Below are 43,284 nucleotides of genomic sequence, written 5' to 3' on the forward strand. Positions count from 1 at the left end.
GAGCCAGGGTGTTTCACGACCATCCAGCAGCGGCTGCACCAACTGCTGGCGAACGACGGCGCCCGGCTCGATGCCGTCTACCACTGTCCGCACGCGGCGAACAGCTGTGAGTGCCGCAAGCCCCTCGCCGGGATGTTGGTGCGCGCGGCGCAAGAGCACGGCTTCGAGCTGGCCGAGTCGGTCATGATCGGCGACGGCGACACCGACATGATGGCGGGCCGGACGGCGGGAACGGCGACCATCCTGCTGCGCACGGGTGGCCACCGGACCGTCGATGCAGACTTCGTGGTCGACGACCTGGCCGGCGCGGTGCAACTGGTTTTGAGCGCCCGAGCGTCGCTTTAGGTCGGTTCAAGAACACGCCGCGCATCCTTGCCGCCGCCGCCACCGGCTCATAACCTGGGCAACATCCGACCGCAGCCGGGTTCCTCGGGCCGGCGCGGTAGACGACGGCAAGCAGGCGGGCAGGTAATGGCATCACCGCGACGCACCCAGTGGTGTCGCGGTGCTGCGGGCGGCGGTCCGTAGCGGTGGCCGGACTGACCGGCGCCCGGGTGGACGAGCTGGCGACGATGGACATCTTCCAGGGATGTTCCGCCGAAGACCTCGCCCCGCTGGCGGGCCGCCTGCAGCCCCTGCGCGCCGCGCCCGGCCAGGTGCTGATGCGCCAGGGCGAGCAGGCCGTCTCCTTTTTGCTGATCTCCTCGGGTACCGCCGAGATCAAACACGTCGGCGACGACGGTGTCGTGATCGTCGAGCACGCGTCCCCGGGCATGATCGTCGGCGAGATCGCCCTGCTGCGCGACATCCCCCGCACCGCGACGGTGATAACCGCCGAACCGCTGACCGGTTGGATCGGTGACACCAGAGCCTTCGCCAGCTTGGCGCACATCCCCGGCATCACGCCGCGGCTGCTGCGCACCGTGCGCCAGCGTCTCGCCGCGTTCATCACGCCGATCCCGATCCGCGTTCGGGACGGCACGCTGCTCCTGCTGCGCCCGGTGTTGCCCGGCGACAGCGAGCGCACCGTGCACGGCCACATCTACTTCTCCAGCGACACGCTGTATCGGCGCTTCATGACCCCGCGATTGCCGACCCCGGCTTTGATGCACTACCTGTCGGAGGTCGACTATGTCGATCACTTCGTGTGGGTGGTTACCGACGGCAGCGACCCGGTGGCCGATGCGCGCTTCGTGCGCGACGCCAACGACCCGACGGTCGCCGAGATCGCCTTCACCGTCGCCGACGCCTACCAGGGCCGCGGCATCGGCACCTATTTGATCAGCGCGCTGGCCATCGCCGCCGACGTGGACGGCATCGAAAGGTTCTCGGCGCGAATGCTTTCCGACAATGGGCCGATGCGCGCGATAATGGATCGCTACGGCGCCGTCTGGCAACGCGAGGACATCGGCGTCATCACCACCGTGATCGACGTTCCCCATCCGCGTCACCTGCCGTTCCGGCGTGACGAGGCCGAGCAGATCAAGCGCGTCGCCCGCCAGGTGATCGAGGCCGTCGGCTAAGACGGCGAAGTGCTTCGAACCGGGCGCCTGTCTCCGGACCACGAGGTGACTTCCAAATCCGCTGGCGCATGTGCTAGCACGTTTGGTGATTCCGACCGGACCCGGCGCTGGCGTGGGGCAGCCGGTATGGCGCTCTGCTGTGCTATCAACTCCTCATGCGGCCGTTCGGGATTGGCCCGGCGGTGACCACAGCGCTCGCGTTGGCCGTCGCCGGGTGCGCTCACCCACCCGCGCCCAAACCGCCGCCCGTTGCGGCGAAATCGCCGCCGAGCACTACCGCGGCCGTCAATCCCGCCAACATCAAACGGGTCGTTCGCGACCTGCCGCCCGGTTACGAGGTGACCACCGGTATCCCCAGCGCGGCCTCCCCGAGGGTGATCTGGAGCCTGGGGGACGATCTGCAGGCCAAGCCGGCCAGGTGCGGGGCGCTGGCCGACCCCGGGAACGGGCGCGACCAATCGGCGCAGGGTGTGTCGGGCTCAGGCAGTGGCGGCATCGTCAACGCGGTGGTGGTGGCTTTGCCGGGACCGGTCGATTTCCCCGACGAGCTGGTCGCGGCGTGCGTCCAATGGTCGGAGACCGCCGGGAACACCGTGGCGCATGTCCACCTCACCGACGCGCCGCACGTCGAAGGCGTCCAGACCGTCGGCATGGTGGCCGACGTCAAGTCATCCGTCGAATCCGGCACCGAAATAGATTCGCGCATTTACACTTTCACCGCCTACCTGGGCAGCTACTACGCGTTCACCACGCTGACCACCGATCCGGGCTCGGCGCTTCCAGTGCTGCCGCCGCAATTCGCCGCGGACCTGCTCGCCAAAACGGTGTCCACGTTGCGCAGCTGAGCTCCCCGCTTGGGTAGATTGGCCACGATGTCCAAGATGTTGCTCGCGGTCGCGGCCGTCTGCGTTTTGGCCGGCTGCTCATCGCCCACTCACCCGGCGAAGGTCGACATCAACAAGGTCGTCGACGTGAAGTCCAGCTTCGGAGCCGACTACCAGGTCAGCGAAATCAGCGAACGGGGAATAGACCCCAAGCTGCTGGCCGGCCGCAAACTGCCCGACGGGTTGACGTTCGACCCGGTGAACTGCGCGAAAGTGGCGGCCGGGCCGGACATGCCGGCCGATCTGCAGGGCAACATGTCCGCGGTCACCGCCGAGGGCCGCGGCAACCGGTTCGTGGTGATCGCGCTGGAGACCTCAAAAGCGTTGCCCCTCAACGATCCCGGGAAGGACTGCGCCAAGGTGACCTTCGCCGGCCCGCAGCTGCGCGGCGGCGTTCAGGTGGTCGAGGCGCCGCAGATCGACAGCACCCGCACGCTGGGTGTGCATCGCGTGATGCAGGCGTTGACGCCGGGCGGTCCGCGCACCGGTGAGCTGTACGACTATTCGGCCGCATTCGGTGACTACCAGGTGATCGTCATCGCCAACCCGCTGGTGATCCCGGATCAGCCCGTCGCCCCCGTCGACACCCAGCGCGCGCGCGACCTGCTGGTCAAAGCGGTGTCGGCGGTGCGCGCCTAAACCGCTCAGCTTGATGGCGGCGGCCCGCCGCGCCCGGCTCCGCCGCGCTTGCGGCCGCCGCTCAGCGCACGCCGCGCGGCCGGAACTGAATGCTGACCCGCGGACCCACGGCCGCCGTCGTCTTGGGCACGGAGTGCTCCCAGGTGCGCTGGCACGATCCACCCATCACCAGCAGATCGCCGTGCGCCTGCGGCAACCGCAGCGACGGGCCGCCGCCGCGGCGGCGCATCGCGAAGGCGCGGGTGGCGCCCAGGCTCACGATCGCCACCATGGTGTCCTCGGAGCTGCTGCGGCCGATGGTGTCGCCGTGCCAGGCGACGCTGTCCGAGCCGTCGCGATAGCAGCACAACCCCACCGTGGTGAAGGGCTCACCCAGTTCACCGGCGTAGATGTCGTTGAGCCGGCGGCGCAGCCGGGCCAGCTCAGGGTGCGGCGGCTCCTCGACCGCGAGGTCGTGAAAGCTCACCAGCCGCGGCACGTCGACCACCCGGTCGTACATCTGCCGGCGCTCCTCGCGCCACGGCACCGTCGACAGCAAGGTTTCCAGCAGGTCATCGGCGTCGGTGAGCCAGCCGGCACGGATCTCGATGAACGCGCCGTCACCGAGTTCTCGGCGCTCGGTGTGCTGGAACAGGGAGCCTTGGACCGCGATCTCCACGCCACCGAGTTTATCGCACAGCCGTTCGATGACACGGGGCGCGCGCTGCGCGTGTGGCGGGACGGTACGCCCCGGCGCCGCTACGGTTGAGCTGTGGGTGTTGTCGAGCTGGGCACCAATTCCGAGGTCGGCGCGCTGCGCGTGGTCATCCTGCACCGCCCCGGTGCCGAGCTGCTCCGGCTGAACCCGCGCAACGTCGACCAGCTGCTGTTCGATGGCCTGCCGTGGGTCGCTCGCGCGCAAGACGAGCACGACCAGTTCGCGGCGCTGTTGCGGTCCCGCGGCATCGAGGTGCTGCTGATGTCGGATCTGCTCACCGAGGCGCTGACACACAGCGGTGCCGCGCGGATGCAGGGCGTCGCGGCTGCCGTTGACGCGCGACGGCTCGGACTGCCGTTGGCGCAAGAACTTTCGGCATACCTGCGGGGGCTCGAGCCGGCCCGGCTGGCCCAGGTACTGATGGCCGGGATGACGTTCAACGAGTTACCCGCCGACACCCGGACCGACGTCTCGCTGGTGCTGCGCATGCACCACGGCGGTGACTTCGTCATCGACCCGCTGCCCAATCTGGTGTTCACCCGCGACTCATCGATCTGGATCGGGCGGCGGGTGGTGATCCCGACGCTGGCGCTGCGCGCCCGCGGCCGCGAGGCGTCGCTGACCGATCTCATCTACGCCCACCACCCGCGGTTCACCGGCGTGCGCCGGGCCTACGAGTCGCGCACCGCCCCCGTCGAGGGTGGTGACGTGCTGCTGCTGGCGCCCGGCGTGGTCGCCGTCGGGGTGGGGGAGCGGACCACCCCCGCCGGCGCGGAAGCCCTGGCCCGCAGCCTGTTTGACGACGACCTGGCGAACACCGTGCTGGCGGTGCCGATCGCGCAGCGGCGTGCCCAGATGCACCTGGACACGGTGTGCACGATGGTCGACACCGACACGGTGGTGATGTACGCCAACATCGTGGACTCGTTGTCGGCGTTCACCATTGCGCGCACGCCCGACGGGGTGGCCATCAGCGACGAAGCCCCCTTCTTGGAGGCGGCGGCCAAGGCGATGGAGATCGACAAGCTGCGGGTCATCGACACGGGGCTGGATCCCGTTGTCGCCGAACGCGAACAGTGGGACGACGGCAACAACACGCTGGCGCTGGCGCCGGGTGTGGTGGTCGCCTACGAGCGCAACGCCCAGACCAATACCCGCTTGCAGGACGCCGGCATCGAGGTGCTGACCATCGCCGGATCGGAACTGGGCACCGGCCGCGGCGGCCCGCGGTGTATGTCCTGCCCGGTCGCCCGCGACCTGTTGTAAGTAGCGCGCTAGCGCCAGCTGGGCAACCAGATCTCCATGTTCCACGTCTGCTGCGAAATCGGCAGGCCGGTGAGCACCGGGAATAGCCACGCGAAATTCGTCACCACCAGCGCCACGTAACAGCACACGGCGATCAGCCCCAGCGTGCGTCGCTCCGAATTCGCCTGCAGCTGCAGCCGCAGCCGCCGGGGTGGCGCGCCGGGGGTGTAGAGCACGTCGCCGCAAATCAGCGCGATGGCCATCACCAAAAAGGGAGCCATCGTCGCCGCGTAGAAGAAGTACATCTGCCGGTCGATGTCGGCGAACCAGGGCAGCCAGCCCGCGCAGTAGCCGACCAGCACCGCGGCGTAGCGCCAGTCGCGGCGGACCAGCATGCGCCACAACGCGAAAACGAGCACCGGCACCGCCAGCCACCACATCGCCGGCGTGCCCACCAGCATCTCGGCTTTGACGCAGGACTGGGCGCCGCACCCGGGGACGTTCTGCTCGTCGATGGCGTAGAGCACCGGCCGCAACGACATCGGCCAGCTCCACGGTTTCGATTCCCAGGGGTGGTAGTTGCCCGCGGAATTCGTCAGGCCCGCATGGAATTGGAACGCCTTGGCGGTGTAGTGCCACAGCGACCGGATGGCATCCGGCAGCGGCACCAGCGAGCGGGGGCCGATCGTCTGGCCCACCTCGTGCCGGTCGATGGCGGTCTCAGAGGCGAACCACGGTGCGTAGCTGGCCAGATACACCAACACCGGAATGACGCCCAGCGCATAGGCGGTGGGGATGAGGTCGCGGCGCAAGGTTCCCAGCCAGGGCCGGGTGACCTGGTACTGGCGCCGCGCGGCCACGTCGAACGCCAGCGACATGGCCCCGAAGAACAGCACGAAATACAGGCCGGACCACTTTGTACCACAAGCCAATCCGAGCAGGATCCCGGCGCCGAACCGCCACCACCGCACGCCCAGCCGCGGACCCCACACCGTGTCGGCGTGGCGGCCGTCGGCCAGCGCGGCGTGCATCCGCTGCCGAACCTGGTCGCGGTCGACGATCAGCGCGCCGAACGCCGCGACCACGAAGAAGGTGAGTATGCCGTCGAGCAAGGCGGTCCGCGCGGCGACGAAGCTGACGCCGTCGCAGATCACCAGCACGCCGGCGATCGCGCCGATCAACGTCGAGCGGCTGATCCGCCGGACGATCCGCATCACCAGCGCCACCATCACCACGCCGAGCAACGCGCCGGTGAACCGCCAGCCGATGCCGCTGTAGCCGAAGACCGCCTCGCCGAGGGCGATCAGTTGCTTGCCGACCGGCGGATGCACGACCAGGCCGAACCCGGGGTTGTCCTCCACGCCGTGGTTGTGCAGCACCTGCCAGGCCTGCGGGGCGTAATGCTTTTCGTCGAAGACCGGGGTGCCGCCGTCGGTAGGTGAGCCGAGGTTCAGGAAGCGGGTGATCGCCGCCACCAGCGCGATGATCCCGGTCACCACCCAGCCGCGGACCTGATCGGTCGGGCCGAAGTCGGCCACCGGCACTAACGGTCCGGGGCTGACGACGGGCACCACACGTTGCGTCTCGGCACCCTCGATGGTCGGGGGGGATTCGCGGGGCGGGGCGGTCATCGGTGTCGATCGTAGGCTGTCGGTCATGACCACCGGCCGCCTGTTGCTGGGCGCGACCCCGCTGGGCCAGCCGTCGGATGCCTCACCGCGCCTGCTGGACGCCCTGGCCCGAGCCGAGGTGGTGGCCGCCGAGGACACCCGGCGGGTGCGCACTTTGGCCAAGGCCCTCGACGTACGCATCACCGGCCGGGTGATCAGCTTGTTCGACCAGGTCGAGAGCTCCCGGGTGGATTCGCTGGTCGAGGCGATCCGCGCTGGCGCGACGGTGCTGGTGGTCAGTGACGCCGGTATGCCGCTGATCAGCGACCCCGGCTATCGGCTGGTGACGGCCTGCGTGGAGGCCGACCTGCCGGTGCGCTGCCTGCCGGGCCCGTCGGCGGTGACGACCGCGCTGGCCGTGTCCGGTCTGCCGGCCGAGAGGTTCTGCTTCGAGGGATTTGCGCCGCGCAAGAAGGGGGCGCGGCGGAGCTGGCTGGATTCGCTGGCCGACGAGCGGCGCACCTGCGTGTTCTTCGAATCCCCGCGGCGGTTGGCGGCGTGTCTGCAGGACGCCGTCGAGCGGCTCGGCGGTGCACGCCGCGCGGCGATCTGCCGGGAGCTGACCAAGGTGCACGAGGAAGTGGTGCGCGGCTCGCTCGACGAGCTGGCGGCCTGGGCGGCCGACGGGGTGCTCGGTGAAATCACCGTGGTGCTGGCCGGCGCCACCCCGCGCGCCGACCTGCCGGCGCTGGTCGCCGAGGTCGAGGAGCTGGTCGCCGGCGGCGCCCGCATCAAGGACGCCTGCGGCGAGGTGGCCGGCATGCATCCGGGGGTGCGTTCGCGCCAGCTCTACGACGCGGTGCTGCAGTCCCGCCGCGACTAGCCCGCCGCGCTGGCGGCGGCGATCGGCGGCAGCCCGACGACCGGGGACGCCTTGTGCAGGCATTCTTCCCATTCGGCGTCCGGGTCGGAGTCGGCGGTGATGCCGCCGCCGACGCCCAGCACCGCGCCACCCGCGGCGTCGAATTCGACGGTGCGGATCGCGACGTTCAACTCGCAGCCCGCCACGGGTGAGGCCAATCCGATTGTCCCGCAATATATTCCGCGGCGGTTGGGTTCCCACTGCGAGAGCAGTTGGCGGGCACGGTGTTTGGGGGTGCCGGTGACCGAGGCGGGAGGGAAGGTGGCGTCCAGCAGCGCCGAAGTCGGCAGCTCGGTGGGGACCTGCGCGGACACCGTCGAGACCAGGTGCCACACGCCCGGCGCCCGGCGCACCACCAACAACTCGGGCACGGTCACCGTGCCGACGATCGCCACCCGGCCAAGGTCGTTGCGGACCAGGTCCACGATCATGATGTTCTCGGCGACCTCTTTGGCCGACGCGCGCAGCGCCGACGGCCACGCAGCCAGCGGCAGCGTGCCCTTGATCGGGCTGGACGCCACCACCGTCCCGCGCCGCCGCAAGAACAGCTCCGGGGACAGCGACGCCACCGCACCCCAGGCGCCGGCGACGTAGGCCGCCCGGGCGGGGGAGGTGCGGGCGACACCGTCGATGAAGAAGTCCAGCGGGGCGCCGGTGACGGCACCGGTGAACTGCGTGCACACGCAGGCCTGGTACACCTCGCCGGCGCGGATCGCCTCCAGGCAGGCCAGCACGCCGTCGCGATGCGCCGCCCGGTCGGCGATGCCCCACTCGATGTGGCACTCGCGCGCGGCGGCCCTCGGTCTGGTCAGCGCGGTGGTCAGCCAGTTCGGCATCGGCGCACCGGAGAGGCTCTCGTACCACCAGTGGCCGTCGCGGTCGCGGCGCAGCACGCAGTCGGTCCAGCCGCCGGCGGCCTCGGGAATCCGGTGGGGCTGTGCGTCGGCGCCGGCGTCCGGATACGACAGGTAACCGATCCAGCCGCCGCCCACCGCGCGCGGCTCCGGCGTCCGCGCTACCGGGACCGCGAAGACGTCGTCGACGTGCACCGGGTGCACCGACAGGCTCGGCGCGATCACCGCCAGGGCGCCGAACCATTCACCGGTCAGCGCGGCGGGCGGGGGCAGGCCGAGCCGGCCGGTGGCGTCACCCACTGCGCGCAGCACCTGAGGTGCGGCGCCAAGATCGCCGAGCCGGTCGATGCGCACCGCTCTAGCTTGTCAGAGCGGCGGCGTTTCGCATCCCCCGCGGCACCGGGCGGATGGGCTCACCCGCGGCTGATGTCGCGGGCGGTGGCCAGCGCCGCCAGCTTCTGCGGGTTGCGCATCACGTAGAAGTTGGTGATCTTGTCGCCGGTGATCTCGAGCGTGATCACGCCTTCGAGCTGGTCGCCGAGGTATAGCAGCACCGCCGGGGCACCGTTGCAGGTCACCATTTCCACCCGCGTCGCGCCCATGGTGGCAGCCCGGCGCATTAGGCCGACGATGGCGCGCGCCACCTTCTGGGCGCCGACCACCGGTCGGCGGGCGGCGCTCACCACACCGCCGCTGTCGGCGGTCCAGGTGGCATCGGGGGCGAGCATGGACATCAGCGCCTCCACGTCGCCGCCGGCCGCGGTGGCCAGGAACTGCGCGGTGATCTCGGCGTTGCGTTCGGGGTCCACCGTGTCGAACCGCTTGCGCCGGGCGCGGACATGTTCGCGTGCCCGGTGGGCGACCTGCCGGACGGTGGGCGCCGGCCTGCCCACCGCCGCGGCGATCTCGCCGTAGTCGAAACCGAACACCTCGCGCAGCACGAACACGGCCCGCTCGTCGGGACTCAGCGTTTCCAGCACCACCAGCATCGCCATCGAAATCGACTCCGCCAGAACGACATCGGCGGCGGGATCCTGCTCCTCGAGCAACAGCGGCTCGGGCAACCACGGCCCCACGTAGTCCTCACGCCGGCGCGCACCGGCCCGCAGCGAGTTCAGCGCCTGGCGGGTTACCAGCTGGGCCAGGTACGACTTGGTGTCGCGGACCGTCGCCAAGTCGACCGCCGCCCACCGCAGATAGCTGTCCTGCAAGACGTCGTCGGCCTCGGTCGCCGAACCCAGCATCTCGTAGGCGATGGTGAACAGCAGTGGCCGCAGCATGGTGAACCGTTCGGCGTGCTCGCTGCCGGTCGGTGCCTGTGTCATCGCGCGGCGACCCCCTCGGGTGACTGTGCGGGCCGCTTGCCGCCCTTGATCCAACGATACGAACCGGGCTTGGCGGCCTCGCGCCGGATCGACCACAGCGTGCCCTTGCAGATCGCTTCCTTGAGCGACGCCGCCGCCCGGCCACCGAGGTACATGTTCACCGGGGTGTCATCGGTGCGCGCCATCTGGAACGTGGCGTGCGTGCGGCCCAGGCTGATGCACTGCCCGACGAACGCCTGGCTCAGCGCCGCGGGGACCTCGCCCGCGATGCGGCTGAGCACGGTGTTGGCGGCCTGGGCACCCAGCGGGCCGGCGGCCTGGCAGCTCATCCGCAACGGCTGACCCGACGGCGCGGCGGCGTCCCCGGCGGCGACGATGCGCTCGTCGTCGATGCTGGTGAGCGTCTCGTCGGTGAGCAACCGGCCGATCGGGTCGGTGTGCAGGCCGCTGCGCGTGGCCAGGTCCGGCACCGCGAACCCGGCCGTCCAGACGGTCGCAGCGCTGGGCAGCACCACGCCGTCGCTGAGCACCACGGCATCCCAGCGCACCTCCTCCACGGCCACCGATTCCAGCACATTGACCCCCAGGCGGCGCAGCCGCTTGGCCACCGAGCGCCGGCCCCGCTTGCTCAGCGACGGACCGAGGACGGGACCGCAAACCAGGGTCACCGGGCGTCCGCCCTCGGCCAGCTCGGAGGCGGTCTCGATGCCGGTCAGCCCGCCACCGACCACCGTGATCGGCGCGGGCAGCGGCAGATCGGTGAGCGCGTAGTGCAGCCGCTGCGCGCTTTCCAGGTCGCCGACCGAATGCGCGTATTCCGTGTAGCCGGGCACCGTCGACCCTGGCGCGCCCGTGCTTCCCACGGCGTAAATCAGGTAGTCGTAGTCCAGCTCGGCGCCCGAGGTCAGCAGCACCCGGCGGTCGGCGGCCTGGATGACCTCGACGCTGTCGACGATCAACCGGATGCCCTCGCCGAGCAGCGTCGCGTAGTCGGCGGTCGCCGTGCCGGTGTCGGCAACCAGCTGGTGCAGCCGGATGCGCTCGACGAAGACCGGTCGGGGGTTGACCACGGTGATGTCGATGTCCGGGCGCTGGCGCAGATGGTTGGCGGCGAGGGTGCCGGCGTATCCGGCGCCGACAACGACGACATGGGTTCGTTCGGGGACCGACTCGGTCATGGCTGTCTCCTATTCGTGAGGACCTGTGCCCTTGAGACACCGCAGACCCGACGAGCGTGACAGGCTCGCCCGCAATTGTGACCCGTCTCACTGCCCGTCATCGGCGCCACCGGTCAACCGACCGCCCGAACCCCGCTGAGCTGCGACGACGCCACGCCGACAGGCGCGTGATACGCTGCGCTACGCCAATTCGTGGCCTGCCCCGGACCGGATGCACGCACCACTGGAAAGCGCGAAATTTGGGGCCACTTACCCGCGCACGGGTGTGTATTGGGGGAAGCAACCTTGACGACGACCTTCGCTGTGACTGGGCCCGGCGCCGCGCCGGCACCGGCTCAGTCGCGCAGCCCTCGCGGGCCGCTGTCGTCGGTCGCGATCTGACGCCGGTGGCCATCGTGTGCTCATTGAGGAAACGCGCGCTGGCCGCTGTCGCGTGCGCGGTGGTGGTGGTGCTCGGCGGCTGCGGCGACAAGAGCGATCCCGGACCGCTGTCGGCGATGGTTAGTCCGGCCATCCCGCCCACCGCGCAGGAGATCCCCAACCCGCTGCGCGGCCAGTACGAGCAGATGCTGAATCCGCTTTTCCCGCAAGGCAACCCGGCTCAGCAGCGCTACTCGGCATGGCCCGCGTCGTACGACGCCAGCCTGCGCGTCTCCTGGCGGCAGTTGCAGCCCGTCGATCCGCGCACGTTGCCCCCCGATGCGCCCGACGACCGCAAGTTCGATTTCAGCTCGATCGACGACGCGCTGACCAAGCTCGGTAGCCGCAACATGCGCCTGACCCTGGGCGTGTACGTCTACAAGTCCTGCTGCAACGACTCGTATTCGGACAACACCAACATCGCGATTCCGGACTGGCTGCGCCCCTCGGCCGCCACTTATCCCGCGCCGCCGACGGGTTCGGCCCCGGGCGTCACCCATGTGGTGCCCAACTTCAACGACCCCGACTACCTCAACGGCGTCAGCCAGCTGCTGGCCGCGCTCGGTCGTCGTTACGACGGCGACGAGCGCCTGTCGGTGTTCGAGTTCTCCGGGTACGGCGACTTCGGTGAGAACCAACTGGGGTACCTGCGCGATTCGCTGAGCGCGCCGGGCCCCACTCCCGACGAAAGCGCCGCAAAGCTGGGCTATTACAGCCAGTTCCGCGATCAGAGCATCACCAAGGCCTCCATCGCGCAGTTGGTCACGGCCAACGTCAACGCCTTCCCGCACACCCAGCTGGTCGTCGCTCCGCAGAATCCGGAGATCGTCCGCGAACTGTTCGCCGACGACGTCACCAAGAAATTGTCCGCGCCGGTCGGGATCCGCGCGGATTGCCTCGGCGTGCAGGCGCCCCTGCCGGAATGGGCCGAGGCCAACGACTCGCACTACGTCCGCTCCAACGACGCGGTCGTCAACGCCATCAAGCAGCGGCTGATGACGGCGCTGGTGATCAGCCAGTGGTGCCGACTGCCGAGCGGAGCCGACGCCCGGTCGTATTACGAGAAGGGCCTGCACGACGTCATCCGGTATCACGTGTCGATGACGTCGAGTGCGGATTTCCCGGACCGCGATGCGACGTCGGCGATGGATCCCAAGCTGTTCCAAATATGGGCCCAGGCCAATACCGCTGCCGGTTACCGGTATTCGGTCGAGGCGAAGCCGGGATCGCAATCGATCCAGGACAAGGTGGCGACCATCTCGGTGGTGTGGACCAACTATGGCTCGGCGGCGGCCACCGAACGCTGGGCGCCCGGCTACAAGCTGGTGGACTTCTCCGGCGCGGTGGTTCGCACACTGTCGGCCACGGTCAATCTCAAGACGCTGGTGCACGACGAGTCCAGCCAATCGCGTGAGGAACCGGTTGCGGAGTCGGCCAGCGAGTCGGTGCATGTCGACGTGACCGGCCTCGCGCCCGGGCATTACACGCTGCGCGCCTCCGTCGAATGGCAACAGCACACGCCGGGCGCCTCACACGTGGTGAACTATGCGCCCATGGCCCTGGCCCGCGACGGGCGAGACGGCTCCGGGCTGTATCCGATTGCCACACTTGACATCCCGAGCGACGCGGCCTCAGCAAACGGTCAGTGAACCGCCGCGGGGCACGCCGTGCACCGCCCACCGGCATCTCGTCGTATGACCTGATGGAGCCGGATCTGCGTGTTACCGTTTCCAGACGGATTTCGGCCGCGCCGCGGCGCGGTTCGAAATGCAACCAGCAACCAACCGAGCGAACTATCGGACCCCTTCGACGGGTACTCGAACGGGTCGCCGTGTGCCCCGTATCGGAGGACCCGTGCCGCGCAGCTTGAACCTGGTGGTCACCTCCGTCGCCACCCAGCTGATGGAGGCCACGGCGTCCACGGCGACCCGGGTCAGCGAAAGGGTCCTCGCGCAGCTCGTCGAGCAATTCGATGTGGACGCCAGCTTCCTGCGTCACCACCAGCCCGACGCCGCCGCCTCGGTGTTGGTGGCCGAGTGGCCGCGACGAGCCGGCGCCGCCGATCCGGATCCGATGGCCGATCTCGAGTTGGACGGCGCCGAGTCGGTGCTCGCTCGATGCGAACGCGACAGGAAGCCGGTGGTGACCCGCCCGAACCAGTCCGCCGGCGGGCTTCGCCGCTGGCTCAACCAGCGCACGGCACCGGTCACGCCCTCGCTGGCCGTCGCGCCGCTGGTGTCCGCCGACGCGACGACCGGTGTGCTCGGCTTCGTCAAGTTCGGCGCCCGCCGGTGGAAACAAGAGGAGATCAACACGCTCGAGGCGGTCGCCGCCCTGTTCGCTCAGTTGCAAGCGCGCATCGCCGCCGAAGAACGGCTCCGCTATCTCGCCGAACACGACGACCTGACCGGCGTCTACAACCGTCGGGCGCTGGTCGCGCACCTGACCGAACGGCTCGCGGCCGACAGCCCCGGGCCCGTCGCGGTCTTCTACCTCGACCTGGACCGGCTCAAGCCGATCAACGATTACCTCGGCCACACCGCGGGCGACTGGTTCATCCGCATGTTCGCCCAACGCATCGAGGAGTGCGCGGGCAGCGAGAGCATGATCGCCCGGCTGGGCGGCGACGAGTTCGTGGTCATCCCGGACCGGCCGATGTCGTCGGAGGATGCCGAGGCGTTCGCGCGTCGCCTGTCGGCGATGCTGTGCGACCGATTGACCATCGGCGGGCACGTGATCAGTCGCACCGTCAGCATCGGGCTGGCGATGGGCGCGCCGGGGACCGACAACTGCGCCGATCTGCTCCGGCGAGCCGACGAGGCCGTGCTGACGGCCAAGCGCGCCGGCGGTAACCAGACCGCGGTGTCCACCGACGACATGTCGCTGAAACGCGCCTTCCGCAACGACATCGAGCTGCACCTGCAGGGCGATATCGAAAGCGAAGGCCTGATCCTGCACTACCTGCCCGAGGTGGACCTGTGGACCGGCGCCGTCGTGGGCGCCGAGGCGCTGGTGCGCTGGCGCCATCCGGTCTGGGGGCTGCTGTTGCCCGACGCGTTCATCGGGGTGGCCGAATCGACCAACCTGGCCGCGGAGCTGGGCAGCTGGGTGATGCGCAGCGCCTGCGCCGAATTCAGCGGGTGGTGCGCCATCGGCGTCGGCCAAGGCGCCATGTTGCGCATCAACGTGTCACCCATTCAGCTGATCAGCCGCGGCTTCGTGGAAAGCGTCGCCGACACCATCGGCGAGTTCGGGATCGATGCCGAATCGGTGTGCCTGGAGATCACCGAGCGCGCGGTGGTGCACGACATCAACACCACGCGAAAGACCTTGGCGGAGCTCAAGGACGTGGGCGTGCAGATCGCCATCGACGACTTCGGCACCGGCTACGCCGTCCTGTCACACCTGAAGTCGCTGCCGGTCGACATGCTCAAGATCGATGCCGGCTTCGTGCGCGACGTCGGCACCAACGCCGGCGACCTGGCCATCGTGCGCGCGATCATCGGGCTGGCCGAGGCCTTCGGCCTCGAAGTGGTGGCCGAAGGGGTCGAGACGCCCGCTGCCGCACTGACTTTGATGCAACACGGGTGCCACCGGGCGCAGGGCTTTTTGCTCTCGCGTCCGCTGCCGGGTGACGCGATGGAAGCGCTGCTTTCCGCTCGGTGGATGCCGATGCCGTTTCTCGCCGATCGCGAGTCGTCGTCGATGGGGTCGCTGTAGCAGCCCCTCAGGCGCCCTCGGGCACGAAGACGAAGTTGTTGACATAGACGCCGCGACCCGCCCAACCGTCTTCCTGGCTGCCGACGTTGGCCGGATCCTGATGCTGGGCCGGGTCGAACTCCGCGATCGGCCGTCGAACGCCATCGAGATCGAAGTAACCCGCGTAGCCCAGTCCCTGCAGCAGTCCGGTGATCTCGGCGACCGAATTGGGATGATGGCGTTCCTCGGCCTCCACCACGATGACCGGGCGCTGCTGTGTGAGTGTCTTTGTGGCGCCGTGCAACACGGCGAGCTCGTGGCCTTCGACGTCGATCTTGATCAGGCCGATGTCGGTGAGGCCGAGATCATCGAGGCGTCGGACCGGCACCTCGATGCTGCGAATCGTGCCGTCGCTGACGTCGCCCAGTGCGTTGCCGGCCTCGATTGTGCTGCGGCCCGGCTCGGACGCGACCACCCGCATGGTCATCACGCCGGGCTCATCCGACAACGCCACCGCTTCGACTTGCACCGCGGCGCCGACCGCGTCGAACATCGATGCCAGATCGCGGGCCTGGGCCGGTCGCGGTTCGAACGCGATCACCGATCGCGACGAGGCCAGCATCGCGATGGTGAACTCGCCGAGGTCGGCCCCGATGTCCAAGGAGATCCGGCGCGGATCGCACAACGACGCCACCAGCTGGATGTCCGGGCGGGATTGCCCGAGGCTCTGCAGGATGCGGAATTTGCGCCGCCAGAACCGGCGCGGTGCGAGTTTCTGTGCCGCAGGTGCGAGCCAACGTTTGACCGAGCGTGCGACAGCCATCTTCGGTGATCTCCTGCCCGATTCGCGGAGCCATCAGCTTAGTCGACCCGCCGGCGGCCCCGGGTGCGGTGAAAGAACTGACCACCCGGATTTGCCGGTGCGCTCCGGGTGTGGGCTATAGCCTGTTGTAACCCTTGACATCCCACACCACCATGCGACGTCAGCCAACGGGTCAACGACGGTAGCGAAACGCGAACCACCAGAGAGGTAGCAGTCGATGCGTTTGATCCAGACGGTGCATGCCGGCCGGTGCATGCCGATGTCGTTGCTCGCCTACCGCGAGCCGTTGTCGCCCGACGCGGTTTAGCGAAAGACATCATGGTCCGGACAAATCGACACCGGAAGATCCTTGTCGTCGCCGTGTGCCTGGGGTTGGTGCTGAGCGGATGCGGACGCAGCGGTGACCCTTCGCCGCTGACCGCGATTGGCAGTCCCGCCATACCGTTGTCGGTACAGGACGTATCGAATCCGCTGCGCGGCCAGTATGAGGATCTCTTGCAACCGCTGTTCCCGCAAGGCAATCGCGCGCAGCATCGGTATCCGGCGTGGCCAGCATCGTTCGACGCCAGCTTGCGGGTGCCGTGGCGACAGTTGCAGCCCACCGACCCGAGCACGTTGCCGCCCGACGCTCCCGACGAGCGCAGGTTCGATTTCAGCGTGATCGATGACGCGCTGGCCAAGCTGGCCGGCCGCAACATGCGGTTGACCCTGCGGGTGGTCGCCTACAACTCGTGTTGCGACAACACCTATGCGAACAACACCAACATCGCCATGCCGGACTGGCTGCGCTCGGCGGCCACCAATTACACCGGTCCACAACGCTATTGGTGGACGCCCGGAGTCACGCATGTCGTTCCGAATTGGAACGACCCGAACTACCTCAACGCATTCGGTCAGTTGCTGGCCGCGCTGGGCCGCCGCTACGACGGGGACGAGCGGCTGTCCGTTTTCGAGTTCTCCGGCTACGGCGATTTCAGCGAGAACCACATCTCGTATCTGCGTGACACGTTGGGTGCGCCCGGCCCGGCGCCCGACGAGAGCGTCGCCAAGCTCGGCTATTACAGCCAGTTCCGCGACCAGAACATCACCGCCGGCTCCATTCAGCAGTTGGTCGCCGCCACCGTAAACGCCTTTCCGCACACACAATTGGTGACGACGGCGCTGAACCCGGAAATCGTGCGCCAACTGCTCGCCGACGATGTCACGAAGAAACTGTCCGCGCCGGTGGGTATCCGTGCTGATTGCCTCGGGGTCCAGCCACCGCTGCCCGCCTGGGCGGAAAAGGACGGCTCGCACTATGTGCAGTCGAAGGATCCGCTGGTTGGCGCACTGAGAAACCGGATGGCCTCGGCCCTGGTGATCACCGAATGGTGTCAACTGCCTGACGGGACCGATCCACGCACCTATTACGAAAAGGGCCTCGACGACGTCGTCAAGTACCACGTGTCGATGACATCCAGTTACAACTTCCCGGCCGTGGACGCCACCGCTCCGATGGACCCCGGGTTGTACCTGCTGTGGGCGCAAGCCAACGTCGTCGCCGGATACCGATATTCGGTGGAGGCGGGTCAGGGATCGCAATCGGTGAACGACGGCAAGGCGACACTGACCGTCACCTGGACGAATTACGGCGCCGCCGCGGCCACCGAGAACTGGGTGCCCGGCTACCGGCTGGTCGATTTCTCTGGGGCGGTGGTGCGTTCGATTCCCGCGACGGTGCCGCTCAAGACGCTGATCCAATCCCAACTCGGGGATGGCTCACGCAGGGAGCCCGTCCCGACGTCTGCCACCGAGTCCGTGCACGTCGACCTTTCGGGCTTGGCGCCGGGGCACTACACGTTGTGCGCGGCGGTGGATTGGCAACAGCACAAGCCGGGAGCCACCCATGTGGTGAACTATCCGCCCATGCGGCTGGCTCGCGACGGGCGCGACGGTGCAGGTTGTTATGCGCTTGCGACGCTCGACCTGCCGCGGGATGCGCAGACTCGCGCGAGTTGATGCACCGGCAAGGCGCGGCTGGCGATTTCGGCAATGCGAACGTGACGATGCTGCATAATCTGCAGTGGGTAAGCGCGGCCGGTGCTAGAAATCGCGAGCGACGCAATTCGCGCCTGAGGTTTTAGAGAGGTTATCAGCCGATGGATTTCCGCACCTTTGTCCGGATTCTCGGCCTGCATTGGAAACTCGCACTCACCGCCTTATTGGCCTGTACCGTCGGCGCCGCATTCGTTACGGCATTGCAGACGAAGCACTACCAGTCGTCGGCCACGGTCCTGATTTCGTTTTCGGGTGCGACCGACCTGAACGAGTTGTACAGCGGCACAGAGGCGGCACAAGAACGGTTGTCGTCGTATGCCCAGATCGCCGGCGGCCGCATTGTGGCCGAGCGCGCGATCCGCCAGCTTCAGCTTCCCCTGAGCACCGACGAGGTGCTGAGCCAAACGCAGGTGAAATACACTGCGAAATCGGTGCTCTTCACGATCAGCGTCAAAGACACCGATCCGGCCCGGGCCGCCGCGCTGGCGGGCGCGATGGCCAATCAGTTCGGCGTGATCGTCCCGACGCTCGGTCAGGCCCCGGTCCCCAACGGCGTCAGCGGTCCGGTGACCCCGGTGCAGCGCCCCGAGCCGGCTGAAACGACCGCGCCGCCGACCCCGTCGCCGGACGTGCCGGCAACGACGGGCCCCACCGGGAAACCATGGCCGGCGGCCCGAGCGACGGTGGTCGAGCCGCCCCGGGTGCCCACCGTTCCGGTCTCGCCAGTGCCGATGCGCAACATGGTGATCGGGTTCATCGCCGGTGTCCTTCTGGCCATCGCGGTCGCGCTGACCCGCGAGGCCAGCGACCGCACCATTCGCACCCGCGAGAAGCTGGAAGGCGTTTCAGGCCTGCCGATTTTGGCGGAGCTGCCCGGAAAGCGCGGCACCGTTCCGCGCTTCGGCACCGACGCGGCATCCGACGATGCCGTCCGTGGCCTGCGCACCCGGCTGCTCAGGGCGGTAGGACCGGAGGCCCGCCGGGTGCTGGTGACCGGACCGTTCGGCGGCGAAGGCACGACGACGACGGCGATGAACCTCGCGCTCGCGCTCGCCGAAATGGGCGAAGACACACTGCTTGTCGAGGGCGACAGTCGCCGGCATGTGCTGGCGGGCCTGCTGCGGGTCGAATCCGGCGAGGGACTGGGCAACGCGTTGGCCAACCCCGCCATCGCCGCGGAAGCCGTGAAGCCGACGCCGATTTCGCGGCTGTTCATCCTGGCGTCGCGGTCCGCGCGCCGCGAGAGTTTGCCCGCCAGTGCCTATTTGCCGGAAGTGCTCGACCGGGTCCTGCAGGAATTGTCGTCGCGCTTTGATCGAATCGTGGTCGACGGTCCCCCGGTCCTGGCGACGGCCGACGCCGGGCTGCTGGCCGGTGCCGTCAACGCGACGGTGTTGGTGGTGCGGGCGCGGCGCACCACGGCCGACGAGCTCAACGATGCGCTGACCGCTCTGCGTGCCGCCGGCGCGCACGTCGTCGGGACCGTGTTGGTCGATGCGCGCCAGTCCCTGCACATCAGGGCGGCGGACCGCGCCTACCGATCGAAGGCCAGCGGGTCGGCGTGAACCTCTACCTGCGGGCTCGTCATCGCCTGGCGGTGGAGGGAACGCTGCTGGCGATGTTCGTGTTCGGGTGTTTCGCGTTCGGCGTGTTCTCGGTGCGCCGAACCACCGAGGGAGTGCTGCTGACCGCCGCGTTGTTCTGCGTGGTCGTCTACTGGGTGAAACCCGAAGGAATGGTGGCGGTCACGCTCTTCGGTGCCTTCGCGGCGCTGCCCGAAGGCCTGCACGTCGGCAAAGTCATTGGCCCCGTGACCATCTACGCCTACCACGTGGCCGCGGTGCTCGCGATCTGCTACCTGATCCCGACCGTGCGTCCGCGGGCCCATGATTTCTTGTTGCCGGGGCTGTTGGTGCTCACCGTGGTCTGGTCCACCGTCACCGGGTTCGAAACCGGCCATGCCGACCTGGTGGTGATGCGCGAATCGACCACCATGATCGAAATGGCCATCGGATTCGTGTTGGCGTTGTTCGTCGTCTACGGCGGTCACGTCAAATTCTCGATCCGGGTGATGATCGTGATCCTGTGGTTTTCCGCGGGCATGGCGATTGTGAGTTCGCTGTTCGCCATCCGGCTGGCCGGCCGCGCGGAAAGCCTGGAGGGCGCCACGGGTGCCGGCCAGGCCGTGCGCATCATCCTCTCCACCCAAACGCCGGCCACCGCCATATTGTCCGCCCTGGTCGCTGCCCCGATCGTCGGACGAGTAAGGCCCGCAATGTATTTCGCACTCGGCCCGCCGGCGCTGAGCATCTCGCTGTTATCCTTCTCCCGCAACACGCTGATCTCCATGGGGGTGGCGGCCGGCGTGGCGTTGGTCGGCAGCCTGAGCTGGGCGGCGGTGCGGCGCACGATCACCACCGCCACGGTCGGATTGGCCATGATCGCGGTGACGGTGCCCGGGTCGCTGTTCTTGCTGCAACGCTCGAAGACCGGGGCGTGGCTCAGCGATCAATACGCCGCCTTCAATCAGCGGGTGCTCGGCGGGGTGACGTCCAGCGCACTGGCAGTGGACGATTCGGCGTTGGAACGATTACGGGAAATCAATCTGCTCAAGGAGACCATCGCCCAGGCCCCGGTGTTCGGCCATGGCCTGGGCTACGTCTATCAGCCACCAACCGGGGACGACGAGTTCCACCTGTACCTCTATCCCGCCTACTCCCACAACTTCTACCTGTGGTGGCTTGCCAAGGCAGGAGCGGTGGGCATGGCGGTGTTCGCGATATTCGCGCTCACACCCGTGATCCTGGCGCTGCGCTGCGCGCCGGCCGCGGCGAAAATCAGCGCGGCGGTCGCCGCCGGACTCCTTGCGATATCCGCCGTCTGGCCGCTGCCGGAGATGCCGATGGACGCGCTGGGCCTGGGTGTGGCCTTGGGCGCCGCAATGGGATACGCCGGCCTGCGGCGCAGGAGCGGTGACGCGGCCCCCACCGACGCCGACCCCGCGCCGACGTCCGGTCCGACCGATCATGCCAATGCCGGCATCGCCACGGCCCGCTGACCGCGCCCGCGCGGGCCGAACATGATCGCGGTGACGCACGTGGGGCCCGACATGTACAGCATCGGCGGGACGCAGTCGGTGATCCGGGTGATCCGCGACAACAGGATCGGCGCCGACGAGATCCGGGTCCTGTCCACGTGGGCGGGCCCGCACCACCACGTCAGGAGCCTATTGCTCACCGCCCGTGCGGGGTTGGTGCTGTCGCGAGCACCCCGCGCCACCATCGTGCACTTTCACATCTCCAACGGCGGCGCGTGGTTGCGGGAGGGATCCCTGATCCGCCTGGCCAGAGCGCGCGGCCTCCGGGTGATCGTCACGGTCCACGGCTCGGACTTTCCCGAGTTCGCCCAAGCGAATCCGCGGTTCGTGGGCGCCACGTTGCGCCAGGCGGATCATGTCATCACCCTGTCGCAGGACGCGGCCGCCGCGGTTGCCGGGGTGGCGCCCAGTACGGCAACCACCATCGTGGCGAACCCGATCGTCGTTGATCGGGACGCCCCCGGCGCCGGCTCCACGCCGCCCGTGGTGCTTTTCGCCGGCGCCGTCGGGCGGCGTAAAGGAGTCGACAAACTCGTCGCGGCGTGGCGGCTGCTGCTCGCCGAGGGGATCGAAGGGCGTTGTCGCATAGTCGGTCCCATCGACGACTACACGCCGCCGCCGACGGAGCGGCTGACCGTCGAAGGCCCGGTGCATCCCGACGCCGTCCGTGAGCTGCTCCGCTCGGTTCGCGTGGTCGCGTTGCCGTCGTCCGCCGAGGGCATGCCGATGATCCTGACCGAGGCCCTCGCCGGGGCGCGACCGTTTGTGGCAACTCCCGTCGGCGGGACGGCGCAGATCGCCCCGGATCCGAGCATGATCGTCCCGCTGAATGACGTGCCCGCACTGGCCGCGGCGATCGGACGCTATTTGCGCGACCCGGATTTGGCCGAGCGCGACGGGCTGCGCGGACAGCAGCACATCGCGGCCACCCGGAGCCCCGCGGTCATCGACGCGCGGCTGCGCCAGATCTACGAGGGCTGTGGCATTGCGGCGGGTTGAACTTCAGGGACCGCAATTGGCGGTCAGCGCAATCGGTTTCGGATGCGGCTCGTTGATGCAGTCGCCCTCGCGGAAGCAGCGGATGGCCGTGCTGGCCAGCGCGCTGGCCGCCGGCATCACCCATTTCGACACCGCGCGGATGTACGGCCTGGGCAGGGCGGAGGCCGAGCTGGGAGCGTTCCTGCGCACGGTCGACCGCGACACCGTGACCGTCGCGACCAAGTTCGGCATCGACGTGGGCGGCACGGCGCGCCGCCTCGCCCGATTCCAAAGTCCCGCACGGGCTTTGCTCCGGAAGGCGCCCGCGCTGCGCCGCTCCGTCAAGCGGCGCCAGGCGCCATCGCAGACCGCCCGCGTGTACGACGCGGCCATCGCGGCGCGCAGCCTGGACCAGAGCCTCGCGGCGCTCGGCGTCGACTACGTCGACATCCTGTTCGTGCACGCCCCGCGGCCCGGCGACACGGTGGCCGGCGACGAACTCCGCGAATTCTTCGAACGCGCCCGCCGGCAGGGCAAGATCCGCGCCTGGGGCGTCTCGCAGGACGAGGGGCTCGACACGGACTTTGCCCGGACCTTCGCCCCCGACGGGGTGAGCCAGCTGCGCAGCGACCTGCTCAACCCGGCGCCGCGACCCGCCGACCTCGCCTTCGGCGTCCTGAGCGCGCCGTACCGACAACTCACGGCAGCGTTGCGGGCCGACCCGGAGTTGGCGGGACGCTGGCGCGAAGCCCTGCAGACCGATCCGCTGGCTCCCGGCACGCTTTCCACGCTGATCCTCGGATCGGCCGCGGCCGCAACCGGGTGCCCGGCGATTCTCTACAGCAGCACCAGGCCCCGCCGCGTCGCCGAGGCGGCGACGGCCGTCTCGTCGCCGCCGGACGCGCAGACCGTGTCGCGATTCCTGGCTCTGGTCAAGGAGTTTCGTGCGGGGGCGGCCGCGTGATCCGCGGCGTGGCCCACTTCGCGCCCGGCATCGCCATCGAGACCGACGTGGCGATCGTCGGGGCCGGCCCGATCGGCATCGCGACCGCGCTCGAGCTGGCGGCGGCGGGCGTGCAGGTGACGCTCATCGAAAGTGGCCTCGAGCGCATGGACCGGGCGGCGCAGGAATTGTCGAGCTTCGATTCGCGCCAGGACGACTACTTCCATTCGCGCAGCGAACTCACGGTCCGCCGGCAGGTCGGAGGGACCTCGGCGCTGTGGGGCGGGCGCTGTGTCAAGTTCGACCCCATTGATTTCGAGGATCGGCCCCTCACCGCGCAGGCGCCCTGGCCGATCGGGCACGACGACGTCGAGCCGTATCTGCAACGCGCCTGCGATTGGGCGGCCTGCGGCCGGGCGGCTTTCAACGCGCGCGATATCCCCGAAATCGCGCACCGCGACATGATCCGTGGACTGCCCGACGGCCGGGTGCGCACGACGGACCTCGAACGCTGGGCCCTGCCAACGCGTTTCGGTCGCGAATACCGCACCGCGCTGCGGGACGCTCCCGGTTTGACGTTGTGGACCGGTCTCACCTGCACCGAAATCGTGACGCCGCCGTCCGGTGACCGCGTCGATCATCTGGTGGTCAAGACGCTCGACGGCCGGCAGGGCACAGTGGTCGCGACGGACTACATCGTTGCGACCGGCGGCTTGGAGGCCACCCGTCTGCTGCTGGCGTCGGACCGCCATCATCCCGGCGGGCTGGGAAACGCGGGCGGGCACCTGGGTCGGTGGTACATGGCTCACGTCGAGAGCCGGGTGGCACGCGTGCAGTTCAACACCGACCAGATCCTCTATGGGTACGAACGCGACAACGACGGTGTCTACGTTCGCCGGCGCTTCACCTTCGACCCGCACCTGCTGCGCGAATCCGGCATGCCCAATGCCGCAGTCTGGCTGGTGAATCCGCCGATCAGCGATCCGGGCCACGGAAGCGGCATTCTGTCGGGGGTTTATCTGACCCTCATCTCGCCGCTCGGCCGGTTCCTGCTCGCCGGCGCCATTCGTGAGGCACACACGAAGACGGACGGACCGCCGCGCATCGTCGCGCACCTGCGCAACATCGTGCGAGACCTGATCGGATCGATCCGCTTCGCGATCGAGTTCTGTTACGCCCGGTTCCTGCGCAAGGGCAGGAAGGCACCGGGATTCTTCGTCAAGAGCGCCGACAACCGCTACCTGCTGCAATACCACGGCGAGCACCTTCCGCACTGGGAAAGTCGCGTCGAGCTGACCGACGAGCGAGATGCCCTGGGCATGAGGCGGATTCGCACCCATATGCACTTCTCCGAGGCCGACTACCAGAGCGTGCGCAAGGCCATCGTCGCGATCGACGAGCACCTACGTCGCCACGGCGCGGGCTACGTGGAGTGGCTGACCGACGACGTCGAGGCGTTGGTGCGTGCCTACATGGCGAAGCGGACCGGCTTCCACCAGGCGGGAACCACCAGGATGTCGGATTCGCCGCAGGACGGCGTCGTGGACCCGCAACTGCAGGTGCACGGCGTCCGCGGCCTACACGTGGCCAGCACGTCGGTGCTGCCGACGTCCAGTCAAGCCAATCCGACACTCGTCGGGATCGCGTTGGGCGTCCGCCTTGCCCGGCGCCTTGCGGACGCTCGCGGCGCGGTCACGTCGCCGTTGCCCACATGTCGTCGATGAGGGACTTCGTCTGCGCGATGTTGGCGCGGCTGGACGCGCCGAACACGATCGACCGGATCTGCGGCTGGTTGCAGACGTACTCGATCGCCTCGCGCGGCGGGATCGCGCCCGAGGCGAGGACGGACATCGCGATCAGCCGGCACCGGCGGTCGCGGACGGTCTTCTCGTAGAGCTCCACACCGCCGCACATCCGGAAGCCGATCTTGTTGAAATTGGCGCACACGATCGGGTTTTCGATGCCCTGCCTGTCGAGCGCATCGAGGAGCCTGGGCAGGTTCATCGTGATGAAGCCCGGCTCGGCGTCGTACTTGAGCCTGACGTGGTCGGAGAACAGCCGGAAGGCCTCGTCCATTCCGAGCCCGAGCAGCAGGTCGGTCACCACGTTCTGGATGAAGATGACGGGCGTCGACAGTCCGGCGAACATCTTCATCTCGGCATCGACCAGGAGTTGCATCAAGGGCTCGACGTCCTTGCTGGCGATCGCGACGCCGCCCTTGAACATCGATCTGACGGCGCCGTTGTCGGGCAAGAACTTCCGCAGCGCCTCAACGATGCCGAATTCGGTCACGGCGTTGGCGTATTTGTGCGCGTACGGCATGCACGGGTAGAAGACGTAGTCGGGGTATTCGGTACGGTTGGCGCGGAAGTGATCACAGATCTCACCGACCCGATCGTGGGTGGTGCAGACGAAGGTGCGGATGCCCTCCCGATAGGCGTCGTCCAGCGTCGCGAGCACGGCGGGCAGATGCTGGAAGCGTATCGCCTGTGCCCGTGCCTTGTCCTCGGACATGTGATTGACACCGAAGAACTGGTTGTCTCCGAAAAGCACGCGGTCCATGGTCACGATGCCTTCGAGGTGGCGAGTCTCTTGATGCGCGCGACGATCTCGCGCCGCAAGGCGCCGCGCGGGGATCCGTTCACCGCATCCTGCGGCGGCGCCACGGAGGCCGGATTGCCGGTGATCATGCCGACCACCCGATCGACGTCGAGCGCCGAGCGAAACGTGTTCTCGCCGTCCACCCGGTTCTGTTTGACGCTGTTGGCGAAGTAGTCGATCTGCGCCGAATACTCCTCGCCGCGAAGGTAATACCACACCTGTTCGGTGAGGTCGGTCGTGTACCGGATGGTCCAGCCCTTGCCGAACTCGGGGAGCCGGGGGTGCGCCTCACGCAGGTAGATCTGGCACTCCTGGCGGTCGGCGGTGATGCGGCCGTTGGTTCCCCACACCGAGACCTTCGTCGACATCTTGCGGAAGCTCTCGTCACTCCAGTTCACGCACAGCTGCCCGGTCGCGCCGTCGGGATAGCGCATGGTGCAGTAGACCTCGTCGTCGACGTCGCGCGAGAACACGCTCTGGCGGACCACCCCGTCGACCGAATGCGGCACGCCGGCCACGAAGTTGATCAGATCGATGGCGTGACAGGCGTAGTCGTAGAGGGCGCCGCCACCCTCGGCCTTCACGCCCCGCCAGGTGCTGCCCTTTTCCCGGAGCACCACCGGACCGTACGCTTCGGCGCGGACATGGTGGATGCGCCCCAGCGCGCCGGAGGCGACGATCCGCGCCGCCTCCCGGAAGGAGCCGATGAAGCGGCAGTGATAGCCCACCTGGGTGACGAGCCCCCGCGTCTCCGCCAGGGTCACCAGCCGCTCGCCATCCGTGACATCGAGCACGAACGGCTTCTCGCAGAAGACGTGTGCCCCAGCCGTTAGCGCCTTTTCGACGATCGGTGCGTGCAGCCTGGAGGGGACGGCGACCACGACCGCTTCGGCGTCGGTCGCCGCCAGCATCCGGTCGAAGTCGTCATAACAGTTCAGGCCGGTGTATTTGGACAGGACGTCGCGCACATAGCCGGCCGAATCACAGATGCCCACCACGTCCAGGTCTGGATGCGTGCGCAGGATCGCGAGATGCGACAGCCCCATCTTTCCGAGACCGACCAGGGCCGTACGAATCATCGTGTGCGCCTTTCACTCTTCGTTCGAGTCCCGCGGCGACGTGTGCGGCGAAGGTGAAGAGCCGCAGGGGCGGGAGGGGTTCCACTTTGCTCGGATGATGGCGCCCGGTGCACGGATGCAGCACGGCCGCCGCGCAGTCGATCGCTGCGCCGACGCCTATCAAGACATACGGGCATCCCTGTCCTCGTACGCAGTGAGATCGCCTGCTCTAGGGGCGCTCAACGCAACGATGATGACGTTAGCATCGGTGGGTTGCCGATTTCGTCGATCTCGTCGATCTCGTCGCCCGCCGCCCGTCGGCGGCGTACATCCACCCGGTGCCGGCCGAGTTTCGTTGGTATATGCCAGAACGCGATTGAGGCGAGGCCGGGTTCATTACCATTGAGCTGCCACCGCGCCTCGTGCGGTGAGGGCGGGAGCGAAAGCTCTTGTCGTGCGGCCGCGTTTGGTCGCGAGCGCCTGAGATGAGGGAGGACATGGGCCGCCTGCTCCTCATCGCGTCCTCCGGCGGGCACATCTACGAAATGTTCTGCCTGCGGGAGTTCTGGCAGGACAAAGATCGGTTCTGGGTGAGTTTTCCCACCGCCGACGCCCGGTACCTGCTGCGCGACGAGAAGGAGATCTACTGGGCGGCGCACCCCACCGTCCGCAATGTTCCCAACCTGCTGCGCAATCTGGTGTTGGCGCTGCGGCTGCTGATCCGCCACCGGCCCGCGATGATCCTGACCACCGGATCGGGCGTGGCCGCCCCGTTCCTCTGGCTGGCCTGGCTGCTGCGAATCCCCACCGTCTTCGTCGAGTCGATCACCCGCATCACCGAGCTGTCCCTCACCGCCCGGATGGTAAAGCCTTTCGCCTCCCGGTTTCTGGTGCAGTGGCCCGAGTTGGTCGACCGCATTCCCCGCACCGAATATCACGGGAGGATCGTGTGATCTTCGTGATCATGGGGATGGAGGTGCACCCGTTCGACCGGCTGGCCCGCGCGGTCGACGAGCTGGCCCGGGCGGGCACGGCCGGGGAGGACTTTTTCGTGCAGCTCGGCACCTGCCGCTACGAACCGCGCCACGCGAAGTTCGAACGCTTCCTGTCCTTCGGGGACGTCTGTGACCAGATCCGGTCCGCATCGGTGGCCATCAGCCACGCCGGCGCCGGATCGGCCTTGCTGTGCATCGAGCAGGGCAAGCATCCGGTGGTGGTGCCCCGTCGCTCGCGGCTCGGTGAACACGTCGACGAGCACCAGCTGCCGTTCGCCGAGAAGCTGGAGGCGGGCGGCCTGGCCACCGTGGTCCGGCAGATGGAGGAGCTTCCAGCGGCGATCGCGGCGACGCGGTCTCGGGTGGCACCCGCCGATGCGCTGGGCCGCGCCCGCGAGCTGACCGGATGGCTCGAGACGTTCTGGCGTGGACTGGCCTGAGCGTTTCCGGTCAGCGCCGCCGGGCCGTCGTCACCGCGGCGATGACCTCCAGCAAGCGGTCCGCGACCAGGTCGACCGAGCACCGCTGTGCGTAATGGCGTGCGGCCTCGGCCCCTTGCGCCGCGGCGACGTCGGGGTCGGCCAGGGCGTCGAATGCGGCGGCGAGCCCGGCCACGTCGTCGATGCCGACCGGGGGACAACCCGGTGGCTGGTACTCGGGCAGGGCACCGGCGGTGGACACGATCGGCATCACGCCCAATTGCATCGAGAGCACTTGCACGCCGCTTTGCGAAGCACGCCGGTAATGGGCGATCGAACCCTTCGCGGCGGCCAGCGCCGGGATGACGTCGGCGTAACGGAAGCTGCCGTTGCGCCAGCGCGCGTGTTTGGGCAGGGCGGTCGCCTCGAGTGACCCGCCGCCGATGAGCACCAGATCGTCTCCGCGCCAGGCGCCCCCGAGCACATGTCGCTGCCAGGCCTGCAGCACGACGTCGACGTTCTTGTACGGGTTGAGGCGGCCGAACATCACGAAATCGCGGCGCCCTTGCGGCCCGACGAACGCCGGCAGCCGGTCCAGGTCGAGGTCGCTGGCCAGCGGCACGACATGCACGGGCGTGCCGGCGATGTCGCGGCGCGCGGCGACGGCGGTCGCGACGTAATCGCTGTAGGTGACAGTGGCCGCCGAACGGGCGCCCCAGCGGTCGAAGACCGCACGTTCGTAGGCCGGCGTCAGTTCGTCGGGATCGTGTGGCCGATCGTCGTGCACCACCTGGATGCGTGGGACCCGTCCGGCCAGCGCGATCCAGCGGGGATCTCTGACCAGTTCGGCGATCACCACGTCCGGCCGGTACTCGCGGATGCGGCGCCAGGCCCGCAGCGTCGGGAGCCACGTTGCGCCCCTGCGGAATCGCGGGTCGAGCACCAACTCGTAATCGCGCGCGGCGTCGGACTCCGGGTGCTGGTCGGAGGTCACCAATAACACGTCGGCGCCGTGGCGCAGCAGCGCTTCGGCCTGCACGCGCACCGCCGGCCGTGTCCACGGCGAAAGCCAAAGCACCCGGGGCGAATTCACAGCACGGCCCCGATCGCATCGAGGTAGGCATCGGCCATCGCCTCGACCGTGTAGTGCTTGCGCATGCGCTCGTAGCCACGTTGCCCCACCGACGGCAACGCGCCCGGGTCGGCCAAGATCCGGGACAGCTGTTCTCGCCAGCCCGAGACCGACACGGGCTCGACGAGGAATCCGGCCCGGCCGAAGTCCAGCATCTCCGGGACAGCGCAAACCGCCGACGCCGCAACCGGTATGGCTCGCGACATCGCCTCGAGGATCACCACCGGGAAGGCCTCGGAGCGGCTCGGCACGCACAGCAGATCCGCGTCGGCCAGGGCCGGGCCGGGCCCCGCCGACCAGCCGCGCCACTGCACCCGCTCGCCCAGGCCGGCGGGGGTGGCCGCCTGCAGCCTCTCCCGGTCGGGTCCGTCGCCGAAAATGGATAACCGCCAGGGCATCCCGTCGAGCCCGCTCAGCGCCTCGATCAGCAGGTGGGGGTTCTTGTGTTCGACGATGCGGGACAGCATCACCAAATGCAGCGGCTCGCCGCCAGGTCGCTGCCGGGGCCTCGGCTCGCCGATGTCCGCGACACCGTTGGGTGCGATGAATCGCCGCCCCCGCAGCCGATGCTGGGCGACCAGCATGTCCCAATGCCGTTGCGCCAACACGATGAATCCGTCGGCACGCCGCATCGCCGCCGTCAACGGCCGCGAATAGATGGGCCGGTCCTCCTCGGGGGGGACGTGCGGCGCAACCAGCCAGCGCCGCTTTCGGCCGGCCGCGCGCCACAAACTACCGAAGCCCACCTCGGTGTTGGTGTCGCCGGTGACGACCACCGCCGGACCCTCGGCGACGTCGACCATCGGCGCCCACCAGGGTTGGCGCACGACGCGCACGGCGTCCGGAATCTCCGAGATCAGGGGGCCGAGCCGCTGAACGCAGACGATGGTGACCGGGAAGCCGCGACGGACCAATTCCGTTGCCAGCAGCGCCTTTTGCCGCTCGGCCCCGCCGTAGACCAGGCGGTTGGTGGTGATCACGATCGTCGGCAGCGGCGTGCGGCGGCTTCGGGCGGCCCCACGCGCGACCCGCGGTGGCCGCCGCAACCGGTCCAGCAGGGCGGCGCCGGCCAGATACGCGTCGGCGAGGTGCACATTCTTTTGGTGCTCGAGCAGCAGCGCGGTGTTGGCTCGGCGCAGGTCCTGATCGCGGCCCGCATCGCCGTCAGCGGGTGGCGCGGTGGCGCGTTCGGCGCCGAGCTCGTCGGCCGACAGAACGCGCCATCCCGCAGCGCGGGCTCGGGCCTGCCAGTCGGCGGCCTCGCCGGAACCGAAGAATTCCTCGTCGAAACCGCCGATGGCGTTCCAGGCAGCGCGGTTGATCGCCAGCACGGTCGCGCCCGCAACGGGTCTCGGCCGTATCGTTGCGAGGCCCCGTGGTGCCCAACCGGTTTCGGCGGCCCGCACAATCGGTGAAACCGCCGCCACCCGAGGCTCGCGAAGTAACTCCCGGGTGCGGGTGAGCGGGCCCAGCAGCCGGGCGTCGGGATCGAGCACCAACAGGTCGGCGTCGGCGGGTGCGTGGTCCACCAGCGCGTTGCACGCCGCGGCGAAGCCGACATTGCCCGGTTTCGACACCCATTGCACCGCAGGGTATTCCGCGGCCAGCTCGGCTCGTCCGGGAAGTTCCTCGTCGCTGCTGTGGTAGACGTAGACCGCCACCGCGGTCAGCTGCTCGGCGACACTGGCCAGGCAGCGCTGTAGCGACTCGTGGCTGCGACGGTGCGCGATGAGCACCGCCAGCGAGCGGACGGTGGACAGGTCGGTCGGCTCGCCGACCGGGCGCTTCAGATACGCCCGATCCGTTGTGCGTTTCATGCCGCCAGCTGATTGCGGCGCAGGGAGGTCAGGCTCGACCAGCCGAGCGGGCCGGCGACGGCGCTGGTGGCCAGGTAGGCCGCGGCGGCGGCGAGCAGGACCACGACGACGTGATGCCCCGAAAGTAGCAGCGCCACAGCCACACTCGCTGCCGTCGGGATCAGCAACCGCAGCACGAACAGCACCGGCGTGCGGTAGCCGCAGTGACGGCGCAACCACCAGGTGCTGACCATCATGTTGAAGAACTCCGTGCACACCAGCGCGACGCCCGGCCCGACCGCACCGTACCGCCCCGCAAGGCTGAGGTTGAGTGCGACGTTGACCACCAGGGTGGCCATCGTCAACCAGAACAGGATCCGCTGATGATGACTGGCGACCAATCCCTGGCCAAGGGTGCCGCCGACGAAACGCAGGGCCGCCGCGACGAACAGCAGCGCCAGCGTCGGCGTGCCGCGCTCGACGAACGCTTTGTCGCCGAAGAACGCGATCAGCGGTCCGGACAGCAGCGCCCCGACGGTGGCCACGGGTACCGCCACAAAACACATCAGCTCCACGCTGCGGCGCAGAAATCCCGCGAAGGCGGCGACGTCACGCGAAAACAGCTCGGTGGCCGTCGACAGCGTCGACTTGTGAAAGATCAGCGAGACCACGATGGTGTTGAACGCGACCGTGAAGGCCAGCCCGTACACCCCGACTTCGGAATGCGTGCTCAGCAAGGACAGGATCACGCCATCGGCGCGGCAGTACAGCAGGCCGACCACCAGGAAACCGATCAGCGGCAGGCTTTCCCGTAACAGGTCGGCCGCCTCCCGCGGTGCGAAGATCGGGCGTACCGAGATGTGCCGCGTCGCCGCGGCGCCCTGGATCAGCAGCTGCACGGCGGGCGGGATCAGCTGCGCGACGGCGAACCAGATGACGTCCGACCGCATCGCAACCAGGCAGGCGACCATGGCCAGCGTGCCCGTTCGGGCGGCGACGTCGGAGATGGCCACCGCCGAGAATCGGACGGTGGCAAGAAATACCGGCTCGAAACGGGTCACCATGGTCTGCATCAGCAACGCTCCCGAGAGCACGACGAGCATCACTCGCACCTCGGGGTCGTGATAGATGAGCAATCCGGAGACGGCGGCCAGCACCGCCAGTGGCACGCAATAGATCAGGGCCAGGCCGCTGTTGATGCGCACCAGGCGCTCCAGATCGCCGCGGCCGGAGGTCACCCGGCGCACGATCACCGTTGCGATGCCGAGATCGGCCAGGCTGGTCCACATGGCGATGAAAAGCACCGCGATGGAGAGTTGGCCGTAACGCCCGGGCCCCAGATAGCGAGCGGTCATGGCCACCGAGACCACCGAGGCCAGCATGCCCAGAGCGCGGCAGATCAACTGGATCGAGAACGCGTGCGCCATCCGGGTGAGCGGCACCGACGGCACCAACGCATCGGCTGCCGTCGGCTCGGTCATGGCTCGCGAGCCTAGTAGGCTCCGTGGCTTGTGAGTACCGCTTTCACCGTCTTGGCGATAATCACCAGATCGCCTGACATCGACCAGTTGTCGACGTAGGACTGATCCAGCCGCACCGACTCTTCCCAGGAAAGGTCCGAACGGCCGCTCACTTGCCACAGTCCGCTGACTCCGGGCTTGACCAGCAACCGGCGCTTCACGTCGTTTTCGTAGTTGTCGACCTCGCGCCGCAACGGAGGCCGCGGCCCGACGACGCTCATGTCGCCTTTGAGGACGTTGATGAACTGGGGCAGCTCGTCGATGCTGTAGCGGCGAAGGATTTTGCCGATGGGGGTGACCCGGGGGTCGTCGCGCATCTTGAACAGCATGCCGCCGGCGCCCTCGTTGAGTGACAGCAGTTGCTCGAGCTGGGTGTCCGCCCCGTCGGTCATGGTGCGGAACTTCAGCATCGTGAAGGGCTTTCCGTCGACGCCGATGCGTTCCGACGGGTAGAAGACGGGCCCCCTGCTGGTCAGCTTGATGGCGATGGCAGCAGCGATGAGAATGGGCGCGGTGGCGACCAGCGCCGCCAGCGAGAACAGGAAGTCGAAGGCCTGCTTCTGAAAGCGGTGTGCCCCTTCGTATTGCGGCTTGTCGACGTGCAGCAGGGGCAGGCCCGCGGTGAGGCGCAGCGTCAGGCGCGCCGCGGTCACGTCCATCACACCGGGGGACACCACCAGGTCGACGTCCATCGTCTCGAGCTGCCACATCAGCTCTCGGATCCCGTGCATCCCAAAGTGATCCGTCTGTGTCAGCGCCACTGTGTCCGCGCCGCAGCTGGCGATAGCGGTGGCCGCATGGGTCTGGTCGCCCAGGATCGGGATCTCCCGGCCGCCGATGGTCAGCGTGTTGCCGCGGCCCGGACCATAACCGGGGATGCAGACACCGACCACGATGCAGCCGGCCAGCGGATTGCGGGCCAGTTCGTGCGCGAGGTGGGTCACCGCCTGGCGGTCGCCGATCGCCAAAACCCGGGTCTGGCAATGGCCGTCGGCCCGCTTGCGGTTGACGTGCTTGCGCCACCCGCTGCGGCTTCCCAACAACGCCAGCGTCCCGACGGGCAGCGCGATGGCCAGATAGCCGCGGGCCAGATCGACCTTGGCAAGCAGCGTGACCATCGCGATGATCCCGAATGTCCAGAAGGATGCCGTGCCGATCCGCCGGTACTCCTCGATGCCCGCCCCGATGATCCGGCTCGAGCGCGTCTGGAACACCGCGAGGGCCGACAGCCACAGTGCCGCGAAGAGGAAGGAGAACAGCGTCATCGTCGGGTCCGAGTAACCCGAGGTGTTCGCGATCTCCCCGAACCGGACATACTGAGCCAACAGCACCGACGCGCAGACGATCACCGAGTCGCTGATCCGCAGGTACTGCGAGTACTGATCCTGCCAGCGCCGCAACGCGTTGCCGCCGGCCGAGGACGCCGGAGCGGCGGTTGCCGGGGAGCCGTTGGTGTCGCCGCGGCGCACCGCGGTCGTGTCCGCGGGCCAGGGCTTAACCGGTCGGCGGCTGGGCATGATGTCCACGGTGTTGCGAATCATTACCGACTGATGCATGTCGCCACCTGTTCCACTGGAACCAATCTGGGTTTGCGTGCGGGCCAGCTCGCGTCCTGCTCCGAGATGACCGTGACCGGAATGGGCCACGAGATGCCGAATTCGGGGTCATCCCAACGGATCCCCTGCTCGTCGGTCATCGCGTAGTCCCCGCTGACCTGGTAGCTGACCTCGGTGTCGTCGACCTGAGTCTGGAAGCCGTGCGCAACATAGGGCGGCAGGTACAGCGTCCGGTGGTCGTCGGCGCTCAAGTCGACCATCACGTGGTCGCCATAGGTCAGCGAGTCGGGACGGACGTCGACCGCGACGGCGGCGATGGCGCCGCGCGTGCAGCGGACGAGCTTGGCCTCGGCGTGTGGCGGCACCTGACGGTACAGCCCACGCACGGTGCCCCGGGTGTAGTTGAAGACGATATTCGTCTGCGAGACATCGAAATTCAGCCCGTGATTGGTGAAGTCCCTGGCGCAGAACGTCCGTGAGGAGAACCCGCGATGGTCACGGTGGATTTCTAAATCGATGATTGTCACCCCGGCGACCTTGGTAGGCGTGTATTTCACTTACCGCTCCTTCTTGACTACCGGGCCTGGAAAACCGTTGCGCTCATGCGTGGGTTTACGCGTATCCGGCGGCCGGCGGGCGGGTCATCACGGTCGGGATAACGCCGTATCGGGGTCCGAGCGATTTGCCCGTCGCGGCCGCCAGGCGCGGCAACGACCCCATGACGCTGGGGGGCACGTTCGCGCCGGCGAGGTTGATGGCGGGCAGCGCGGAGACGGCGCTGTTGGCGGCCGGGATCACGCTCGTCCAGCTCGCCGGCACGGCCAGCGGGCCCAGCGACGCGGCGCTGCCGAGGCTGCCGAAGACACCCGAGCCGAGCGATCCGAGCGCGCCCGCGCCGGAGCTCGCCGCGCTGGCTGCCCCCGACACCGCGGCCGCGGCCCCGCTGCTGGCGGCATTCGCCAAGCCCTGTGCGGTTTGGGCCATGCCGAGGATGGAGGACATCCCATACAGCGGGGTGGCCGCCGCCGAGAACGCGCTGGGAATGGCGCCGGGTATGCCCGACGCGAGGCCCGTCATGATCGACGAGTCGGTCGCCGTGCTCCCGGTGGTTCCGAGGGTGGTGCCGACGTCGCTGCCGGTGTCGGTCAGCATGGAGACGCTGGACTTCATCGGCGAGGAAAGCTGGTGCAGCGTGGTGGGCACCTTCGACACCACCTGGGCGAGGTTTGCCTGCTCGGTTTGCGCGGTGACCCGCCCGACCGTCGCGGCCTGCTCGGCCACCCCGCTCTCGTTGGTCATCTTGGGCGCCGGGTTGAACTGGGTCACCGAGCACGCGGCCGCGGAGCCCGCGGCGTACTCGTACATCGCCGCGGCGTCCTGCGCCCACATTTCGCCGTACTCGGCCTCGGTGGCCGCGATCGCCGCCGCGTTCTGGCCGAAGAAGTTGGTCGCGACCAGCATCGCGAGCTGCGCCCGGTTGGCCGCGACCGCCGGCGGGGGGACCGTCGCCACGAAGGCGGCTTCGTAGACCTCCACGGCGAGCCGCGCCTGACCGGCCGATTCCGCTGCCCGGGCGGCGGCCCCGGCCGTCCACGCCATGTACGGCGCGAACGCGGAGGCCATCGCCAGCGACGACGGGCCCATCCAGCGCTGGGTGGTCAGGCCCGCGATAACCGTGCGGTAGCAACTCGATGCGGCATGCAATTCGGCGGCCAGGCCGTCCCAGGCCACCGCGGCGGCGATCAGCGAAAGCGGGCCGGGTCCGGTGTACATCCGGATGGAGTTGATCTCCGGCGGAAGCGCTCCGAAATCGATCATTTCAGACCGTGACGGGCTGCCGGGCCGACGCGGCGCCGGCGGCGGGAGAGGTGGAGGCGATCGTCGGTGCGTCGACAATCCGCTGGTCAGCCGTGGTCCGTGGGCCGGTTGAGGCCTGTGACCAGCGGTTCGCCGTGACGAACGACATGTGCTTCCCCTTATGCGGTGCAGACGGTCGAGACGATGTTTAGGCCGTTACCAAACTGACGATCTGACAATAGCGTACAAAACATACCAATGGTTTGACAATAGCGTGTGATCTAGACCTCAGGTATTTACGCACGCGTCAAACGGGACAGCCGTATGACTGCTAACCTCTGGAGTGGGCTACATGTCTTGAGCGACACGGGTGCGTGTTCGCTCCCACCCCTGAAGAACCGAGGTAGTTGTGCCCTGCATGAGCAAGGCGTTCGACGACGTAACGGCGGGCGAAACGGCCCGCGGCGTCGGCCTCGGCCGAAACGGCGGCGCCCAACCCGCGCCGCGGGGTACCTGAGCTCGCGAGTGTTATGACGACCCATTCGACTGACGGACGAGCGGACGCGACCCGGCAACAGATCCTGCGGGCCGCATCCCACCAGTTCGCCCGGCGCCCCTACCACGACGTCGGTCTCGACGACATCCTCGCCGAGGCCGAGCTGACCAAGGGCGCCATGTACTTCCACTTCAAGTCGAAGCACGCCCTGGCCGTCGCGATCATCGACAGCCAGACCGAAGCCGGTGCCGTCGCCGTGCAAGAACTGATGACGCGCGGCCTCTCGGGCCTCGAGACCCTGATCGACTTCTCGTATCTGATCGCCATCAAGGACATCAAGACCGATGCCGTCAGGTCGGGACTGAATCTGATGGAGTCGGTCGGCCTCTCGGACGGGCTGCAGGCGAAGTTGTTCGATCAGTGGATCAAAGCCCTGGGCAGGGTCGCCGAGCAGGCCAAGGCCGAGGGCGATATCAACGACGAGTGTGACCCGCAGGACATCGGCCGCCTGATGGTTTCGCTGCACATGGGGCTGCGCAAAACCAGCGACCTGGACGACCCCGAGCGGTTCCTGCGCGACCTGGAGAAGTGCTGGTCTTTGCTGCTGACCGGGATTCTGCAAGCGGACCGCACCGAATACTTCCGCCAATTCCTCAGGCGGCGTGCGGCGCTCGCCATCACCACCAGTTCAGCGGATGCCGACGACCAGTAACGGCGCGGGCAGTTTGCACGGTCGGATCGTTGTAACGACTGATACTGTGAGCCGTCTTGCGGGCAATGTGAAACCAGATGAGCGCTCTGCGCATCCGATGAGATCCCGGAGGTGCGTGCACCATGGCGCGCCAAGTTCGCTCTGAAGCCACCCGCCGGAAGATCCTCGACTCCGCCATCGAAGTGTTCAGTGACGTCGGGTATGCCGCCGCCGGTTGGAGCACCATCATCGAGCGGACCGGAATGACCAAGGGCGCCCTCTATCACCATTTCGATTCGAAAGAATCGTTGGCGTCGAACATCATCGAGGAAGGCTCCGACACCCTTCTCAGCGCTTTCCGCAATGTCTGCGGATCGTCGTCGCCCGGGCTGGAGAACCTGCTGCACGGCACGTTCACGATCGTGGAGGTGCTGAGCTCGGACAAAATGGCCCGCGCGGCCGCGCAATTGGCCACGGCGTTAAGCGGATTCAACGCCGCGGCCTCGCGGTTCTACGCCAACTTGATGCTGGAGACGGCGCAAGAGGCTCGGCGGGCGATCAAAGAGGGAGACCTCCGCAACGAAATCGACCCCGACGTGCTCAGCGCGTCGGTCATCGGCACCATCTTCGGGGCGCGGTTGGTAGCCAACGCGATATCCAGCCACGGCAGGATCGGCAACATCGTCGGCGACCCCACCGAGCGCCTGCATCAGATCTGGAACCTGCTGCTTCCCGGTGTCGTCTCCGAGGCATCGCTGCCCTACTTTCGGCAATTCCTCCGGCGCGAAGAAATGCGTCATGCCGCGGCCAGGGCGTCCCGCGAGGACGCCACCGCGGAATCGCAAACCGATTAGATTTCGCCCATAGCCGGTGCCGAGGCGCCGCGGGATCTCGAAGAGGCGTTGCGAGATACCTTTTCGCGGTCGCCACGACGGCGATTCCGTTATTGGGGTTGAAGCGCTTTCAACAATGCATACTGTTCCGGTGATATACCGGAAATCTCTCGGTCGAGTAATTGCGCTGGCCGGTGTCGTCGGATTCTTGCTGATGAGTGCTCCGGCATCATGGGCTGCGCCGGCCGACCCGGCCCCGTCGACGGACTCGACGACGACCCTGTCGCTGCTCGACGTCGGGTCCGCCTCCACCCTGGAATTCTGGGGGCTGACGAGCAGCCAGCAGCTGACCGTGCCGGTGCTGCACGGCCTGACGCCGGCCGCTTTGAATACGACGGTCGAGCTGCCGATCAATCTGCGGTCGGGGATGATCACCGTGACGCAGGGGGAGCGCACCCTTGCCAGGCTGAACCTGCCCACCGCCGACCAGACACCGATCGCGGTCCCGTTGGCGGGCGCGGAAGTCAACGACAATTGGCTGACGGTCACCGTGCACGCATACCTGGTTCCGGTGGACGGATACTGCCTGTATCAGGAAAGCCCCCTGCGGCTGACCAACGGAACCGTCACCTACACCGGGGCCGAATTGCCGCCGACCACCGTGGCCCATTTCCTGCCGCCGGTGCTGCGGAAGCTGAGCATCTATCTGCCGCAGTCGCCCTCGACGGCGGAGTCCGACACGGCAATTCAGCTCGCCGCCTCCGCCGCCGCGCACTACGGCAAGCAGGTTCCCGACATCGCGGTGATCCCCCTGCAGGAAGGCCAGGCCGCGCCCCCGGCCCCGCCGCAATCGCTGGAGCGCCAGATCGTCGTCAAAGAGGGCCCGGACAACGGGCTTTCGCTGCAAGGCTCCTCCGGTGTGCCGTGGCTGTTGATGTCGGGGCCGTTGAACCGAACCGACGACTCGGACACGGCCGCGTTGTTCAGCGACGTGTCGGAGCTGGCCCTGTCGGCCAAGGCCACGCTGGATTCGCCGAAGCCCAAGGTGCAACTGCCCGGCAATACCGCCTCGCTGGGCGAGCTCGGACAGCCCTTCGCCAACTCGACCTCACTGCAACCGCGGGTGTCGATCGGAGTGGACCAGACCAGGTTTGGCCGATCAATCCACTCGGTGCGGGTGCATCTGCAGGGGTCCTACACCCCGACGTCGAACAACGGCGTCGGCCAGATCGCGGTGACGATCGGCCCGGAAACCATCGACCACTGGCCCACCGACGGCCACGGCACCATCGATCGCTGGATCGACGTGCCCGACCGGCTGCTGCAGCGCTACACCAACCTCGAGTTGGTACTCGACGTGGCGAGCAATGTCGGACACTGCGGCGACTTTTACACCGCCGGACCGGGAAATCAGCTGCTCACCCTGAACATCAACGGCGACAGCACGGTTGAGAGCAGCCCCGCCGCGCCGCCGGTGCCCGACGGTTTTCAGTCGATGCCCCAAACCCTGATGCCCCGCGTCCAGGTCGGCATCGCCGAGCACTCGTTCGTCGACACCGTGCGCGCGCTCGACATCGTGGTGGGCCTGCAGCGAATCAGCTCGATACCGATCGACACCACTGTCACCGGTATCAAACAGGCGATCGACTCCTCCGATCCCGCACTGCTGATTTCCGCCGACGGGTGGAACCAGTCCGAGGTGGCGCTGCCGGTGGCCGCGGGGCCCAGCGGCCCGATCACCGTCAGCGCCGTCGGCCCCGGTGACAAGCCGGCCAAGCTCACACTGGACCCGGTGCTGCGGTTCGCTTCTCTGCAAACGGTTTTCAACCACGGGCGGTCGCTGCTGATCGCGACGTCCAACGGCGCGCCCGGGCAGCTCGACGAGCTGATCAGGTGGCTCAAGAGCGACAACAACAAACACTGGCAGCGGCTCAAGGGTGTCGCGGTGGTGTCGGTGCCCGGGCAAGACCCGGTGACCGTCGACCACCCGCCGCTGGCCGCCGGCGCCCCGGCCGGGGGATCGGCGAGCCATTCCAACCTCGACTGGCTGTACTGGTTCGGCGCGGGCTGGGTGGCGGTGGCCATCGTCGGCGCCGGGGTGATCCTGTGGCGGGTCAGGCGCGAATCATGGCGGCGCCGATAGCGTTTGACCGTTGATGGCGCGAATCAGGGACATCGAGATCCGCCCCGCCGTCAGGAACATCGCAGCCGCAGCGCTGTGCGCCGCCGGTGTCCCGGCACTCACCCGGCGACGACATCGCGACGCGCTCGCCATCGTGATGTTCCACGGCGTGGAAGACGCGCCGCTGTCGCCGCCCTGCTGGCATGTCGGCGGGGTGGCGATGTACCGCCGCCAATTGGAGTACCTGCGCAAGCACTTCAACGTCCTCGCGCTCGAGGAGGCCCTGGCGGCCCTTGCCGACCGGACGCTGCCGCCGCGCGCGGTGGCGATCACGTTCGACGACGGCACCGGCAACCTCGCGACCCACGCTCTGCCGGTGCTGCGCGAATTGAACCTGCCCGCGTCGGTGTTCCTGGCGACGGGTCCGATCGGCACCGGCGAAACATTGTGGCCCGACCGGCTGTGGCTGGCGATCGCCCGCACCGCGGTGGCCGAAGTCGACTTGGCCGCACTGAAATTGGGGACGCGTTCGCTCGACGGCGACGCCAGGCGCGGCCGGGTCTACGCGGCGGCGGTGGAGGCGCTGAAGAACCTCGGCGACACCGAACGCGTCGCCGTGCTGGATGAGGTCCTGGCCGCGCTCGGGTACCGCGACGACGGGGACGCCGGCCCGTTCCGGATGCTCACCTGGGAGCAGGTGCGGGACATGGCCGGTGACCCGCTGGTGAGGCTGTATCCGCACACGGTGACCCACCCCATCCTCGCCCGGTGTGGCGACGACAATGTCGAACGGGAGATCACCGATTCCTGTGTAGCGATCGAACGTGAGACCGGCTCAACGCCAAGGGTTTTCGCCTACCCCAATGGTCGGCCGCAGGATTTCGATGACCGGGCCAAGGATGTCTTGCGCCGCCGCGGGGTGCGCTGGGCGCTGTCCACCACACCGGGATTCGCCGATCGCGGCTGCGACCCGCTGGCCTTGCCGCGGCTGGCGGTCGGCGGCAATGCCACGTTCGACCATTTCCGGCTCACGGTCTGCGGCGGCCTGCCGCGACGGCGGCACAAGCCCGGCGCGGCAGGCCGCCGCTAAGGGTCAGCGGCGCTAGCGCGCCTCTTCCCAGAGCTGTTCGGTCAGATCCTGGAACGCCGCGAGGGCGAACTGATCGTCCACCCGTCGCACGGCGGACTTGCTCATCATCGCGCGCACCACCGAGCCGTCCTTGTGCGCCAGTTCGACGACCATGTTCGCCAGCGCGTGCACCGTCGCCAACAGCGAATCCGAGGCGGGGGCCTGATGGAAGATCTGTTCGAATCGCAGCGACAGGGTCTCTTCCGGCTCGTAACCCATCATGTCGGCAAATGCGGTGTTGGCAAACAAGATACTGCCGTCGTCTCCGATCGCCAGCACCGGAACCGGGATCCGCTCCAGCACAACCAGTGCGGGCAGCTCCTTCAAGGTCGTCATCGGCGATTGGCTCTGTTGCCTGTTCTGGCGTCGTTCCACACCGAAGATTATGGTCTATGCCAGAAGTTATGTTGGACACATTTGTCCAAAGCGTTCCCGATGAATTGGCCGTGGCACCGAACTCGCTTGCTCTTCAACCGAATTGTCCGGGTCTTCGACCGCTGGTCACGCGGCGTTGAGCGGTCCGCTCACTCGACCTGGTAGCGGGGGAACACCCCGGTCGGAGCGGGCAGCGCCGTGCCGGGCGCCAGGCGCGTGCCGATCGCGGCAAACGCTCGTTGGTCTTGCGCCTGCCCGAGCAGATCCAGCAGCTTGCCGGCCGAGTCGGGCATGACGGGCTGGACCAGCAGCGCGGCGATGCGCACCGCCTCGCAGGTGACGTACAAGACGGTGCGGAACCGCGCCTGATCGGCCTCGGACTCGCTCTTGCGCAACACCCAGGGTTGCTGCGCCGAGAAGTACCTGTTGGCCTCGCCGAGCATCAGCCAGATCGCTTCCAGGGCCAGGTGCATCGCCTGCGCGTCGAAATTGGCCCGGACGCGTTCCAACAAACCGTCGGCCGTCGCGAGCAATTCGGTGTCGGCGGCGATCAGCTCGCCGGGTTCGGGAACGACCCCGTCGAGGTTCTTGGCGATCATCGACAACGACCGCTGCGCCAGGTTGCCGAGCTCGTTGGCCAGGTCGGAGTTGATCCGGGTGACGATGGCGTCCTCGTTGAAGCTGCCGTCCTGGCCGAACGGAACCTCGCGCAGCAGGAAATAGCGCACCTGGTCGACGCCGAGCGTGTCGATCAGGTTGATCGGGTCGACCACGTTGCCCACCGATTTGCTCATCTTCTCGCCGCGGTTGAGCAGGAACCCGTGCGCGAAAACCCTTCGCGGCAGCTCGATTCCGGCCGACATCAGAAAAGCCGGCCAGTACACGGTGTGGAACCGGATGATGTCCTTGCCGATCATGTGCAAGTCGGCCGGCCAATAGCGCCGGAACCGTTCCGATTCGGTGTCCGGGTAGCCGACCCCGGTCAGGTAGTTGGTCAGCGCGTCGACCCAGACGTACATCACGTGGTCGGGGTGCTCGGGCACCTGCACGCCCCAGTCGAATGAGGTGCGCGAGATGGACAGGTCGCGCAGCCCGCCCGAGACGAAGCTGACCACCTCGTTGCGCCGCACGTCGGGTCCGATGAAATCCGGGTTCGCCTCGTAGTGGGCCAGCAGCTTGTCGGTGTAGGCCGAGAGCCGGAAGAAGTAGGTCTGCTCCTCGGTCCACGTCACCGGGGCGCCCGTCTCGGTGGCCAGCCGGGTCCCGTCGTCGAGGAGCTCGGTCTCCGATTCGACGAAGAACCGTTCGTCGCGCACCGAATACCACCCGGAGTAGGTGTCCAGGTAGATGTCACCGGCGGCCGACATCCGGCGCCAGAGCTCCTTGGACGCCTCGTGGTGGTCGGGATCGGTGGTGCGGATGAACCGGTCGAAGGAGATGTTCAACCGTTCCTGCAGCCGCTGGAACACATCGGAGTTGCGCCGGGCCAGCTCGGCCGTCGGGATGCCCTCGGCCGCCGCCGTTTCGACCATCTTGAGGCCGTGCTCGTCGGTGCCGGTCAGGAACCGCACATCGAACCCGTCGAGCCGCTTGAACCGGGCGATCGCGTCGGTCGCGATGTACTCATACGCGTGCCCGATGTGCGGATCGCCGTTGGGGTAGGTGATCGCGGTGGTGACGTAATAGGGCCTCATCGCCCTCAACCTTATTTGGGGGCCCATATTGTGTGCGCGTGAGCTCCAAACGTCAGCCGCCCCCGGCCCCCGAGCCGTTGCGCCCGCTCGTCGATGCGCACACGCACCTGGACGCGTGTGGCGCCACCGACGCCGAGGGGGTGCGGGCCATCGTGGACCGCGCCGCGGCGGTCGGGGTTGGCGCGGTCGTCACGAT

General features: G+C 68.0%; 36 protein-coding genes and 1 pseudogene. 21 read left to right on the forward strand and 16 right to left on the reverse strand.

The window, feature by feature from the left end; all coding sequences use genetic code 11:
- The 4 genes from A9W96_RS18075 to A9W96_RS18090 all read left to right on the forward strand — a co-directional run.
- A partial coding sequence (locus tag A9W96_RS18075; protein ID WP_156765301.1) for an HAD-IIIA family hydrolase occupies positions 1 to 345 on the forward strand: 345 nt, incomplete at its 5' end.
- Between the two features lie 227 nt (positions 346 to 572).
- Positions 573 to 1,523 carry a GNAT family N-acetyltransferase gene (locus tag A9W96_RS18080; protein WP_156753112.1) on the forward strand — a complete coding sequence of 317 codons (951 nt, stop codon included), beginning with the start codon at positions 573 to 575 and terminating at the stop codon, positions 1,521 to 1,523.
- A 155-nt stretch (positions 1,524 to 1,678) separates the two neighbouring features.
- On the forward strand, positions 1,679 to 2,368 hold the full coding sequence (locus tag A9W96_RS18085; RefSeq protein ID WP_067141804.1) for a DUF5642 family protein: 690 nt from the start codon (positions 1,679 to 1,681) through the stop codon (positions 2,366 to 2,368).
- A gap of 27 nt (positions 2,369 to 2,395) precedes the next feature.
- A complete protein-coding gene (locus A9W96_RS18090; protein WP_067141808.1) occupies positions 2,396 to 3,046 on the forward strand; it encodes a DUF5642 family protein in 651 nt (216 codons plus the stop codon).
- Positions 3,047 to 3,107: 61 nt separating this feature from the next.
- Here the strand turns inward: A9W96_RS18090 and A9W96_RS18095 are convergent, their stop codons facing one another.
- Positions 3,108 to 3,704 carry an alpha-ketoglutarate-dependent dioxygenase AlkB gene (locus A9W96_RS18095; protein WP_197499556.1) on the reverse strand — a complete coding sequence of 199 codons (597 nt, stop codon included), beginning with the start codon at positions 3,702 to 3,704 and terminating at the stop codon, positions 3,108 to 3,110.
- A 93-nt stretch (positions 3,705 to 3,797) separates the two neighbouring features.
- Between A9W96_RS18095 and arcA the strand changes: the two genes are divergently transcribed.
- Positions 3,798 to 5,009 carry an arginine deiminase gene (gene arcA / locus A9W96_RS18100; protein WP_067022353.1) on the forward strand — a complete coding sequence of 404 codons (1,212 nt, stop codon included), beginning with the start codon at positions 3,798 to 3,800 and terminating at the stop codon, positions 5,007 to 5,009.
- Positions 5,010 to 5,017: 8 nt separating this feature from the next.
- Here arcA and A9W96_RS18105 read toward each other — a convergent pair whose 3' ends face one another.
- Complete coding sequence (locus tag A9W96_RS18105) at positions 5,018 to 6,562, reverse strand: dolichyl-phosphate-mannose--protein mannosyltransferase (RefSeq protein WP_197499557.1); 1,545 nt, start codon at positions 6,560 to 6,562, stop codon at positions 5,018 to 5,020.
- Positions 6,563 to 6,644: 82 nt separating this feature from the next.
- Between A9W96_RS18105 and rsmI the strand changes: the two genes are divergently transcribed.
- Entirely contained in the window at positions 6,645 to 7,481 is an 837-nt protein-coding gene (gene rsmI, locus A9W96_RS18110; protein WP_067141849.1) for a 16S rRNA (cytidine(1402)-2'-O)-methyltransferase, read from the forward strand.
- Here rsmI and A9W96_RS18115 read toward each other — a convergent pair.
- From A9W96_RS18115 to A9W96_RS18125, 3 genes are read right to left on the reverse strand one after another with little or no spacing between them, the layout of a single operon-like run.
- Positions 7,478 to 8,728 carry an aminodeoxychorismate synthase component I gene (locus A9W96_RS18115; RefSeq protein ID WP_067141811.1) on the reverse strand — a complete coding sequence of 417 codons (1,251 nt, stop codon included), beginning with the start codon at positions 8,726 to 8,728 and terminating at the stop codon, positions 7,478 to 7,480. The genes rsmI and A9W96_RS18115 overlap by 4 nt on opposite strands.
- Positions 8,729 to 8,787: 59 nt before the next feature.
- Positions 8,788 to 9,699, reverse strand: a complete 912-nt coding sequence (locus A9W96_RS18120) for an RNA polymerase sigma-70 factor (protein ID WP_066882357.1) — start codon at positions 9,697 to 9,699, stop codon at positions 8,788 to 8,790.
- The gene (locus A9W96_RS18125) at positions 9,696 to 10,877 is read right to left on the reverse strand and encodes an NAD(P)/FAD-dependent oxidoreductase (protein WP_067141814.1); all 1,182 of its coding nucleotides are present in this window, start codon (positions 10,875 to 10,877) and stop codon (positions 9,696 to 9,698) included. Before A9W96_RS18125 ends, A9W96_RS18120 begins: the two co-directional genes overlap by 4 nt.
- 392 nt (positions 10,878 to 11,269) lie before the next feature.
- On the opposite strand from A9W96_RS18125, the gene A9W96_RS18130 reads away from it, so the two are divergent.
- Both A9W96_RS18130 and A9W96_RS18135 read left to right on the forward strand, forming a co-directional pair.
- Positions 11,270 to 12,946: a hypothetical protein gene (locus tag A9W96_RS18130; protein ID WP_067141852.1), complete on the forward strand. Its 1,677-nt coding sequence runs from the start codon at positions 11,270 to 11,272 to the stop codon at positions 12,944 to 12,946.
- Positions 12,947 to 13,151: 205 nt separating this feature from the next.
- The gene (locus A9W96_RS18135) at positions 13,152 to 15,017 is read left to right on the forward strand and encodes a bifunctional diguanylate cyclase/phosphodiesterase (protein WP_067141816.1); all 1,866 of its coding nucleotides are present in this window, start codon (positions 13,152 to 13,154) and stop codon (positions 15,015 to 15,017) included.
- Positions 15,018 to 15,024: 7 nt separating this feature from the next.
- Here A9W96_RS18135 and A9W96_RS18140 read toward each other — a convergent pair whose 3' ends face one another.
- Positions 15,025 to 15,819, reverse strand: a complete 795-nt coding sequence (locus tag A9W96_RS18140) for an FkbM family methyltransferase (protein ID WP_067141819.1) — start codon at positions 15,817 to 15,819, stop codon at positions 15,025 to 15,027.
- Between the two features lie 318 nt (positions 15,820 to 16,137).
- Here A9W96_RS18140 and A9W96_RS18145 point away from each other — a divergent pair, with 318 nt between their 5' ends.
- The 6 genes from A9W96_RS18145 to A9W96_RS18170 all read left to right on the forward strand — a co-directional run bounded on the left by A9W96_RS18145 (position 16,138) and on the right by A9W96_RS18170 (position 24,598).
- Positions 16,138 to 17,817: a hypothetical protein gene (locus A9W96_RS18145; protein WP_231999730.1), complete on the forward strand. Its 1,680-nt coding sequence runs from the start codon at positions 16,138 to 16,140 to the stop codon at positions 17,815 to 17,817.
- Positions 17,818 to 17,957: 140 nt separating this feature from the next.
- The gene (locus A9W96_RS18150; protein WP_066882366.1) at positions 17,958 to 19,421 is read left to right on the forward strand and encodes a polysaccharide biosynthesis tyrosine autokinase; all 1,464 of its coding nucleotides are present in this window, start codon (positions 17,958 to 17,960) and stop codon (positions 19,419 to 19,421) included.
- A gap of 53 nt (positions 19,422 to 19,474) precedes the next feature.
- On the forward strand, positions 19,475 to 20,914 hold the full coding sequence (locus A9W96_RS18155) for an O-antigen ligase (protein WP_231998335.1): 1,440 nt from the start codon (positions 19,475 to 19,477) through the stop codon (positions 20,912 to 20,914).
- Between the two features lie 21 nt (positions 20,915 to 20,935).
- On the forward strand, positions 20,936 to 21,952 hold the full coding sequence (locus tag A9W96_RS18160) for a glycosyltransferase family 4 protein (RefSeq protein WP_067141825.1): 1,017 nt from the start codon (positions 20,936 to 20,938) through the stop codon (positions 21,950 to 21,952).
- Between the two features lie 16 nt (positions 21,953 to 21,968).
- Positions 21,969 to 22,895, forward strand: a complete 927-nt coding sequence (locus A9W96_RS18165) for an aldo/keto reductase (RefSeq protein WP_067141855.1) — start codon at positions 21,969 to 21,971, stop codon at positions 22,893 to 22,895.
- Positions 22,892 to 24,598, forward strand: coding sequence for an FAD-dependent oxidoreductase (locus A9W96_RS18170; protein WP_067141828.1), 1,707 nt, complete (start codon positions 22,892 to 22,894; stop codon positions 24,596 to 24,598). The genes A9W96_RS18165 and A9W96_RS18170 overlap by 4 nt, the downstream gene beginning before the upstream one ends.
- On the opposite strand, the gene A9W96_RS18175 is transcribed toward A9W96_RS18170, so the two are convergent.
- Positions 24,567 to 25,442 carry a hypothetical protein gene (locus A9W96_RS18175; RefSeq protein ID WP_066882373.1) on the reverse strand — a complete coding sequence of 292 codons (876 nt, stop codon included), beginning with the start codon at positions 25,440 to 25,442 and terminating at the stop codon, positions 24,567 to 24,569. The two genes, A9W96_RS18170 and A9W96_RS18175, sit on opposite strands and share 32 nt — an antisense overlap.
- Positions 25,439 to 26,554: a Gfo/Idh/MocA family protein gene (locus A9W96_RS18180; protein ID WP_066871852.1), complete on the reverse strand. Its 1,116-nt coding sequence runs from the start codon at positions 26,552 to 26,554 to the stop codon at positions 25,439 to 25,441. Before A9W96_RS18180 ends, A9W96_RS18175 begins: the two co-directional genes overlap by 4 nt.
- Before the next feature lie 476 nt (positions 26,555 to 27,030).
- Between A9W96_RS18180 and A9W96_RS18185 the strand changes: the two genes are divergently transcribed.
- Positions 27,031 to 27,486 (forward strand): polysaccharide biosynthesis protein, encoded by a 456-nt coding sequence (locus A9W96_RS18185; protein ID WP_066871850.1) that lies wholly within the window; start codon positions 27,031 to 27,033, stop codon positions 27,484 to 27,486.
- Positions 27,483 to 27,968, forward strand: a complete 486-nt coding sequence (locus A9W96_RS18190; protein WP_066882378.1) for a glycosyltransferase — start codon at positions 27,483 to 27,485, stop codon at positions 27,966 to 27,968. Before A9W96_RS18185 ends, A9W96_RS18190 begins: the two co-directional genes overlap by 4 nt.
- Positions 27,969 to 27,978: 10 nt before the next feature.
- Here A9W96_RS18190 and A9W96_RS18195 read toward each other — a convergent pair whose 3' ends face one another.
- Genes A9W96_RS18195 through A9W96_RS18220 form a run of 6 tightly spaced genes read right to left on the reverse strand, consistent with a single transcriptional unit; the run spans position 27,979 to position 35,769 of the window.
- On the reverse strand, positions 27,979 to 29,025 hold the full coding sequence (locus A9W96_RS18195; protein WP_067141858.1) for a glycosyltransferase: 1,047 nt from the start codon (positions 29,023 to 29,025) through the stop codon (positions 27,979 to 27,981).
- Positions 29,026 to 29,036: 11 nt separating this feature from the next.
- On the reverse strand, positions 29,037 to 30,896 hold the full coding sequence (locus tag A9W96_RS18200; RefSeq protein ID WP_067141831.1) for a glycosyltransferase: 1,860 nt from the start codon (positions 30,894 to 30,896) through the stop codon (positions 29,037 to 29,039).
- A complete protein-coding gene (locus A9W96_RS18205; RefSeq protein ID WP_066882382.1) occupies positions 30,893 to 32,356 on the reverse strand; it encodes a flippase in 1,464 nt (487 codons plus the stop codon). The genes A9W96_RS18200 and A9W96_RS18205 overlap by 4 nt, the downstream gene beginning before the upstream one ends.
- A gap of 11 nt (positions 32,357 to 32,367) precedes the next feature.
- Positions 32,368 to 33,951, reverse strand: a complete 1,584-nt coding sequence (locus A9W96_RS18210; protein WP_066871838.1) for a sugar transferase — start codon at positions 33,949 to 33,951, stop codon at positions 32,368 to 32,370.
- On the reverse strand, positions 33,936 to 34,508 hold the full coding sequence (locus A9W96_RS18215) for a dTDP-4-dehydrorhamnose 3,5-epimerase family protein (RefSeq protein ID WP_067022337.1): 573 nt from the start codon (positions 34,506 to 34,508) through the stop codon (positions 33,936 to 33,938). The genes A9W96_RS18210 and A9W96_RS18215 overlap by 16 nt, the downstream gene beginning before the upstream one ends.
- A 55-nt stretch (positions 34,509 to 34,563) precedes the next feature.
- Positions 34,564 to 35,769 (reverse strand): PPE family protein, encoded by a 1,206-nt coding sequence (locus A9W96_RS18220; RefSeq protein ID WP_067141834.1) that lies wholly within the window; start codon positions 35,767 to 35,769, stop codon positions 34,564 to 34,566.
- Positions 35,770 to 36,278: 509 nt separating this feature from the next.
- Here A9W96_RS18220 and A9W96_RS18225 point away from each other — a divergent pair.
- The 4 genes from A9W96_RS18225 (at position 36,279) to A9W96_RS18240 (ending at position 40,980) form a co-directional block, all read left to right on the forward strand.
- The gene (locus A9W96_RS18225; protein WP_066871829.1) at positions 36,279 to 36,956 is read left to right on the forward strand and encodes a TetR/AcrR family transcriptional regulator; all 678 of its coding nucleotides are present in this window, start codon (positions 36,279 to 36,281) and stop codon (positions 36,954 to 36,956) included.
- 122 nt (positions 36,957 to 37,078) lie between these two features.
- Positions 37,079 to 37,789, forward strand: coding sequence for a TetR/AcrR family transcriptional regulator (locus A9W96_RS18230; protein ID WP_067141837.1), 711 nt, complete (start codon positions 37,079 to 37,081; stop codon positions 37,787 to 37,789).
- A gap of 115 nt (positions 37,790 to 37,904) precedes the next feature.
- Entirely contained in the window at positions 37,905 to 39,911 is a 2,007-nt protein-coding gene (locus A9W96_RS18235) for a hypothetical protein (RefSeq protein ID WP_067141840.1), read from the forward strand.
- Positions 39,912 to 39,933: 22 nt separating this feature from the next.
- The gene (locus A9W96_RS18240; protein WP_067141861.1) at positions 39,934 to 40,980 is read left to right on the forward strand and encodes a polysaccharide deacetylase family protein; all 1,047 of its coding nucleotides are present in this window, start codon (positions 39,934 to 39,936) and stop codon (positions 40,978 to 40,980) included.
- A 12-nt stretch (positions 40,981 to 40,992) separates the two neighbouring features.
- On the opposite strand, the gene A9W96_RS18245 is transcribed toward A9W96_RS18240, so the two are convergent.
- Both A9W96_RS18245 and metG read right to left on the reverse strand, forming a co-directional pair.
- Positions 40,993 to 41,355 (reverse strand): PAS domain S-box protein, encoded by a 363-nt coding sequence (locus A9W96_RS18245; RefSeq protein WP_051445841.1) that lies wholly within the window; start codon positions 41,353 to 41,355, stop codon positions 40,993 to 40,995.
- A gap of 188 nt (positions 41,356 to 41,543) precedes the next feature.
- The gene (gene metG, locus A9W96_RS18250; protein ID WP_067141843.1) at positions 41,544 to 43,088 is read right to left on the reverse strand and encodes a methionine--tRNA ligase; all 1,545 of its coding nucleotides are present in this window, start codon (positions 43,086 to 43,088) and stop codon (positions 41,544 to 41,546) included.
- 32 nt (positions 43,089 to 43,120) lie between these two features.
- On the opposite strand from metG, the pseudogene A9W96_RS18255 reads away from it, so the two are divergent.
- Positions 43,121 to 43,284: pseudogene (locus tag A9W96_RS18255) on the forward strand (DNAase); the annotation flags it as partial.

The sequence above is a fragment of the Mycobacterium sp. 1245852.3 genome (assembly GCF_001669335.1).
Classification (GTDB): domain Bacteria; phylum Actinomycetota; class Actinomycetes; order Mycobacteriales; family Mycobacteriaceae; genus Mycobacterium; species Mycobacterium europaeum_A.

What these genes read in the sequence shown, in the direction of transcription:
- A9W96_RS18080 (WP_156753112.1), top strand. Translation starts at nt 573, where the DNA reads ATGGACATCTTCCAGGGATGTTCCGCCGAAGACCTCGCCCCGCTGGCG.
- A9W96_RS18085 (WP_067141804.1), top strand. Translation starts at nt 1,679, where the DNA reads ATGCGGCCGTTCGGGATTGGCCCGGCGGTGACCACAGCGCTCGCGTTG.
- A9W96_RS18090 (WP_067141808.1), top strand. Translation starts at nt 2,396, where the DNA reads ATGTCCAAGATGTTGCTCGCGGTCGCGGCCGTCTGCGTTTTGGCCGGC.
- rsmI (WP_067141849.1), top strand. Translation starts at nt 6,645, where the DNA reads ATGACCACCGGCCGCCTGTTGCTGGGCGCGACCCCGCTGGGCCAGCCG.
- A9W96_RS18120 (WP_066882357.1), bottom strand. Translation starts at nt 9,699, where the DNA reads ATGACACAGGCACCGACCGGCAGCGAGCACGCCGAACGGTTCACCATG.
- A9W96_RS18125 (WP_067141814.1), bottom strand. Translation starts at nt 10,877, where the DNA reads ATGACCGAGTCGGTCCCCGAACGAACCCATGTCGTCGTTGTCGGCGCC.
- A9W96_RS18140 (WP_067141819.1), bottom strand. Translation starts at nt 15,819, where the DNA reads ATGGCTGTCGCACGCTCGGTCAAACGTTGGCTCGCACCTGCGGCACAG.
- A9W96_RS18145 (WP_231999730.1), top strand. Translation starts at nt 16,138, where the DNA reads ATGGTCCGGACAAATCGACACCGGAAGATCCTTGTCGTCGCCGTGTGC.
- A9W96_RS18150 (WP_066882366.1), top strand. Translation starts at nt 17,958, where the DNA reads ATGGATTTCCGCACCTTTGTCCGGATTCTCGGCCTGCATTGGAAACTC.
- A9W96_RS18155 (WP_231998335.1), top strand. Translation starts at nt 19,475, where the DNA reads ATGTTCGTGTTCGGGTGTTTCGCGTTCGGCGTGTTCTCGGTGCGCCGA.
- A9W96_RS18160 (WP_067141825.1), top strand. Translation starts at nt 20,936, where the DNA reads ATGATCGCGGTGACGCACGTGGGGCCCGACATGTACAGCATCGGCGGG.
- A9W96_RS18180 (WP_066871852.1), bottom strand. Translation starts at nt 26,554, where the DNA reads ATGATTCGTACGGCCCTGGTCGGTCTCGGAAAGATGGGGCTGTCGCAT.
- A9W96_RS18185 (WP_066871850.1), top strand. Translation starts at nt 27,031, where the DNA reads ATGGGCCGCCTGCTCCTCATCGCGTCCTCCGGCGGGCACATCTACGAA.
- A9W96_RS18200 (WP_067141831.1), bottom strand. Translation starts at nt 30,896, where the DNA reads ATGAAACGCACAACGGATCGGGCGTATCTGAAGCGCCCGGTCGGCGAG.
- A9W96_RS18205 (WP_066882382.1), bottom strand. Translation starts at nt 32,356, where the DNA reads ATGACCGAGCCGACGGCAGCCGATGCGTTGGTGCCGTCGGTGCCGCTC.
- A9W96_RS18210 (WP_066871838.1), bottom strand. Translation starts at nt 33,951, where the DNA reads ATGCATCAGTCGGTAATGATTCGCAACACCGTGGACATCATGCCCAGC.
- A9W96_RS18220 (WP_067141834.1), bottom strand. Translation starts at nt 35,769, where the DNA reads ATGATCGATTTCGGAGCGCTTCCGCCGGAGATCAACTCCATCCGGATG.
- A9W96_RS18225 (WP_066871829.1), top strand. Translation starts at nt 36,279, where the DNA reads ATGACGACCCATTCGACTGACGGACGAGCGGACGCGACCCGGCAACAG.
- A9W96_RS18230 (WP_067141837.1), top strand. Translation starts at nt 37,079, where the DNA reads ATGGCGCGCCAAGTTCGCTCTGAAGCCACCCGCCGGAAGATCCTCGAC.
- A9W96_RS18235 (WP_067141840.1), top strand. Translation starts at nt 37,905, where the DNA reads ATGCATACTGTTCCGGTGATATACCGGAAATCTCTCGGTCGAGTAATT.
- A9W96_RS18245 (WP_051445841.1), bottom strand. Translation starts at nt 41,355, where the DNA reads ATGACGACCTTGAAGGAGCTGCCCGCACTGGTTGTGCTGGAGCGGATC.
- metG (WP_067141843.1), bottom strand. Translation starts at nt 43,088, where the DNA reads ATGAGGCCCTATTACGTCACCACCGCGATCACCTACCCCAACGGCGAT.